Annotated in this window: 61 protein-coding genes (2 of these 61 only partly in view); 35 read left to right on the forward strand and 26 right to left on the reverse strand. The window is 69.8% G+C overall.

Going from position 1 to position 54,548, the window contains the following annotated elements; all coding sequences use genetic code 11:
• The 8 genes from QF037_RS25335 to QF037_RS25370 form a co-directional block, all read right to left on the reverse strand.
• Nucleotides 1–360, reverse strand: the beginning of a protein-coding gene (locus tag QF037_RS25335) for a CHAD domain-containing protein (RefSeq protein WP_307028896.1). Its footprint begins 696 nt before the window's first position; the window shows 360 of its 1,056 coding nt (coding positions 1–360); its start codon is at nt 358–360; the stop codon falls past the left edge of the window.
• Nucleotides 341–2,698: an RNA degradosome polyphosphate kinase gene (locus QF037_RS25340; protein WP_307028898.1), complete on the reverse strand. Its 2,358-nt coding sequence runs from the start codon at nt 2,696–2,698 to the stop codon at nt 341–343. The genes QF037_RS25335 and QF037_RS25340 overlap by 20 nt, the downstream gene beginning before the upstream one ends.
• 151 nt (nt 2,699–2,849) lie before the next feature.
• Nucleotides 2,850–3,722 (reverse strand): hypothetical protein, encoded by an 873-nt coding sequence (locus QF037_RS25345; RefSeq protein WP_307028900.1) that lies wholly within the window; start codon nt 3,720–3,722, stop codon nt 2,850–2,852.
• Nucleotides 3,719–4,678, reverse strand: coding sequence for a hypothetical protein (locus tag QF037_RS25350; RefSeq protein WP_307028902.1), 960 nt, complete (start codon nt 4,676–4,678; stop codon nt 3,719–3,721). Before QF037_RS25350 ends, QF037_RS25345 begins: the two co-directional genes overlap by 4 nt.
• A complete protein-coding gene (locus QF037_RS25355; protein WP_307028905.1) occupies nt 4,675–5,511 on the reverse strand; it encodes a hypothetical protein in 837 nt (278 codons plus the stop codon). The genes QF037_RS25350 and QF037_RS25355 overlap by 4 nt, the downstream gene beginning before the upstream one ends.
• Nucleotides 5,508–6,479, reverse strand: coding sequence for an ABC transporter permease (locus QF037_RS25360; RefSeq protein ID WP_307028906.1), 972 nt, complete (start codon nt 6,477–6,479; stop codon nt 5,508–5,510). The genes QF037_RS25355 and QF037_RS25360 overlap by 4 nt, the downstream gene beginning before the upstream one ends.
• Nucleotides 6,476–7,375, reverse strand: a complete 900-nt coding sequence (locus QF037_RS25365) for an ABC transporter ATP-binding protein (protein WP_307028908.1) — start codon at nt 7,373–7,375, stop codon at nt 6,476–6,478. Before QF037_RS25365 ends, QF037_RS25360 begins: the two co-directional genes overlap by 4 nt.
• Nucleotides 7,372–7,788: a GntR family transcriptional regulator gene (locus tag QF037_RS25370; protein WP_307028909.1), complete on the reverse strand. Its 417-nt coding sequence runs from the start codon at nt 7,786–7,788 to the stop codon at nt 7,372–7,374. The genes QF037_RS25365 and QF037_RS25370 overlap by 4 nt, the downstream gene beginning before the upstream one ends.
• Nucleotides 7,789–7,899: 111 nt before the next feature.
• Between QF037_RS25370 and QF037_RS25375 the strand changes: the two genes are divergently transcribed.
• The 5 genes from QF037_RS25375 to QF037_RS25395 all read left to right on the forward strand — a co-directional run bounded on the left by QF037_RS25375 (nt 7,900) and on the right by QF037_RS25395 (nt 12,426).
• Nucleotides 7,900–8,448, forward strand: a complete 549-nt coding sequence (locus tag QF037_RS25375) for an RNA polymerase sigma factor (RefSeq protein ID WP_307028910.1) — start codon at nt 7,900–7,902, stop codon at nt 8,446–8,448.
• A 70-nt stretch (nt 8,449–8,518) separates the two neighbouring features.
• Nucleotides 8,519–9,331, forward strand: coding sequence for a zf-HC2 domain-containing protein (locus QF037_RS25380; protein ID WP_307028912.1), 813 nt, complete (start codon nt 8,519–8,521; stop codon nt 9,329–9,331).
• Nucleotides 9,328–10,188: an ABC transporter ATP-binding protein gene (locus QF037_RS25385; protein ID WP_307028914.1), complete on the forward strand. Its 861-nt coding sequence runs from the start codon at nt 9,328–9,330 to the stop codon at nt 10,186–10,188. The genes QF037_RS25380 and QF037_RS25385 overlap by 4 nt, the downstream gene beginning before the upstream one ends.
• Nucleotides 10,185–11,702, forward strand: a complete 1,518-nt coding sequence (locus QF037_RS25390; RefSeq protein WP_307028916.1) for an ABC transporter permease — start codon at nt 10,185–10,187, stop codon at nt 11,700–11,702. Before QF037_RS25385 ends, QF037_RS25390 begins: the two co-directional genes overlap by 4 nt.
• 43 nt (nt 11,703–11,745) lie before the next feature.
• A complete protein-coding gene (locus QF037_RS25395) occupies nt 11,746–12,426 on the forward strand; it encodes an ABC transporter (RefSeq protein ID WP_307028918.1) in 681 nt (226 codons plus the stop codon).
• A gap of 220 nt (nt 12,427–12,646) precedes the next feature.
• Here QF037_RS25395 and mshD read toward each other — a convergent pair whose 3' ends face one another.
• Entirely contained in the window at nt 12,647–13,573 is a 927-nt protein-coding gene (gene mshD / locus QF037_RS25400) for a mycothiol synthase (protein ID WP_307028920.1), read from the reverse strand.
• 158 nt (nt 13,574–13,731) lie between these two features.
• Between mshD and QF037_RS25405 the strand changes: the two genes are divergently transcribed.
• The 4 genes from QF037_RS25405 (at nt 13,732) to QF037_RS25420 (ending at nt 17,937) form a co-directional block, all read left to right on the forward strand.
• Nucleotides 13,732–15,540: a bifunctional metallophosphatase/5'-nucleotidase gene (locus QF037_RS25405; RefSeq protein ID WP_307028922.1), complete on the forward strand. Its 1,809-nt coding sequence runs from the start codon at nt 13,732–13,734 to the stop codon at nt 15,538–15,540.
• 222 nt (nt 15,541–15,762) lie between these two features.
• Nucleotides 15,763–15,885, forward strand: a complete 123-nt coding sequence (locus QF037_RS25410) for a hypothetical protein (RefSeq protein WP_307028924.1) — start codon at nt 15,763–15,765, stop codon at nt 15,883–15,885.
• 47 nt (nt 15,886–15,932) lie between these two features.
• Nucleotides 15,933–16,058, forward strand: a complete 126-nt coding sequence (locus QF037_RS25415) for a hypothetical protein (protein ID WP_277349581.1) — start codon at nt 15,933–15,935, stop codon at nt 16,056–16,058.
• Nucleotides 16,059–16,140: 82 nt separating this feature from the next.
• Nucleotides 16,141–17,937 (forward strand): ABC transporter ATP-binding protein, encoded by a 1,797-nt coding sequence (locus QF037_RS25420; RefSeq protein ID WP_307028926.1) that lies wholly within the window; start codon nt 16,141–16,143, stop codon nt 17,935–17,937.
• On the opposite strand, the gene QF037_RS25425 is transcribed toward QF037_RS25420, so the two are convergent.
• From QF037_RS25425 to QF037_RS25465, 9 genes are all read right to left on the reverse strand, one after another.
• Nucleotides 17,855–18,301: a hypothetical protein gene (locus QF037_RS25425; protein WP_307028927.1), complete on the reverse strand. Its 447-nt coding sequence runs from the start codon at nt 18,299–18,301 to the stop codon at nt 17,855–17,857. The genes QF037_RS25420 and QF037_RS25425 overlap by 83 nt on opposite strands.
• Nucleotides 18,302–18,347: 46 nt before the next feature.
• Nucleotides 18,348–20,402: a pectinesterase family protein gene (locus QF037_RS25430; protein WP_307028929.1), complete on the reverse strand. Its 2,055-nt coding sequence runs from the start codon at nt 20,400–20,402 to the stop codon at nt 18,348–18,350.
• 89 nt (nt 20,403–20,491) lie between these two features.
• Nucleotides 20,492–21,349 (reverse strand): hypothetical protein, encoded by an 858-nt coding sequence (locus QF037_RS25435; protein ID WP_307028931.1) that lies wholly within the window; start codon nt 21,347–21,349, stop codon nt 20,492–20,494.
• 133 nt (nt 21,350–21,482) lie between these two features.
• Nucleotides 21,483–22,937: a sensor histidine kinase gene (locus QF037_RS25440; RefSeq protein WP_307028933.1), complete on the reverse strand. Its 1,455-nt coding sequence runs from the start codon at nt 22,935–22,937 to the stop codon at nt 21,483–21,485.
• On the reverse strand, nt 22,934–23,671 hold the full coding sequence (locus QF037_RS25445) for a response regulator transcription factor (protein ID WP_307028935.1): 738 nt from the start codon (nt 23,669–23,671) through the stop codon (nt 22,934–22,936). Before QF037_RS25445 ends, QF037_RS25440 begins: the two co-directional genes overlap by 4 nt.
• Before the next feature lie 90 nt (nt 23,672–23,761).
• Entirely contained in the window at nt 23,762–23,938 is a 177-nt protein-coding gene (locus QF037_RS25450) for a hypothetical protein (protein ID WP_307028937.1), read from the reverse strand.
• A 28-nt stretch (nt 23,939–23,966) separates the two neighbouring features.
• Nucleotides 23,967–25,124 carry a S1C family serine protease gene (locus QF037_RS25455; protein WP_307028939.1) on the reverse strand — a complete coding sequence of 386 codons (1,158 nt, stop codon included), beginning with the start codon at nt 25,122–25,124 and terminating at the stop codon, nt 23,967–23,969.
• A 221-nt stretch (nt 25,125–25,345) separates the two neighbouring features.
• Entirely contained in the window at nt 25,346–26,368 is a 1,023-nt protein-coding gene (locus QF037_RS25460; protein WP_307028941.1) for a LacI family DNA-binding transcriptional regulator, read from the reverse strand.
• An 84-nt stretch (nt 26,369–26,452) separates the two neighbouring features.
• Nucleotides 26,453–27,232 carry a winged helix-turn-helix transcriptional regulator gene (locus QF037_RS25465; protein WP_307028943.1) on the reverse strand — a complete coding sequence of 260 codons (780 nt, stop codon included), beginning with the start codon at nt 27,230–27,232 and terminating at the stop codon, nt 26,453–26,455.
• A 118-nt stretch (nt 27,233–27,350) separates the two neighbouring features.
• Between QF037_RS25465 and QF037_RS25470 the strand changes: the two genes are divergently transcribed.
• The 7 genes from QF037_RS25470 to QF037_RS25500 all read left to right on the forward strand — a co-directional run bounded on the left by QF037_RS25470 (nt 27,351) and on the right by QF037_RS25500 (nt 32,383).
• Nucleotides 27,351–28,226 carry an alpha/beta hydrolase gene (locus QF037_RS25470; RefSeq protein ID WP_307028945.1) on the forward strand — a complete coding sequence of 292 codons (876 nt, stop codon included), beginning with the start codon at nt 27,351–27,353 and terminating at the stop codon, nt 28,224–28,226.
• A 37-nt stretch (nt 28,227–28,263) separates the two neighbouring features.
• Nucleotides 28,264–28,518 carry a MoaD/ThiS family protein gene (locus QF037_RS25475; RefSeq protein ID WP_046258723.1) on the forward strand — a complete coding sequence of 85 codons (255 nt, stop codon included), beginning with the start codon at nt 28,264–28,266 and terminating at the stop codon, nt 28,516–28,518.
• A gap of 2 nt (nt 28,519–28,520) precedes the next feature.
• Nucleotides 28,521–29,612: a hypothetical protein gene (locus tag QF037_RS25480; RefSeq protein WP_307028948.1), complete on the forward strand. Its 1,092-nt coding sequence runs from the start codon at nt 28,521–28,523 to the stop codon at nt 29,610–29,612.
• Nucleotides 29,613–29,721: 109 nt separating this feature from the next.
• On the forward strand, nt 29,722–30,450 hold the full coding sequence (locus tag QF037_RS25485; protein WP_307028951.1) for an LmeA family phospholipid-binding protein: 729 nt from the start codon (nt 29,722–29,724) through the stop codon (nt 30,448–30,450).
• Nucleotides 30,451–30,852: 402 nt separating this feature from the next.
• A complete protein-coding gene (locus tag QF037_RS25490; RefSeq protein WP_307028953.1) occupies nt 30,853–31,692 on the forward strand; it encodes a sulfurtransferase in 840 nt (279 codons plus the stop codon).
• A 62-nt stretch (nt 31,693–31,754) separates the two neighbouring features.
• A complete protein-coding gene (locus tag QF037_RS25495; RefSeq protein ID WP_007382995.1) occupies nt 31,755–32,042 on the forward strand; it encodes a DUF1416 domain-containing protein in 288 nt (95 codons plus the stop codon).
• 80 nt (nt 32,043–32,122) lie between these two features.
• Nucleotides 32,123–32,383, forward strand: coding sequence for a DUF3099 domain-containing protein (locus QF037_RS25500; RefSeq protein WP_307028955.1), 261 nt, complete (start codon nt 32,123–32,125; stop codon nt 32,381–32,383).
• 67 nt (nt 32,384–32,450) lie between these two features.
• Here QF037_RS25500 and QF037_RS25505 read toward each other — a convergent pair whose 3' ends face one another.
• A complete protein-coding gene (locus QF037_RS25505; protein WP_307028956.1) occupies nt 32,451–32,813 on the reverse strand; it encodes a DsrE family protein in 363 nt (120 codons plus the stop codon).
• A gap of 219 nt (nt 32,814–33,032) precedes the next feature.
• Nucleotides 33,033–34,295 (reverse strand): RNA-guided endonuclease InsQ/TnpB family protein, encoded by a 1,263-nt coding sequence (locus QF037_RS25510; RefSeq protein WP_307028958.1) that lies wholly within the window; start codon nt 34,293–34,295, stop codon nt 33,033–33,035.
• An 88-nt stretch (nt 34,296–34,383) separates the two neighbouring features.
• Here QF037_RS25510 and QF037_RS25515 point away from each other — a divergent pair, with 88 nt between their 5' ends.
• From QF037_RS25515 to ygfZ, 6 genes are all read left to right on the forward strand, one after another.
• A complete protein-coding gene (locus QF037_RS25515) occupies nt 34,384–34,563 on the forward strand; it encodes a hypothetical protein (RefSeq protein ID WP_307028960.1) in 180 nt (59 codons plus the stop codon).
• Nucleotides 34,564–34,779: 216 nt separating this feature from the next.
• A complete protein-coding gene (locus QF037_RS25520; RefSeq protein ID WP_046258733.1) occupies nt 34,780–35,355 on the forward strand; it encodes an FABP family protein in 576 nt (191 codons plus the stop codon).
• Nucleotides 35,356–35,435: 80 nt separating this feature from the next.
• Nucleotides 35,436–35,954 carry a hypothetical protein gene (locus tag QF037_RS25525; RefSeq protein WP_307028963.1) on the forward strand — a complete coding sequence of 173 codons (519 nt, stop codon included), beginning with the start codon at nt 35,436–35,438 and terminating at the stop codon, nt 35,952–35,954.
• A gap of 227 nt (nt 35,955–36,181) precedes the next feature.
• Nucleotides 36,182–36,511, forward strand: a complete 330-nt coding sequence (locus tag QF037_RS25530) for a zinc ribbon domain-containing protein (RefSeq protein WP_373463969.1) — start codon at nt 36,182–36,184, stop codon at nt 36,509–36,511.
• 99 nt (nt 36,512–36,610) lie between these two features.
• Nucleotides 36,611–37,048, forward strand: coding sequence for a Fur family transcriptional regulator (locus QF037_RS25535; RefSeq protein ID WP_046258734.1), 438 nt, complete (start codon nt 36,611–36,613; stop codon nt 37,046–37,048).
• Between the two features lie 10 nt (nt 37,049–37,058).
• Nucleotides 37,059–38,024, forward strand: a complete 966-nt coding sequence (gene ygfZ / locus QF037_RS25540) for a CAF17-like 4Fe-4S cluster assembly/insertion protein YgfZ (RefSeq protein ID WP_307028964.1) — start codon at nt 37,059–37,061, stop codon at nt 38,022–38,024.
• Between the two features lie 30 nt (nt 38,025–38,054).
• Here ygfZ and dtd read toward each other — a convergent pair whose 3' ends face one another.
• A complete protein-coding gene (gene dtd / locus QF037_RS25545; RefSeq protein WP_266825332.1) occupies nt 38,055–38,480 on the reverse strand; it encodes a D-aminoacyl-tRNA deacylase in 426 nt (141 codons plus the stop codon).
• 160 nt (nt 38,481–38,640) lie between these two features.
• On the opposite strand from dtd, the gene QF037_RS25550 reads away from it, so the two are divergent.
• The 3 genes from QF037_RS25550 to QF037_RS25560 all read left to right on the forward strand — a co-directional run bounded on the left by QF037_RS25550 (nt 38,641) and on the right by QF037_RS25560 (nt 40,967).
• Nucleotides 38,641–39,213: an RsiG family protein gene (locus QF037_RS25550; RefSeq protein WP_307028967.1), complete on the forward strand. Its 573-nt coding sequence runs from the start codon at nt 38,641–38,643 to the stop codon at nt 39,211–39,213.
• A gap of 51 nt (nt 39,214–39,264) precedes the next feature.
• Nucleotides 39,265–39,639 (forward strand): hypothetical protein, encoded by a 375-nt coding sequence (locus QF037_RS25555; protein ID WP_307028968.1) that lies wholly within the window; start codon nt 39,265–39,267, stop codon nt 39,637–39,639.
• 68 nt (nt 39,640–39,707) lie between these two features.
• Entirely contained in the window at nt 39,708–40,967 is a 1,260-nt protein-coding gene (locus tag QF037_RS25560; RefSeq protein ID WP_307028970.1) for a GNAT family N-acetyltransferase, read from the forward strand.
• A 223-nt stretch (nt 40,968–41,190) separates the two neighbouring features.
• On the opposite strand, the gene QF037_RS25565 is transcribed toward QF037_RS25560, so the two are convergent.
• Entirely contained in the window at nt 41,191–41,373 is a 183-nt protein-coding gene (locus QF037_RS25565) for a hypothetical protein (protein ID WP_307028972.1), read from the reverse strand.
• Nucleotides 41,374–41,557: 184 nt separating this feature from the next.
• Here QF037_RS25565 and QF037_RS25570 point away from each other — a divergent pair, with 184 nt between their 5' ends.
• Nucleotides 41,558–42,466: a winged helix-turn-helix domain-containing protein gene (locus QF037_RS25570; RefSeq protein WP_307028975.1), complete on the forward strand. Its 909-nt coding sequence runs from the start codon at nt 41,558–41,560 to the stop codon at nt 42,464–42,466.
• A 39-nt stretch (nt 42,467–42,505) separates the two neighbouring features.
• Here the strand turns inward: QF037_RS25570 and QF037_RS25575 are convergent, their stop codons facing one another.
• Nucleotides 42,506–42,694, reverse strand: a complete 189-nt coding sequence (locus QF037_RS25575; RefSeq protein WP_046258741.1) for a hypothetical protein — start codon at nt 42,692–42,694, stop codon at nt 42,506–42,508.
• A gap of 206 nt (nt 42,695–42,900) precedes the next feature.
• Here QF037_RS25575 and QF037_RS25580 point away from each other — a divergent pair, with 206 nt between their 5' ends.
• Both QF037_RS25580 and QF037_RS25585 read left to right on the forward strand, forming a co-directional pair.
• A complete protein-coding gene (locus tag QF037_RS25580; protein ID WP_307028977.1) occupies nt 42,901–43,779 on the forward strand; it encodes a GntR family transcriptional regulator in 879 nt (292 codons plus the stop codon).
• A gap of 29 nt (nt 43,780–43,808) precedes the next feature.
• Complete coding sequence (locus QF037_RS25585) at nt 43,809–44,528, forward strand: HAD family hydrolase (RefSeq protein ID WP_307028979.1); 720 nt, start codon at nt 43,809–43,811, stop codon at nt 44,526–44,528.
• Here QF037_RS25585 and QF037_RS25590 read toward each other — a convergent pair.
• Nucleotides 44,519–44,734 (reverse strand): hypothetical protein, encoded by a 216-nt coding sequence (locus QF037_RS25590; protein ID WP_307028981.1) that lies wholly within the window; start codon nt 44,732–44,734, stop codon nt 44,519–44,521. The genes QF037_RS25585 and QF037_RS25590 overlap by 10 nt on opposite strands.
• A gap of 193 nt (nt 44,735–44,927) precedes the next feature.
• Here QF037_RS25590 and QF037_RS25595 point away from each other — a divergent pair, with 193 nt between their 5' ends.
• The 5 genes from QF037_RS25595 (at nt 44,928) to QF037_RS25615 (ending at nt 51,929) form a co-directional block, all read left to right on the forward strand.
• Nucleotides 44,928–45,836 carry a GntR family transcriptional regulator gene (locus tag QF037_RS25595; RefSeq protein ID WP_307028983.1) on the forward strand — a complete coding sequence of 303 codons (909 nt, stop codon included), beginning with the start codon at nt 44,928–44,930 and terminating at the stop codon, nt 45,834–45,836.
• A gap of 179 nt (nt 45,837–46,015) precedes the next feature.
• Nucleotides 46,016–48,247, forward strand: a complete 2,232-nt coding sequence (locus QF037_RS25600) for an aminoglycoside phosphotransferase family protein (RefSeq protein WP_307028985.1) — start codon at nt 46,016–46,018, stop codon at nt 48,245–48,247.
• A 44-nt stretch (nt 48,248–48,291) separates the two neighbouring features.
• The gene (locus QF037_RS25605; RefSeq protein ID WP_307028987.1) at nt 48,292–49,206 is read left to right on the forward strand and encodes a hypothetical protein; all 915 of its coding nucleotides are present in this window, start codon (nt 48,292–48,294) and stop codon (nt 49,204–49,206) included.
• Nucleotides 49,207–49,240: 34 nt separating this feature from the next.
• Nucleotides 49,241–49,852, forward strand: a complete 612-nt coding sequence (locus tag QF037_RS25610; protein WP_307028989.1) for a TetR/AcrR family transcriptional regulator — start codon at nt 49,241–49,243, stop codon at nt 49,850–49,852.
• Nucleotides 49,853–49,907: 55 nt separating this feature from the next.
• Nucleotides 49,908–51,929 carry a HelD family protein gene (locus QF037_RS25615; protein ID WP_307028991.1) on the forward strand — a complete coding sequence of 674 codons (2,022 nt, stop codon included), beginning with the start codon at nt 49,908–49,910 and terminating at the stop codon, nt 51,927–51,929.
• Between the two features lie 30 nt (nt 51,930–51,959).
• Here QF037_RS25615 and QF037_RS25620 read toward each other — a convergent pair whose 3' ends face one another.
• On the reverse strand, nt 51,960–52,799 hold the full coding sequence (locus QF037_RS25620) for a nitroreductase/quinone reductase family protein (protein WP_307028993.1): 840 nt from the start codon (nt 52,797–52,799) through the stop codon (nt 51,960–51,962).
• 221 nt (nt 52,800–53,020) lie between these two features.
• Between QF037_RS25620 and QF037_RS25625 the strand changes: the two genes are divergently transcribed.
• Nucleotides 53,021–53,500 carry an HAD domain-containing protein gene (locus tag QF037_RS25625; protein ID WP_307028995.1) on the forward strand — a complete coding sequence of 160 codons (480 nt, stop codon included), beginning with the start codon at nt 53,021–53,023 and terminating at the stop codon, nt 53,498–53,500.
• A 9-nt stretch (nt 53,501–53,509) separates the two neighbouring features.
• Here the strand turns inward: QF037_RS25625 and QF037_RS25630 are convergent, their stop codons facing one another.
• Nucleotides 53,510–54,388 (reverse strand): NAD(P)-dependent oxidoreductase, encoded by an 879-nt coding sequence (locus tag QF037_RS25630; protein ID WP_307028996.1) that lies wholly within the window; start codon nt 54,386–54,388, stop codon nt 53,510–53,512.
• 67 nt (nt 54,389–54,455) lie between these two features.
• Here QF037_RS25630 and QF037_RS25635 point away from each other — a divergent pair, with 67 nt between their 5' ends.
• Nucleotides 54,456–54,548 carry the beginning of a winged helix-turn-helix transcriptional regulator gene (locus QF037_RS25635; protein WP_307028998.1) on the forward strand. 246 nt of this gene lie beyond the right edge of the window, so the window shows 93 of its 339 coding nt (coding positions 1–93); it begins with the start codon at nt 54,456–54,458; its stop codon lies beyond the right edge, outside the window.

A 54,548-nucleotide genomic window follows, 5' to 3' on the forward strand; every position in this document is an offset into this window, starting at 1 on the left:
CAGCCTGTGCAGCGCCAGCAGCAGCCTCTCCAGCCGCGCCTCGCACGCGTGCTCCGACGCCAGCGTGCCCGACACCCACGCCAGTTCGGGCCGCATCCGTTCCGACCAGTCCGCCTCCAGGAGCGGCCGGAAGGTGTGGAGGCTGCCGCTGATGCGGCGGGCCGAGCGGCGCAGGGCCCGGGCCGCGTCGACGGGGGGCACCGTGCCGCTGCCGGCGACCGCACCGGACTCCCGGTGCAGTCGCAGAGCGCGCAGGAACTCCGTGGCCTGGGCCCGGAGGTAACCCGCGAGGGCCTCCCCCGTCACCGGCCCGACGTGACCGGCCACGGGTTCCGTCGGTTCAAGGTGTTGCTGTGCCACGCCGGCGCCTCCGGGCGTCTATGAGCATCTCCTGGACGTTGCGCAGCGGCTGGCCCTCCGCGTCGGTCGCGTGCCGCTCCCACTCACCGTCCGGGCCCAGGTGCCAGGAGGACGTGGCGTCGGACATGCCCGTCTCCAGGAGACGAGTGAGCGCCGCTCGGTGGGCCGGGTCGGTCACCCTGACCAGCGCCTCGATACGGCGGTCGAGGTTGCGGTGCATCATGTCGGCGCTGCCGATCCACACCTCGGGCTCACCGCCGTTGCCGAAACCGAAGACCCGGGAGTGCTCCAGGAAGCGGCCGAGGATCGAACGGACCCGGATGTTCTCCGACAGACCCGTGACGCCGGGGCGGATCGCGCAGATGCCGCGCACCCACACGTCGACCGGCACGCCGGCCTGGGACGCGCGGTAGAGCGAGTCGATGAGCGCCTCGTCGACCATCGAGTTGACCTTGATGCGGATGAACGCCGGGCGCCCGGCCTTGTGGTGCTGGACTTCCTTGTTGACCCGCGAGATCAGGCCGTCCCGAAGGGACTTGGGGGCCACCAGGAGACGGCGGTAGGTCTCCCGGCGGGAGTAGCCCGAGAGACGGTTGAACAGGTCCGAGAGGTCCGCGCCGACCTGCGGGTCCGCCGTCAGCAGGCCCAGGTCCTCGTACAGGCGGGCCGTCTTGGGGTGGTAGTTGCCGGTGCCGACGTGGCTGTAGCGCCGTAGCGTCTCGCCCTCCTGGCGCACCACCAGCGACAGCTTGCAGTGGGTCTTCAGGCCCACCAGGCCGTAGACCACATGGCAGCCCGCCTCCTCCAGCTTGCGCGCCCACTTGATGTTGGCGTGCTCGTCGAAACGGGCCTTGATCTCGACCAGGACGAGGACCTGCTTGCCGGCCTCGGCGGCGTCGATGAGCGCGTCGACTATCGGGGAGTCGCCGGAGGTCCGGTACAGGGTCTGTTTGATGGCGAGGACGTCCGGGTCGTCGGCCGCCTGCTGGAGGAAGGCCTGCACGGACGTCGAGAAGCTGTCGTACGGGTGGTGCAGCAGCACGTCACGGGCGCGCAGGGCCGCGAAGATGTCGGGCGCGGACGCCGACTCGACCTCGGCCAGGTCGCGGTGGACGCCGGCGATGAACTTCTTGTACTTCAGCTCGGGCCGGTCGAGGGAGGCGATGCGGAAGAGACCGGTGAGGTCCAGGGGACCCGGCAGCGGGTACACCTCAGCCTCGGAGATCTTCAGCTCGCGCACCAGCAGGTCCAGGACCTCGCGGTCGATGGACTCCTCCACCTCCAGGCGCACCGGCGGCCCGAAGCGGCGCCGCATGAGCTCCTTCTCCAGGGCCTGGAGCAGGTTCTCGGCGTCGTCCTCCTCGACCTCCAGGTCCTCGTTCCTGGTCAGGCGGAAGGCGTGGTGCTCCAGCACCTCCATGCCCGGGAACAGCTCCTCCAGGTGCGCGGCGATGACGTCCTCGATGGGGACGTAGCGGCCGGGGGAGCTCTCCAGGAAGCGGGACAGCAGCGGCGGGACCTTGACGCGGGCGAAGTGGCGGTGGCCGGTGACGGGGTTGCGTACGACGACCGCGAGGTTCAGCGAGAGACCCGAGATGTACGGGAAGGGGTGCGCCGGGTCGACCGCCAGGGGGGTCAGGACCGGGAAGATCTGGTGCCGGAACAGGGTGAAGAGGCGGGCCTGCTCCTTCTCCTGGAGCTCGTTCCAGCGGACCAGGTGGATGCCCTCCTCCGCGAGTGCGGGGGCGACGTCCTCGTGGTAGCAGGCGGCGTGCCGGGCCATCAGCTCGCGGGAGCGGGCCCAGATCATCTCCAGCACCTCGCGCGGCTGGAGTCCCGAGGCGGAGCGGGTGGCGACGCCGGTGGCAATGCGGCGCTTCAGACCGGCCACCCGGACCATGAAGAACTCGTCCAGGTTGCTGGCGAAGATCGCGAGGAAGTTCGCCCGCTCGAGCAGGGGCGTGTTCGGGTCCTCGGCGAGTTCCAGAACGCGCTCGTTGAAGGCGAGCCAGCTGCGCTCCCGGTCGAGGAAACGACCCTGCGGGAGATCCGGTCCATCGAAGGGCGACTCCTCGTACGCGTCGAGGTCGGCGTCGATGTCGGGTTCCAGGTCGGAGACCGCCGCCGCCACGGTGTGCGGGCGGTGCGCGGCTATGGAGCCCACGGAGGGCTGCGCGTGCTGGACCTGTGCTGCCTGGATGTTGGGCTGGCTCATGGACCCATTGTTCCGCGCCATGGGCGAGACAGGCGCGTCGGAGAGCGCGGGCGGGAGCGCGGCGACTCCGTTCCGCGCGGGTCCCTCGGGGGGCGGCGAAGGCTCGGGCACGGCGGGCTTCATTCGCCGAGCCTCGCAAGTCTGTCTGAACCATTGGTTACGGAGACATGGCGTGCGGGACACCGGGGGGCGGATCCCGGGCATCCGCGCGCCCCGGCACATGTCCGGACCGTACGTCCCCCACCCCCGTGGGAGGACGTGCGGTCCGGAGGTCCTAGGCCGTGCGGCGGCGCAGCAGCACGAAGGCGGCGGTGGTCGCGGCGGCGGCGATGGCGAGGAGGAGGCCGGTCTCGACGTACTGGAGGGGCCAGAAGTGGGACCGGGGGTGGTACCTCAGAACCGTCTCGTTCGCCGACCAGTCGACCTGGTAGTACGAGCGCGGCGGCTCGAAGGCGCCGCGACGGGTGAGCGTGGGCCACAGATCCTCGCGGAAGAGGTCCACCAGGTTGTAGAGGACCAGACAGGTCGCGAAGGCCACCCCCACCCCGGCCAGGGCGCGCCCGGTCAGCAGACCGGCGAGGGCGCCGAGGGCGAGGCCCGCGAGGGCGTACGCGACGGCGGCCGGGCCGGTGGCGATGAACACGTCGGGGTAGTACCAGTCGCCGACGATGTTCGGGTCGCCGTCGCCGCGCGCCCAGCGGTTCAGTACGGCGATCGCGCCGGTGCCGGCGGCGAGCAGGACCGCCGGGACGGTGAGCTTGGCGGCCAGCCAGCGGGCCGGTGACACGCCCTGGGTCCAGGCCAGCAGGGCGGTGCGGTTCTCCAGTTCCCGGCCGATGACGGCGCCGGCCCAGCCGGCCGCGGGGAACATGACGAGCGCCAGCGCGCCGGTGACCAGGGCGATCCCGTCCCTGTACGTCGCGTCGGCGGTGATCGCCTCGACGGCCGAGCACAGCGGCAGGCCGCTCTGCTGCGGTACGGCACAGGCGCCGACGCCTTCGCGGGCCTCGTCCGCGAGGGAGTGCAGCCAGACCAGGTAGACCGCCGCGGCCGCCAGTGCCGTGAGCCAGAGGACCAGTGCGGCGCGGTGCGGGCGCAGCACACCGCGGACGGCGGGCGCCGCCGTGGGAACGGAGAGCGCGCTCATGCCGCCGCCCTCGTTCCCCTGCGCAGCAGCCAGAACGCCGTACCCACCGCGGCCGCCGCGACCGCGAGGACGATGCCGGTCCCGATGAGCTGGAGGGGCCAGAAGTCGGAGGCGGGGTGGTAGTCGAGGTAGTAGCCGGTCACGCCGTGGTCGGTGAAGCACTTCATGCTGTCGCCGCAGTCCGGGATCGGGATCCGTTCGCCGGTGGCGGTCAGGGCCCCCTGGTCGCCCCACAGGACGTTCTGCGGGGTCCCGGGGCCCGACCGCAGACCGTTGAGGGCGGTCTGCCAGGGCCACAGGCGGGGGGTGACGGTGTCGGCGGCGTACTCCACGAGCACGGTGACCGCGAGGCCCACGGCGAGGGCCGGCAGGGCGCGGCGCAGGAGCAGGCCCGCGAGGGTGCCGACGGCCAGGGCGAGGAGGGGCAGGGCAAGGGCCAGGGTGCCGTTCGCGGTGAACGTGTTGTCGTCGTACCAGGCCCAGTCCAGCGGGAACTCGTTCGCGCTGTAGACCATGCGGTGCAGCAGGACCAGTACGGTCGTGCCAGCGGTGAGCAGGGCCGCGGGGACGGTGAGCTTGGCGGCCAGCCAGCGGGTCGGGGTCACGCCCTGGGTCCACGCCAGCCGCGCGGTGCCGGACTCCAGTTCGCGGCCGACGACGGCACCGGCCCAGGCGGCGACGGCATAGGGCAGGTAGACGATGGTCCACCTGGCGAGCATGACGGTCCGGTAGTAGCCGTTGAGCGTGGTGTCCCACATGCAGTCGTCGCCGACGGGGCAGTTGCGCCGCCACGCGGTCTCGGCGGACTCCGCGCCGGGGCCGTACGCCCACAGCAGGGCCAGCGCGGCGGCGACGGCCACGAGCCCCCAGACGATCAGGGCGGCGCGGTGCAGGCGCAGCACCGTGCGGCCGGTGGCCGGGGGACGCGGTGGGGCCGCGGCGACGGATGCGGTCATGCGAGGGACTCCTGGCGGGGCGTGCGAGCGGGGTGGGTGCGGTGGCGGAGCAGGAGGAACGCGGCGAAGGTGGCCAGGGCCGCGACGGCGAGGACGATGCCGGTCTCGACGAGGTGCAGCGGCCAGAAATGGGACTGCGGGTGGTAGGTGCCGTCGCCCAGCTGCCATACGGTGGCGGGCAGTTCGCGGCCGTCGCCGTCGACCGTGGGCCAGTACTCCGGGCGGTACTTCTCCACGTACCGGTTGAGCACGATCACCGCGGCGACCGCGATGGCCGTCGCGGGCAGTGAGCGGCGTACGACGAGCGCGGTGAGCGCGCCGACGGCGAGGGCGCACAGGCCGTAGGCCACGACGAGCGGGCCGCGGGCGGCGAACACGTCGGCGAAGCCCCAGTTGTCGCCCATCAGGTCGCGGTGGGCCGACCAGGCCCAGCGGAAGACGGGGACGAAGAGCGCGCCGCCGGCGATCAGGGCCAGGGCCGGCACCGTGAGCTTGGCGGCCAGCCAGCGCATCGGCGAGACGTCCTGCGTCCACGCCAGCCGCGCGGTGCCGGACTCCAGTTCACGTCCGATCAGCGCGCCGGCCGACCAGGCGGCGACGGCCCAGAAGCCGTAGTACATGAAGGTGCTGGTCCAGCCCATCGGGCCGCTGTAGTCGCGCGAGGGCCAGAAGCCGCAGTAGCCCGCGGGGGTGTCCCGGCAGGCGTCCAGGGCCGCCTGTACGTCGTCGGCGGTGACCTCGGTCAGCCACACCAGCCAGGCCACCGAGCCCAGCACGAACACGGTCCACACGATCAGTGCCGTGCGGTGCAGCCGCAGCACGCCCCGGATCATGACAGACCTCTCGTGCGTACGGCGGTCACGCGGAACGCGGCCAGCGCGAGCAGGGCGGCGACGGCGAGCACGATCGCGGAGGCGGTCAGCTGCAGGGGCCAGTAGTGGGAGAGCGGGTGGTAGTCGTGGTACCAGCTGACGGCGCCGAGACGGTCGTAGAGCCGCTCGCACTGCGGGTTGATCGTGCTGCCGCAGAACGGGTCCGGAAGGCGCTCGCCGTCGGCGGTGAGCAGGCCCGTCGACACGTCCACGCCGTTGCCCACGGGCAGGTCGCTCTCCAGGCTCGACACGCCGGTCACCGGCGTCCACAGGTGTGGCAGTGCCTGGTGGACACCGGCCCACAGCGCGCCCACGGCGACGACGGCGGCGCCCAGTGCGGCCAGCGAGCGGCGCAGCAGCACGCCCGCGAAGGCGCCGGCGAACAGGCCGGCCAGGGCGAGGGCCACGGTGATCGGGCCGCCGGCGTAGAAGGTGGGCGGGTCGTACCAGGACTTGGCGCTGCCGATCCGGCCCTCGGACGCCCACCACATCCCGTGGTGCAGCAGCACCAGGAGGCCGGTGCCGGCGGTGACCAGGGCGGCCGGGAGGGTGAGCTTCGAGAGCAGCCACCGGGTCGGGGTCAGCCCCTGGGTCCACGCCAGCTGCGCGGTGCGCTGCTCCAGTTCACGGCCGATGAGGGCGGCTCCCGTCCAGGCGGCGACGAGGAAGGGGACGGCCAGGACCGCCATGGTCGCGTAGTCGTAGATGTGCTTGTAGCGCAGGATCGCGGCCTGGTCGTACAGACAGGGACCGGTCGGCGCGCAGGCGTAGTGCTGCTGCCAGGCCTCGGCGGAGGCGTCGGCCAGCGGACCCCACAGGCACATCAGCGCGCTGCCGAGTCCGAGGAGGACGACGGTCCAGACGAAGAGGGCCGGTCGGTGCAGTCGTATCAGCCAACGGTTCAGGTGGGGCGCGGTGAGGGCGCTCACGCGGAGACCTCCTCGGCTCCCGACAGGGCCGTCTTTCCGGCTGGCTCGGGATTGCGCAGGTAGGACAGGACCAGCTCCTCCAGGGAGGGCGCGCTGGTGTGCCAGTCGGCGGGGAGCGGGGCGGCCGGGCGGATCAGGGCGGACAGCTGGCGGCCCGTGGTGCGGGACTCGACGACCGTGTGCGGGTCGAGGACGGTGTCCGCGGATGCCGACACGCGCGTGTGCGTCTCCAGCAGCTCGTCGATCTCCCCGGCGAGGCGGACCCGGCCGCCGCCGATCAGCAGCAGGTGGTCGCAGGAGTCCTCCAGCTCGGCGACGACGTGCGAGGACATGACGATCGTGGTGCCGTGCTGGGCCGCCTGGGACATCAGGACGCCCATCAGCTCGTGCCGGGCCAGCGGGTCGAGGTCGGCCATCGGCTCGTCCAGGAGCAGCAGTTCGGGCTTCTTGCCGAGCGCGAGGGCGAGCGCGACCCGGGTGCGCTGGCCGCCGGACAGGGCGCGGATACGGGCCTTGGGGTCGAGCTCGCCACCGGCCACGATCCGCTCGGCGGCACGCGCGTCCCAGTGGCCGGGGTTGAGGTCGGCGCCCATGAGGAGCGTCTCGGCGACGCTGAGCTGGGGATAGAGCGGCTTGTCCTGGGCGACGAAGCCCACGCGTGCGCGTGCCGCGCCGACGGGCCCGCCGAGGACCGAGAGGCTGCCCTCGCTCGGGGCCATGAGGCCGGCGGCGAGGGCGAGCAGGGTGGACTTGCCCGCGCCGTTGGGGCCGACGACGGCGCAGACGCGGCCGGTGGGGAGCGCGAAGGTGCAGTCACGCAGGGCCCATCCGGCGGACCGCCGCAGCCGGCCGAAGCGCTTGCCCAGCGCGGCTGCCTCGAGGGCGGTGTCGGTCATGAGGGGGCTCCCTGGCTGTGCTGGTCCTGGCCGTTTCTGTCCAGGAAATGCTTGTCGAGTACGGCGGTGAAGAGCGCGGCCACGTCGTCCCGGTCGAGGCCGGCCGCGCGGGCCCGCTGGGTCCATCCGTCGAGCTCGGAGTGGAGGGGCGAGTCGGCGGTGGCCGCGCCGAGGCCGCGGCGCACGAAGGTGCCGAGGCCGCGCCGGGCCTCGACCAGTCCCTCGCGTTCCAGTTCGCGGTAGGCCTTCAGGACCGTATTGGGGTTGATGGCGGTGGCCTCCACTACCTCGCGCGCCGTCGGGAGCTTGTCGCCCGGTTCCAGGTGGCCCAGCCGGAGGGCCTGCTTGGTCTGCTGGACGATCTGGACGTACGTGGCGACCCCGGAGTGCCGGTCGATGCGGTACTCGACCACCCGTGCACCACCCTTTCACTAATTGAGTAGTGAAAGGGTGGTGCACGGTGGGTCAGAAAGTCAAGAGCGATCCTGTGAACCGATCGGCGGGGCTCGTGCGATGAGGGTGATGTGAGCGAGACGAGAAGCGACGGGGAGCTGCTGCGGGCCGCGGCGGACGGGGACCGGCGCGCCTTCGAGGAGCTGTACCGGCGGTTCGCGCCCTGGCTGACAGCCAGGCTGCGGGGCCGGTGCGCCGACGCCGGGGTCGTCGACGACGTGGTGCAGGAGACGTTCCTCGCGATCTGGCGGGGCAAGGCCCGCTATCGCGAGGACGGAGTCGCCGGGGACCCGGCCGGGTGGCTGTGGCGCATCGGTTCGCGGCGGCTCGTCGACGCGCTGCGCGGCGACGGGGCGCGGGGCAGGCTGCGGCAGGCCCTGGCCAGGCTGCGCCACCGGGACGAGGCGTCCGCGGAGGAACGCGTGCTCGCGGGGGTTGAGCACGGAGACCTCGCGGGCGCCCTGGTCCGGCTCTCACCCGAGCTCCGGGCGGTCCTCCAGGCGACGGTCATCGACGGGCTGACCACCCGCGAGGCGGCCGTCGTCCTGGGGATCCCGCCGGGCACGGTCAAGACGCGGGCGATGCGGGCCCGTAAGCAACTGCGGGAGGCACTGGCATGAGCAGGCACGTAAGCGAACAGGGCCTGCGGGGCCGGGAGCACGGCCGGGAGCACGGACAGGAGGTGGCCGCATGACATGGCATGTGGCCGAAGAGGATCTACGGGCCTATGCGCAGGGTGAGCTGACGCCCCCGCTGCTCTGGTCCGCCGACACACACCTCGTCTCCTGTGCGCGGTGCCGGGAGGTGCTCGCCTCCGTCGGGCCTTCCGTGGACGCCGGCTGGGAGCGCCTCGACGCCGAACTCGACGCGCCCAAGCGGGGGCTGTTCGAGGGACTGCTGGTGCGGCTCGGGGTCGCCGACCACACCGCGCGGCTGCTCGCGGCGACCCCGGTGCTGCGCCGGTCGTGGCTGGCGGCGGTGGTGTTCGTGCTGGCGACGACGGTGGGGGCGGTGTACTCGGCGGACTCGCCGACGCTGTTCCTCGCCCTCGCCCCGCTGCTGCCGCTCGCGGGTGTGGCACTGGCGTACGGGCCCGCGCTGGACCCGACGTACGAGATGGCGGTCGTCAGTCCGGTGCACGGATTCCGGTTGCTGATGATCCGTACCGTCGCCGTGCTCACCACCGTCCTCGGCCTCAACGGCCTGGCGACGCTCGCGCTCCCCGTCTACGGCCTGCGCGCCCTGGCCTGGCTGCTGCCCGCGCTCGCCCTCACCGCGACCGGCCTCGCGCTGACCCCCCGGCTGGGCCCGGTCCTCGCGCCGTCCCTCGTCGGCGGGGTGTGGGTCGCGCTGCTGATCGTCGCGGACGCGAGCGGTGACGGGCCGCTCGTGCCGTTCACCGCGGCGGGCCAGGGTGCCGCCGCCGCAGTCGCCGCACTCGCGGTCGGACTGCTCTACCTCGCACGTGACCGTTTCGACGTCTCCCACAGGAGTGCCGTATGACACCCACCGTCTCCGCCTCGGGGCTCAGCCTCCACTACGGCGGAACACGCGCCCTGGACGACGTGTCGCTGCGGCTGACGCGGGGCGTCACCGGACTGCTCGGTCCCAACGGGGCGGGAAAAACCACCCTGTTGCGGGTGCTGGCCACCGCCGTGCCCGCCGACCGGGGCGCCTTCACCGTGCTCGGACACGACCCGGGCACCACCCGCGGGCGGCAGGAGGTGCGGCGCCGGCTCGGCTATCTGCCCCAGACCCCCGGCTTCCACCCGGACTTCACGGCCTTCGAGTTCGTCGACTACGTGGCGATCCTGAAGGAGCTGACGGATCGCGCCGCCCGCCACCGTGAGGTGCGCCGGGTGCTGGACGAGGTCGACCTGGGCGAGGTGCGCGCCAAGCGCATCAAGAAGCTGTCCGGAGGCATGCGGCAGCGGGTCGCGCTGGCCGCGGCGCTCGTCGGCGACCCGGGCCTCCTCGTCCTGGACGAACCGACGGTCGGCCTCGACCCCGAACAGCGCATGCGGTTCCGTGAGTTGATCGCCCGGGCGGGCGAAGGGCGGACGGTCCTGCTGTCCACCCACCAGACGGAGGACGTGGCGATGCTCTGCCACCGGGTCGTGGTGATGGCGACCGGCGGAGTGCGCTTCGACGGCACCCCCGCCGAACTGACCGCGCGGGCCGCAGGACGGGTGTGGAGCAGTACGGAACGCGACCCGGGAGCGAAGGCGGGGTGGCGCACCGGCACGGGCTCCTTCCGCAACGTGGGGGACCCGCCCGCCGGTGCCGAACTCCTCGAACCCACCCTGGAGGACGGCTACCTGCTGACCCTCGACGGCGCGGGCGCGGAGGTGGCGGCATGAGCGCGGTGATGGAGGCGGCCCCGCCCGCCGAGCGGACCGCGTCACGGGACTCCTGGACCGCGGTGTTCGCCCTCGCCCGATTCGAGGCGCGTCGACTGCTGATGAGCCTTCCGGTGATCGTCGGCTTCCTGGTCTACGTCGCCTGGATCGTGTGGAACGCCCAGGACTACGCGGACGGCTATCCGGCCCTGCAGAACGTCGACCGTGCCACACAGGGCGGGCCGCTGCTGGTCGGCCTCGCGGTGCTGCTGGCCGTGAACCAGGCGGTGCTGCGATCCGGGCGGCGGGACACGGAACGCCACTTCGGGGTGCTGGTGATGGGGGCGGGGCGGCGTACGGCGGCGCATCTGCTGTCCGTCGGGCCGGCCGTCCTGCTCACCGCGGTCTGCGTGACGGGACAGTTCGGCTGGGAGGCCCTCAAGTCCGGTGCCCTCGGGCACGGTTCGGTCGGCGAGCTGCTGGTGGGGCCGCTGACGGTGCTGCTGTTCGGGGCGGTCGGCGTGCTGATGGCCCGGCTGGTGGCCTCGACCTTCGCGGCTCCGCTGCTGTTGGTGGTCTTCCTGTTCCTCTTCGTGCTCGGCACGGGGCTGGGAGGCGAAGGCGGCTGGGTCCGCTGGCTGTACCCGGTGGTGGGCGAGATGAGCAACGACACCCTGCCCTCCGACCTGATCGGCCGCCCCGCCCTCTGGCACGCCGTCTATCTCGCCGGCCTCGGGCTGAGCCTGGCGCTGCTCGCGGTGCTGCTGGGCGGCGGTCGTGCGCGGTCCGCACGGGCCCTGTTCGTCGGAGCGCTGGCCCTGACGGTCCTGGGCGGGACCGCCCAGGCACAGGGAGTGCCGGCGAAGACGACGGCGGCGCGGGAGCGGGTGACGTTCCACCCCGAGCAGGTGCAGACATGCGTGGAGCGGGGCGGATCGCGGTACTGCGCCTTCCCGGAGTGGCGGGGCCGCACAGCGGACTGGGCCTCGGTCGTGGACCAGGTGCAGTCCCTGGCGGGCGGCACGGCACACGACCAGCGACTTCTCGTCCGCCAGCGGATAGACGCCACCTACGGCCTCGACGGCGACGCGGCGATCCCCCCGTCCAAGGCCGCCCACCAGGTGACGGTCGGCACGAACTGGGGCGGCAACCGCGTCCCCGAGTTCTCGGCCGCCGTCGCCGCCGTACTGATCGCGGGCGACGAGAACGCGGCGGGCGAACTGTGCGACGGCCGCATGGTCACCCTCATGTGGATCGCCCTGGCCTGGGAGTCCGACCCGATCACCCAGTTGAGGCGCGTCCGCCTCGACGACAGTGTGACCGGCTCGGCGATCGTGCTGTCCCCGACGAACTCGATGTCGATGACGGAGGGACAGACGACGGTGGTCCGCGAGTTGCTGGAGCGGCCGCGGGGCGAGATCGAGGCGAAGGTGAAGTCTCGGTGGTCGGAACTGACCGCACCGAAGGTGACGACCGCCCGGGTGGCCGAACTGCTCGGCTTGGACGCCAAGGTGAAGGCCGACTCGTGTGACTGACACGGGCGCCGGCGTTCGAGTGGAGAGGGCGGAGAGGGTGGGGATGAGCGGGGCCGGGGAGGCGCGGGTGCGGAGTGCGGCGGTGTGGCGGGTGTTGCCGGGTCCCGTTCTGCGGACCTTGCCGTGGCGGGCGTTGGGGGCCGCCGGGGGTGTGGGGCTGTTGCTCGCGGGGGCGGCGCGGTGGCTCATCGACGGGGACGAGTGGCTGGCGCTGAATCTGCTGCGGGCGACCGCGCTGGCCTTCGCGCTGGGCCTGGCGTTCCTCCTGGACGACCCGGCCCGCGAGACCACCGCTTCGGTGCCGACGACGCGTCCGCTCCGGCAGGCGCTGCGGGTGGCGATGGTCGCCCCGTTCCTGGCGCTGGCGTGGACGGTGGCGATGCTCCTCGTGCCGGGTGAGATACGTCCTCCCGTGGGCGATGTCACGCTGGAGGCCGCCGCGACCTCTGTGCTCGCCCTGGCGGCGGCCGCTGTCGCCGTGCGGTTCAACGAGGCGTCGGAGCCGGGGCAGGCGGTGGCCGCGGCGGTACTCACCTCGGCGGTCGTGTTGCCGCTGGCGCTGCCGGGGCGGTGGGCGATGTTCGTGGCGGTGCGGGACGAGCGGTGGGCGGCGTCCCATGAGCGGTGGGTGTGGGTGCTGGTGGGGGCGGCGGTGGTGTGGGCGGCGTGCGGGCCGGAGCGGTTGAGACGGCGAGCGCTGCGGGACGGTCCGTCGGGCGCGTGATCTCGCCCCCCTGTCGGCCCTGAAGGGGCCTCGTCCTCAAACGCCGGACGGGCTGAGTTGCACGGACCGGCGTCAGTGAATCCAGCCCCTCCGGCGTTTGCGGAGCGGGGGTCCAGGGGGCGGCGCCCCCTGGGAGCGGGGTCGAAGGGGCGGCAGCCCCTGGAGGAGGGGACGGGTAGGGGCGGCGGGGGCGAAAACCGCCCGGCGCGCACCCCCGGCCTCACGTCTCCGTGCGGTACATCAGGTCCGTCTCATGCGTCACGAACCCGAGCCGCTCGTACACCGACACCGCCGCCTTGTTGTCCGCGTCGACGTACAGCATCGCCGTGGGCAACCCCTGCCCCGCCAGATGCCGCAGGCCGATCGTGGTGAGGGACTTGCCGAGCCCCCCACCCTGCGCACCCGGCTTCACACCGAGGACATAGACCTCGCCCAGCTGCTCCGTGGCGTGGACCTTGGTCCAGTGGAAGCCGATCAACTCGTCGCCGCGGAAGGCGAGGAAGAACCCGGACGGATCGAACCAGGGCTCGGCCATGCGCGCGTCGAGGTCGCGCTGGACGAGGGAGCCCTGCTCGGGATGGTGGGCGAAGGCGGCGGCGTTGACGGCGAGCCAGGCCGTGTCGTCCTGGCCGGGGACGAAGGTGCGTACCGTCACGCCCTCCGGGAGGACGGGGTCGGGCAGCTCGAGGCCCGTCAACGGCCGCCGCATCTGCCGCAGCTCGCGGAACAGGGTCAGACCGAGGACCTGGGCGAGATGCCGGGCCGCGGAGTGGCCGCCGTGGGCCCACACCCGCAGCCGCTTGCCGGACGCGGCGAGGAGGGCGGAGCCCAGCGCCCGGCCGTGGCCGTGACCGCGGTGCGCGGGATGGACGACCAGTTCCGCGGCCGGCGCCTCCACCGGGTCGGTGTCCTCCAGTTGGGCGTAGCCGACGAGCTGGTCGTCGAGGGTCAGCAGCAGATGGGACACTCCCTCGCGCGCGCCACCGCGCAGCTGCAGCCGCCCCTGCTCCGACACCGCCTGCTGCCCGTCGCTGCGCACGGCCTCCGCGAGGAGCGCCAGCACCGCTTCGGTCCGGTCAGGAGAGAGCGCCGAGTAGGTGTCGATCGAGCGGGAAGTGCCATGCCGTGCGGTGTCGTCGCTGGTCATGCGTATGAGGGTACGGGGAGGACCCCGCAAAGTGGCGGCAAAGGAAAGGGCAAAGGGAAACCAGGATGTAACCAGGAAACCCCTGTCGCGCTACGCGCGTTGACTCTAGGCTGCGCCGGACGGGGCCCACGTGATTCAGACATCCCACAGGGGGGCGTATGCCAGCCATATCCCAGCCGCACCATCGCCGCAGACGGACCGTCCGTCTCCTTGCCGCAGCCGCCGGTCTCGCGACCGTCGGCGCTCTCGCCGCCGCGCTGCCCTCGACGGCCGCGGCGGGCGAGTCGGGCAAGTCGGGTGGTAAGGCGCCCAGTCGTTACCAGGACGTGCAGCTGCTGTCCTTCAACGACCTGCACGGCAACCTGGAGCCGCCGTCCGGTTCGTCCGGTCGGGTGACCGAACTCCAGGCGGACGGCACGACGAAGACCATCGACGCCGGTGGTGTCGAGTACCTCGCCACGCACCTGCGCGAGGCGCGTGCGGGCAACAAGTACTCCATCACCGCCGCCGGCGGCGACATGGTCGGTGCTTCTCCGCTCATTTCGGGACTTTTCCACGACGAGCCGACCATCGAGGCGCTCAACGGCCTCGACCTGGACGTCACCTCCGTCGGCAACCACGAGTTCGACGAGGGCGCCAAGGAACTGGCCCGTCTGCAGAAGGGCGGCTGTCACCCGACCGCCGGCTGCTACACGGACGAGGAGTTCGAGGGGGCGAACTTCCCCTACCTGGCGGCCAACGTCCTGAACGAGAAGACCGGCAAGCCGATCCTCAAGCCCTACTGGGTGTGGAAGAAGAACGGCGTCAAGGTCGGCTTCATCGGCGTCACCCTGGAGGACACCCCGGGCGTCGTCTCCGCGGAGGGCGTCAAGGGCCTGAAGTTCAAGGACGAGGTCGAGACGATCAACAAGTACGCCAAGGAGCTCCAGCGCCAGGGCGTGAAGTCGATCGTGGCCCTCATCCACGAGGGCGGGGCCCCGGCCTCGGCCTCGTACAACTACGACTGCGACGCCCCGGGCGCCGGCGACGGCATCTCCGGCCCGATCGTGGACATCGCCAAGAACATCACCCCGCAGGTCGACGCGCTGGTGACGGGTCACACCCACGCCGCCTACGCCTGCACCATCAACGACCCGGCGGGCAACCCGCGCACGGTCACCTCGGCCGCGTCCTTCGGCCGTCTCTACACGGACACCACGCTGACGTACGACCGGTGGACGGGTGACATCGCCCGTACGGCCGTGAAGTCGGCGAACCACGTGGTCACCCGGACGGTCGCCAAGGCGACGGACATGACCGAGCTGATCAGCCGGTGGAACACCCTCGCGGCGCCCATCGGCAACCGCGCGATCGGCTACATCTCCGCCGACATCCCGTCCACCGGCACCGAGTCCCCGATGGGTGACCTCATCGCCGACGCGCAGCTCGCCTACGGCAAGCAGCTCGACCCGGAGACCGACCTCGCGCTGATGAACCCGGGCGGTGTGCGGGCCGGCCTCACCTATGTGGCCAAGGGGGCCGAGGGCGACGGCGTGGTGACCTACGCCGAGGGCTTCACCGTGCAGCCGTTCTCCAACACCGTGAACCTTCAGGACTTCACCGGCGCCCAGCTGATCAAGGTCCTCCAGGAGCAGGTGAGCGGCAGCAACGCGGCCTCGCCGAAGATCCTTCAGCCCTCGTCGGGCCTGACGTACACGCTGGACCTCACGAAGACCGGCGCCGACCGGATCGTCGTCGACTCCGTCAAGCTGAACGGCACGGCCATCGACCCGGCGGCCACCTACCGCGTCGCGACCAACAGCTTCCTCGCGGGCGGCGGCGACGGCATCACCACGCTGGGCCTGGGCACCAACGACCTCGTCGGCACGGACGACCTGGCGGCCCTTGAGCAGTACCTCCTGGCCAACTCCTCGGCCACGAGCCCGATCGCACCTCCGGCCGCGAACCGGATCACGATCCTGAAGTAGCCCCCTGGGTTGGTAAGAGGCGGTCGCGTCATATCGACGCGGCCGCCTCTTCGCGTATTAAAACCTGTGTGAGTGGCGAATTGGTTCCGGGCGCCGCCTGAAAAATGGTCTCAGCTGCAATTCATCGAGGTCTAAGCGGAATCGGCCTTTTCCGGGTTTGCGGTCCCGTAGTGTTTTCCATGTCGAAAGCGAACGGCACCGGACAACACAAAGGAGAAGGAAATGAGCTTCCACAAGGTCGCCCCCGTCGCCAAGAAGGCTCCCAAGCCCGGCCCGGCCCCTAAGAAGAAGGCCCAGGTGAAGAAGGTGACTCCGCGACGACGCCCGGTCTCCCATGAGAACTGAAATAAGCCCCGCATCATCTGAACCTGATAACTGGAGAGGTAATTCCCATGAGCTTCCACAAGATCGCCCCCGTCGCCAAGAAGAACACCAAGCCCGCCGCCCCGGCCCCGAAGAAGAAGGCTCCTCAGCAGAAGAAGGCGGCCGCCCGTCCGGTATCCCGCAAGGGCTGCTGACGCCGAATCGCGAGGCGGGGCCACCGACAGGACTCGGTGGCCCCGCCTCGGGCATGTCCGCCCGTACTTCAAGGGAGCAACCATGAGGGAAGTCCGCGAGGCCTTCCGCCGCTTCTGGCCGCTGACCCGCGGCGACCGCAGGTGGCTGGTGGCCATCGTCGGGTGCGTGGTGGTGTCCGCGCTCGCCGAGACCGCCTCGATCCTGCTGTTCGCGGAGCTGACCGACACCGCCCTGAAGGCCGGTTCACTGTCCGCCTTCTGGGGCCCGGCCGGCGCCTGGCTCGCCGTCGCCGCGCTCGGCGCGCTGGTCGGCTACCTCGGCAACTCGCTCGCCGCCTGGACCGCGGAGAGGTTCGTGCTCCGCCTGCGGGCCAAGGTGTTCCGGCACGTCCAGGACCTGCCCCCGCACTTCTTCCAGAAGCACCGCCAGGGCGACCTCGTCGAACGTCTCACCGGTGATGTCGAGGCCATCGAGCAGATGGTGGTGTCCGGGGTCGTCGGCACCGTCGCCGCCGCGTTCTCCGCCGTCTTCTACTCCGCCGCCGCCCTGTATCTGCGCTGGGACCTGGCCCTCGTCACCTTCGTCCTCGCCCCCCTGTTCCTGCTGGCCGCCCGCCGCTTCGCCGGCCGCATCAGGAGCGCCTCCCAGGACGAGCGGACCGCCGACGGCGCCATCACCTCCGTCGTCGAGGAGTCCCTCGGCAATGTGGTGCTGACCCAGGCCTACAACCGCCGCGCCGACGAGGAGAAGCGGCTCGACCGCGAGGCCCGCGCCTGGATGAAGGCATCCGTGCGCGGGGCACGGCTCAGCGAGATGTACGAACAGTTCGTCGAGGTCGTCGAGACGGTCTGCGTCCTCGCCGTCATCGGACTCGGCGTCTGGGAGATCTCCGCCGACCGCATGACCCTCGGCCGGCTCCTCGCCTTCGCCGCGTTCATCGGCTACCTCTACCCACCGGTCCGCAACCTCGGCCAGCTCGGCCTCACCCTCACCGCCGCCACCGCGGGCGCCCAGCGGCTCAACGAGATCCTCGACGCCGAACCCGCCGTCACCGACCCCGCCGAACCGGTCCGGGACTGGCCGGTACGCGGCTGGGTCAGCGTCCACGGCGCCGGCTTCCGCTACCCCGGCGCCGCCAGGGACTCCCTGCACGACGTCACCTTCCAGGCCGCCCCCGGCGAACTCGTCCTCGTCACCGGCCCGAGCGGCGCCGGCAAGTCCACCCTCGCCAAGCTGCTGCTCCGCTTCTACGACCCCTCGTCCGGAGTGCTCTGCCTGGACGGCGTCCCGCTGACCGACGTACCCCTGGAATTCCTGCGCGAGAACGTGGCGCTGCTGCCGCAGGAGACGCTCGTCCTGCACGGCACGATCCGCGAGAACATCGAGTGCGGCCGCCCCGGCGCCACCGACGAGGACATCGGGCGGGCCGCGCGGGCTGCCGCGGCGCACGAGTTCATCGCCGAACTCCCCGGCGGCTACGGCACCGTCATCGCCCCCGGCACCGCCGCCCTCTCCGGCGGCCAGCTCAAGCGGATCGCCATCGCCCGCGCGATGCTGCGCGCCGCCCCCGTCCTGATCCTCGACGAACCCACCACTGGCCTCGACTCGGTGGCCGCCCGCCGCATCATGAAGCCGCTGCGCCACCTGATGTCCGGCCGTACGACGATCATGATCACCCACGATCTGAGCCTCGCCCCCGACGCCGACCGCGTCCTCGTCGTGGACGAGGGCCGGCTGGTCGAGGTCGGCACGCACGACGAACTCGTGGAGCGCGGCGGGACATACGCCCGGCTGGCTATGCCACCCCCCGACCACCCGCCAGGACACCCCGCAGGAACTCGGTCTCGGCGTGCAGGTCCGTCACACACCGGTCGTTGACGAAGGGCAGCACGGTCCGGCGCCCCACCGTCTCGTACAGGCAGGTGATGAACCGGAGACTGGACTCCTGCGGAGCGTTCTCGACGCGCAGGTCCTGGATGTCGTGCCAGGTCCACTTCCGCACGCGCAGGGCGCTGTACGAGGTGATCCCGCCGGGCCGTACGACGGTACGGGCCCGCAGCAGGGCAATCGCCATCCAGCCGTTGGAGAGCAGCAGGACGGTCACCAGGGCCACCGCGGGCCGGAACGGCACCCCGTTGAGCAGTACTTCCCCGACGCCGGCCGCGAAGAAGAGCGCGACGGCGCCGAGGGGCTTCCACGCCGGCCCCTGTCTGCGGTACTCCCTGATGATGTCCCCGCCCATGATCCCTCCCCGTGGTCGGGATGATCGTAGGACGGGGACCCGTGGGTCAGGAAGCGGTCGGCGTCCAGCCGCCGAGCCAGTCCGCGACCTCCTGGCCGGTGGCCTGGGAGTCGGTCAGCTGGGGCCGGTCGCCGCTCGCGCTGCCGGAACCGGCGCCGGTGTTCTTGTACTCGGCGAACCGGTCGGCCTTCCAGGAGAAGCCGCTCATGTCGGTCCACGGCGTGGACCTGATCGCGGCGCTCAACGACGTGTTCCGGACCGTGGTCTGCGGGTCGAGGGTCGTGTCGCCGCCGGCGTGCCAGGGGCGGCCCAGGTAGAAGCTCGCGGCGGAGACGTCCCCGTTCACCGTCGAGTTGGCGATGAGGATGCCCTTGCGGTCGGCGGCGGTACTGGGCGCGGTGACGTAACCGGCCGAGGTGCCGTTCCAGCGCTTCTTCAGGGTGATGACCGACTTGTCGATCACCGTGGTGGCCCGGCCGAAGATGAAGTCGACGTTGCCGATGACGTAGGAGTTGGTCATGTAGACCCGGCCCAGCTTGTCCTTCGCCGCGGTGTCCACGAGCAGGGTGTCCTGGTCGCCGCTGACGATGATCCCGTCGAGGAACACCTTGTCGGCGGCGGTCCGCAGGGCGACCGCCTGGCCCGCGATGTCCTGGTGGCTGGCCTCGTCGAAGTCGTTGGAGATGGTCAGGTTGCGGGCCTGGAAGTCGTCGGCCTCGACGGCGACGGTGGCGCTGCCGCCGGTGCCGTAGGTGCCGGAGCCGTCGGGCTTGGGTGTGCCCGACGCGTTGTTGTAGACGATCACCGTGTCCTTACGGCTGCCGCCCGCCCCCTGGATGGTGACGTGCGGTTTGTTGGACGGCACCTTGACCAGCTCGCGGTAGGTCCCCGGCTTCACCGAGATCACCACGCGGGAGGGGTTGTTGGCCGGTACGGCGTTCACCGCGGCCTGCACGGTCGAGTACTGCCCGCTGCCGTCCTTGGCGACGGTGAGGGTGGCGGCGGCAGTGGCGGCCGTGGTCGTGGCCGTCGTACCGATCGAACCGCGCGGCCCCGCACCGGACTTCAGCAGGCTCGGCACGTCGGCGGTCTTGTCGAGGGTGTAGCTGTAGTAGGAGCCGGGGGTGAAGGCCGTGCCCCCGCTCTCGTTGCGCCCGCTGGTGCCGACGAAGGTGTTCCCCTTCTGCACGATCGTCGCGGTGCTGTCCTTGATGACGGGGTTGTTGACGCCCTGGAAGTAGGAGTTCTCCAGGACCATCTTGGTGGCGCCGCGCGAGTAATTGCCGTACGACGACTTGATGTCGGTGTCGGCGACGTCCTCGAGGAAGTTGTTGTAGAGGTGCGCGTGGGCGGCGTTGTCCGTCGACGGGTTGCGCTGCTCGGTCTCGCGGATCCAGTTGTGGTGGATGGTGATGTCGGTGACGACGTTCTCCGTCCACCCGATGCCGAACGCCTTGTTGTCCTGGCTGAGTTTGTTCCAGGAGACGGTCACATAGGTGCTGTCCTTGCGGACGTCGATGAGCCCGTCGGCCATGTGCCGCAGATCGTTGTGGTCGATCCAGACGTGATGGGCACCGTCCATCTGGACGGCGTCGAAGTCGTGGTCCTTGTCGTTCCAGATGCCCTGATAGGCGTCCCGGATGGTCAGGTTCCGGATGATCACGTTGTGCACGCCGGACCCGAGGAAGAACCCGCCGCCGACGATGTGCCCGGAGGTCCCGGCCCCGACGATGGTCTTGTCGGACTGGACCTTGATCTCCTTGCCGACCGGGTTCATGTTGATGGTCGCGGCGACGACGATCACGTACGGTTCGGCCGCGGTCGCGTACTTCTCCAGGTCGGCGAGCGTCTTGACGGTGACGATCTGCCCGTCGCGCCCTCCGTAAGTGCCGTTCTGCCCCAGCGCGTTGACCGAGGCGAAGCCGTCGGCGGTGGCGGTCGCCCACGCGGGGGCCGCGGCGGTGGCGGCGGACGCGTGGGACTGGGTGCCCGGGAGGTAGCCGTACGCCGTGACGCCGGCGGCGGTCAGAGCGAGCGGGACGCTCACCGCGAGGGCTGTCTTCCTCCGGCGGTGGCGGGCCTTGCCGCGGATCTCACTCATGGGGGGGATTCCGTTCCGTGCGGGGGTAGGGACCGCAGTGCAGTCGCCGCCCCCGCACGGAAGGTTGCCGCGCGAATCGGCCAGTTCGGCTACTTGGCGCAGGACTTGGGGTCGAGGTTCTCCTGCCACTTGTCCTCACGGCCGTCCGGCTGGCCGTTGGGCAGGAGCTTGTCGGAGACGCCGTCGATGTAGTAGCCGTACGAGTAGATCGTCTTCCAGCTCGCGTCCCGGCCACGCCAGGTGTGCGCGGTGACCTCGCCGTCGCCCTTGTTCCACTGGTAGTCCTCGACGTAGAAGACCGGGTTCACGCGGACCACCCGCTGGTACGGCGTCCAGGTCGTCGCGACCTGGGTGCACGGCGGTATCGACTTCTCGCTGCGGCGCTCGAAGGACGAGCTCTTCTCCCAGCCCCACTCGTAGCCGGCGCTGCCGCCCACGGTGCCGGAGAAGATGCTCTTGGCCAGGGAGAGGCTGATGTTGGCGCCGACGCTCTTCTTGGCGAACGTCTTGGTGCTGTAGCCGCTGACGAAGGTCACCTTGTCCTCCGTCGTGCCGTGGTTGCCGGTCCACTCCGAGGTGCGGACGGGCTCGCCCTTGACCGACCAGGTGGACGCCTGCGCGTACCCGCACCAGCCGCGGAACAGCTCCCACGGTCCGGCGGGCACCCACAGCCCGACGACATCCCGCAGGTACTCGTCCCGGGTCTTGAACTCGCCGGTGTCGACGTTGTAGGCGCCGTAGACCCCGGTCAGGCTGGTCTCCTGGCCGCACAGCCGGTCGAGCATGACGTCGGTGTTCCCGGGGTCCACGCCCCGGACGTTCTGGGCGCCGCCGGGGCCGGCGGCCTGCGCGGTGCCGGAGCCGGCCAGCAGTCCGGTGACGGCGAGGGCCACGGACGCGGCGGCCAGGGCGCTCTTCTTCAGAGTCGATGTGCGAAACGTGCGCATGGGGGGTTCTTCACTCCTGAGCGTTGAGGGCAGATGCGTGGGGCATCTGTTCGACAGCTCAGGAAGGTGGCAGAGAACCCGTGAGTAGGGTCGAAAACGCGGGAGCTTTGACAGGACATTGACAGCTTGGCCGTCACTGTCCAGCAGCAGGATTCTCCGGCGGAGGAGTGGGCGCACCCGGCATGTGCACGGTCGCGATGGTGCCGCCGCCCGGCGCGTGCCCCAGCGTCACCTGACCGCCGGCCTGCTCCACCGTGCGGGCGACGATGGAGAGACCGAGGCCCGAACCGGGGAGCGCGCGGGCGCTCGGTGAGCGCCAGAAACGGTCGAAGACGTGCGGGAGTTCGTCCTCGGCGATGCCGGGGCCGTGGTCGCGGACGGTGAGGGTGCCGTCGGAGGTCAACCGGACCTCGACCGAGCCGCCCTCGGGGCTGAACTTCACGGCGTTGTCGAGGATGTTGACCACGGCACGTTCCAGAGCGGCGGGCTCGGCACGGACGTACCAGGGCCGGAGGTCGGCGTCGATGGTCAGCTCGGGTCCGCGCAGCCGCGCGCGACGCAGGGCGGACTCGACGGTGTCCTCCAGCGAGACGACCTGCACACGTTCCCCCCGCTGCCCCTCCGACCTCGACAGCTCCTGCAAGTCGCCTATGAGAGCCGCCAGTTCGGTCATCTGCGCCTTCACCGAGGCGAGCAGCGCCTTGCGGTCCGCCTCGGGGATGGGGCGACCGGTCTCCTCACTGCGGGTCAGGAGCTCGATGTTGGTGCGGAGGGAGGTGAGGGGGGTACGGAGTTCGTGGCCGGCGTCCGCGATCAGCTGCTGCTGGAGCTCACGGGAGCTGGCGAGGGACGAGGTCATCGAGTTGAACGACCGCGAGAGCCGGGCCACCTCGTCCTCGGAGTCCTCCTCGACGGGGATACGGACACTCAAGTCCTCGGTACGCGCCACGTGCTCGACGGCCTCGGTGAGCTTGTCGACAGGACGAAGCCCCGCGCGGGCCACGGCGAGCCCGGCGGCTCCGGCACCGAGGACTCCAACGCCGGAGACGAGGAGGAGGATGAGGGCGAGTTCGTTGAGCGTGGACTGGGTGCCCTTGAGAGAGGTCGCGACCATGAGGGCGGCCGGTTTCGAGGTGACCTGGTCGATGCCCTTGTAGACGGTCAATACACGGACCGCATTGCCGTCCTCATCCGTGCCGTTGCGATAGATCCCCCTGTCGGGGTCGGCCCTGCTGATCACGCTCTTGTCTGAGTCCGTGACCTTGACCGTGCCTTCGGAGTACCGGGGGACGCAGGTCGTACCGTCTTCCCTGACGAGCTGCACATAGCCGTTCCGGGGTTGGAACTCGTCCTTGTCGGAGTTGCTTGACTGCGAGGAGGTGGCGCAAACGATCACGCCGTCCGGGCCCACGCCACGCCCGAGCATCTTCTCGAGATCGTTGTTCACCTGCTCGTACAACTTCCCCTGCACGATGAACCAACAGGTCACCGAAACCGCCGCCACCGCGAACGCCACCGCCGCCGCGACCAGCAACGACAGCCGCGCCCGGATGGGAAGCGTCCGGAACCGGTGCAGAACCCTGTTCACTCGGCCCCGCCCTGCCGCAACACGTACCCCACGCCACGCACCGTGTGCACGAGCCGAGGCTCTCCGCCCGCCTCCGTCTTGCGGCGCAGGTACATCACATACACGTCGAGGGAGTTCGACGACGGCTCGAAGTCGAAGCCCCAGACCGCCTTGAGGATCTGCTCACGGGTCAGCACCTGGCGCGGATGCGCCATGAACATCTCCAGCAGCGTGAACTCGGTACGGGTCAGCTCCACCGGGCGCCCGGCACGGGTCACCTCCCGCGTCGCCAGATCCATGCGGAGGTCCGCGAAGGTCAGCGCCTCGTCCTCCTGAACAGCGGCCCCCGCGTTCGCCGCAGCGTAGGAGCTGCGCCGCAGCAGCGCACGGACCCGCGCGAACAGCTCGTCCAGTTCGAACGGCTTGACCAGGTAGTCGTCGGCGCCGGCGTCGAGACCCGTCACCCGGTCACCGACCGTGTCCCGAGCCGTCAGCATCAGGATCGGCGTCGTCGTGCCCGCGCCCCGCATGCGCCGCGCGGCGGTCAGGCCGTCCATGCGCGGCATCTGGATGTCGAGGACCACCAGGTCCGGCTGGTACGCCGTCGCCTTCTCCAGCGCGTCCGCGCCGTCGACCGCGACCTCGGTGTCGTACCCCTCGAAGGCGAGGCTGCGCTGAAGTGCTTCGCGCACGGCCGGCTCGTCGTCGACGATCAGGATGCGCTGGGGGTCACGGTCGCCATCGGCGGGGCTCATCGCTCGCGGTTCCTCGGGGTGCGGTGGGACGGGGCTGGGTCGCTCTCAGCCTCGCATGTTTCGGTGCGGCGGGGTCGAACACGGTGTGGATCAGCCGCGAACCGTACGACGCCGGGCGACCCTCGCCGCGTGCCGGGCGGCCGCGGTCGAGATCTCGGGGGCGCGGACCGCCGCGGTGGGCGCGTCGAGTTCGTACGCCACTGCCAGCGCGAGGGCGAAGCCGGCCGGGTCGTCGTCGGCCACCGGGTGGGAAACCTGCTTGATCATGACGTACTCCTTGCTGCTCAGAGGTGGTTCAGCTGTCGCTGCCGCCGGCCCGCAGCTTCGCCAGGTCGGCCTTGACGGTGTTGATCGGGATGGCGAAACCGAGGCCGACGCTGCCGGCGCTGGACGAGGAGGTGGAGTCCGCGGCCGAGTACATCGCCGAGTTGATGCCGACGATGTTGCCGTTCATGTCGATCAGCGCGCCGCCGGAGTTGCCGGGGTTCAGGGACGCGTCGGTCTGGAGCGCCTTGTACGTCGTCGTGGACGAACCGGTGTCGCCGTTGAACTCCTGGCCACCGAACTCGAACGGCCACTGCCCGCTGCCGCCGCCCTGGCCGCCCTGGCTCTGGCTCTCGTCGGTCGAGACGGTCACGTCGCGGTCGAGCGCCGAGACGATGCCGCTGGTGACGGTGCCGGTCAGGCCCTCGGGGGAGCCGATCGCCACGACCTCGTCGCCGACCTGGACACCGTCGGAGTTGCCGAGGGTCGCGGGGGTCAGCCCGGAGGCGTTCTCCAGCTTGATCAGGGCGAGGTCCTTGGCGCTGTCGGTGCCGACGACCTTGGCCGTGTACTCCTTGCCGTCGCTCGTCGAGACCTTGATCGAGGAGGCGCCGGAGACGACGTGGTTGTTGGTGATGATCTCGCCGTCGCCGGTGATGATCACGCCGGAGCCGGTGGAGGAGCCGTTGCTCAGCGTCGCGTTGATCTCGACGATGCTCGGGCTGACCGCCTTGGCGACCCCGGAGACCGTGCCCTTGGCGGAGGACGGGATGACGTTGGTGCTGGTGCTGCTGGAGGTGACCGTGTCGTTGCCGGTGAGTTCCTGGATGCCGTAGGCCGTACCGCCGCCGATCGCCGCGGCGACGATCGCCACGGCGGCGAGGAGGGCGAGGGGACCCCGGGTCCGCTTCTTCGGCGCGGCAGGCTCCGCCGGTGCCGCGGTGAGGAGAGCCGTACCGCCGCCGTTGCCGTTGCCGTCGCCGCCGTCAGCGGACGTGGCGTAGGCCGCCTGCTGCTGGGCCGACCACACGGTCGTACCCGGCTCGACGGTCACCGGCTGCGGCGCGGGCGGCTGCGCCGGCGGGGGCGGCCACTCCGGGTTCACGGGGGAGGAGGCGTGCTGCTGGGCGCCCTGGTAGGGGTTCGCGTACTGCTCGTACTCGCCGTCGCGGCGGAAGCTCTCGGTCATGGCACTGAGCTTGTCGCCCCACCATGAGAGCTCCCTGAGTGCTCCCTGAGAACGCCGCGAGAACCTCGTTCGCCCGATATAAAGCCGGACCAGGGAGCGGGCGGGAGCCTCTCAGACAAGCTTCATAGAAGCCCACCAGGGGCGCGGGGCTGTATCGATCTGCGGCTCCGCCGCGGGGCGCGACCAGCCACGGACAAGCCGCGGACGAACGACAGCCGGACTTACGCACACCCGCAAGAGCGCCGCACAACAAGCCTCGACGGAAACACCTTCAACCGCTCCCGGCGCGAACCCGCGACCCGCAGCCCGTCATCGAGCACCAGGTCCACCGCCGCCCGCGCCATCGCCGACCGGTCCGAAGCGACCGTTGTCATCGGCGGATCCGCCAGCGCGGCTTCCTTGATGTCGTCGAACCCGATCACCGCCAGCTCACCCGGCACATCGATCCGCAGCTCGCGTGCCGCGCGCAGCACGCCGATCGCCTGGTCGTCGGTGGAGCAGAAGATCGCGGGCGGACGCTCGGGGCCCGACAGCACACCCAGCGCCACCTGATACGCGTCGTAGCGGTTGTACGGCGCCTCGAAGAGCCGCCCCTCGGTGGAGATCCCCGCCTCGTCCATCGCGCGCCGCCAGCCCTCGACGTGGTCGGAGACCGGGTCGCCGACGGAGGGGGTCTCGGCGGTGCCGCCCATACAGGCGACGTAGGCGTAGCCGTGTTCCAGGAGGTGGCGGGTGGCGACCTCGGCGCCGCCGAGGTCGTCCGTGACCACCGCGACGTCGTCGATCGCCTCGGGCCGCTCGTGCAGGAGCACCAGGCGGGCGTCCCAGGCGTCGATCTCGGCGGCGGCGTTGTCGTTCAGCGCGTGGCTGACCAGGATCAGGCCGGAGACCCGCATGCCGAGGAAGGCCCGCAGATAGTGGACCTCGCGCTCGGCGATGTAGTCGGAGTTGCCGACCAGCACCATTTTTCCGCGCTCGGACGCGGCCTGTTCGACCGCGTGCGCCATCTCCCCGAAGAAGGGCTGGCGCGCGTCCGGCACGATCAGGCCTATGAGGTCGGTGCGCCGCGATGCCATCGCCTGGGCGACCCGGTCGGGCCGATAACCCAGTTCCTTGATCGCGGCGAGGACACGCTCGCGCGTGGCCGGGGCAACCGGCCGGGGTCCGTTGTTGATGACATAGCTGACGACGGCGGTGGACGTCCCCGCCAGCCGCGCCACATCATCCCTGGTTACCTTGGCCACGCGCGGAGTCTACGCGGATGGACCCGCTCTGGGCAGGGCGTGAAGGAGCTTCCCTGTGCCCCGCCCGAGCGTTTCCGACGACCGCTAGAGGTCGGCATTGACCTCGGCCGCGTCCAGGGCGGCCGTCTCGTCCGCATCCTCCGCCTTTGGCTGGGCGCTCTTGGACTTTGCCTCGTCCGAGACAGCCCCACCCTTCTCCGGAGTAACGAATCGATAACCGACGTTACGGACGGTTCCGATGAGCGACTCGTGCTCGGGGCCGAGCTTGGCGCGCAGACGTCGTACGTGCACGTCCACGGTCCGGGTGCCACCGAAGTAGTCGTAGCCCCATACCTCCTGAAGCAGCTGGGCGCGTGTGAAGACGCGGCCCGGGTGCTGGGCGAGGTATTTGAGGAGTTCGAACTCCTTGAAGGTCAGGTCGAGGACCCGGCCCTTCAGTTTGGCGCTGTAGGTCGCCTCGTCGACCGAGAGGTCGCCGTTGCGGATCTCCATGGGGGAGTCGTCGTTGACGATCTGCTGCCGGCCCATGGCCAGGCGCAGTCGTGCCTCGACCTCGGCCGGTCCGGCGGTGTCGAGCAGGACGTCGTCGATGCCCCAGTCGGCGGTGACGGCGGCGAGGCCGCCCTCGGTGACGACGAGGATGAGCGGACAGCCCGGCCCCGTGGAGCGCAGGAGCTGGCACAGGCTGCGGACCTGTGGCAGATCGCGGCGGCCGTCGATGAGGATCACGTCGGCACCAGGGGTGTCGACGAGGGCAGGGCCTTCTGCCGGGGCCACTCGCACGTTGTGCAGGAGCAGGCCGAGAGCGGGAAGCACCTCCGTCGATGGCTGGAGGGCATTGGTCAGGAGCAGCAGAGAACTCATACGGCTGGTTCCTCCTCGGTCCCGGCGAGGTCGTAGCTTTCGTATACAGGTGATCCGAAAGCACAAAAGGACTCGGGGGCTGCATTGCCCGAGTCCTCTGTTGAGGAGAATAGCCCACATGCGCATTGATCCGGCAGGTCGTGTGGTGCGATCCACCCCGATTCCGCACTCTGAGACGAACAGAGGCACACCTATACGGACGTTTCTGCACACCACCGACGGTGTGACGATCGATTCCGTATACGATCCGTCGGCCGTTGTATACGACACCTCCGCTTCATCCGCGCGTGGTCTCGTGTTCGTCGTCGCGCACGGTTTCACCGGCGATGTGGATCGTCCTCATGTTCGCCGGGTGGCCGAGACTTTCACGCAGTACGGGGCCGTGGTCACGTTCTCCTTCCGCGGCCACGGGGCCTCCGGTGGGCGCTCGACGGTGGGGGACCGCGAGGTGCTGGATCTGGCGGCCGCGGTGGAGTGGGCCAGGTCGCTCGGGCACACGCGCGTGGTGACCGTCGGCTTCTCCATGGGCGGTTCTGTGGTGCTGCGGCACGCGGCCCTGTACCGGCCGGGCGGTGACTCGGGGCGCGAGGGGCGCACGGAAGCGCATTCGGACGCGGTGGTCTCGGTGAGTGCTCCGGCTCGCTGGTACTACCGCGGCACGGCCCCTATGCGCAGGGTCCACTGGCTGATAACCCGCCCCGAGGGCCGTCTGGTCGGCCGCTACGGCCTGCGGACGAGGATCCACCACCGGGAGTGGGACCCGGTCCCGCTGTCCCCCGTGGAGGCCGTCCCGAGGATCGCCCCCACTCCTCTCCTCGTCGTCCACGGCGACCGCGACGGCTATTTCCCCCTCGATCACCCCCGCATGCTCGCCGCGGCCGCCGGTGACCACGGCGAACTGTGGCTGGAGCCCGGCATGGGCCATGCCGAGAACGCGGCGCCGGACGAGCTGCTGGGGCGCATCGGGGACTGGGCCGTCGCACAGGGCGGCTAGCCTGACCGTGTACACAGCCGATTGATTGAGGAACCGGATGCCCAAGGTCACGGTCCGCTACTGGGCCGCCGCCAAGTCCGCGGCCGGCGTCGCCGAGGAGGCGTACGACGCGGACACGCTCGCCGAGGCGCTCGACGCGGTGCGCGGGCGACACCCCGGCGAACTCACGCGCGTCCTGCAGCGATGCTCGTTCCTCATCGACGGTGACCCCGTGGGCACCCGCGGACATGAGACGGTACGGCTGGCCGACGGCGGCACGGTCGAGGTGCTCCCGCCGTTCGCAGGAGGGTGACGATGACCGACCAGCCGTATGAGGGGCAGCAGCAGTACCAGCAGGGGTACGACCCGTACTGGCAGCAGCCTCAGCACCAGTCCCAGCCCCAGCCCCAGCATCAGCAGCAGTCCTGGCCCGGGCAGCAGCAGGGCTACGAGGATCCGCAGGCCGCCCAGCAGTACACCCAGCAGTGGCAGGGCCAGACCTGGGAGACCCAGGCCCAGGCACCGGTCGCGCCGGCCGCGGACACCTCGTACGCGCCGCAGCAGGCGTACGCCGAGCCGCCGGCCCCCGTGGCGACCCCTCCGCAGGCCCCCGTCACCTCCGGCTACGGCCCCGCCAGCATCGGCGGCAACGCCCGCATCACCGACGCCCAGCGCGCCCGGCTCGAGGGCCGCTCCCCGGTCATCGAGCCCGGCATGCAGCCCGCCGCGCTCACCGCGCTGCTCGGTCTGCTCCTCGCCGGCACGGCGGCCGTCGGGTCGTACGCACTGCTCGTCCCGCTCGTCGCCCTCCAGGCCGTGACGGCGGCCGGCTGGTTCCGGCTGAACGGCATGTGGCCCGCCCGGCAGGGCATCGCGCTGGCGTTCCTGGGCGCGCTGGTCGCGGACGTGGCGCTGCTGGCGTCCGACCACGCGCCGTCCGCGATCCTCGGGACGCTGGGCGTGTGGGTGCTGCTCTCCCTGGTGCTCCAGCTGCGCTCGCACGCCGACGCCGACACCCGGATGTACGGCCTGATGGCCACCGTCGCCTCGGCGGCCCTGGCGATCATCGCGTCCGGCTATCTCGCGGCCGCCGCGGACGCGGTGACGGTCGGCGCGGCCTCGGTCGCGGTCGCCGTCCTGGCCCGTGCGCTGCCGCTGCCGACGCCGGCCTCCGTGGTGGTCTCGCTGCTCGCCGCGGCGGGCGCGGGCATCGCGGTCGGCGGGATGACGGACCTGGGCTCCGAGGGCGCGCTGCTGGGTGCGGGCGCGGGGATGTGCGCGCTGATCGGCCACCGGGTCGCGAGCTATGACTACCCGTCCCGCTTCGTGCACTTCACGGCGGGCGTGGCCCTGCCGCTGGCCGCCGCGGCACCGACGGTGTACGTGCTGGGGCGGGCGCTCGGGTAAAGCCCGGGCCCGCCTTGTCACAGGTGATCGACAAACTCCTGGTCGGCGTCCCCGCCGCAGTTACGGTGGCCCCCGGACGTAGACCGCCTAGGTGGGGGAACACCAAAGAATGCGCGCACTGCGAATACTTCTGATCGTCGTCGTCATTCTGGGCGGCCTCTTCGTGATCGCCGACCGTGTCGCGGTCCACTTCGCGGAGGGCGAGGTGGCGGACAAGCTCAGGACCACCGAGAACCTCTCCTCCACGCCCGATGTGTCGATCAAGGGCTTCCCGTTCCTCACCCAGGTCGTCTCCGGCGAGCTCGACGACACCGAGGTCGGCATCAAGGACTACGAGGCCGCCGCCGGCACCACGGGCGACAAGATCCGCATCGACGACATCAAGGCGAACTTCAAGGGCGTCGCCTTCTCCGGCGACTACAGCTCCGCGACCGCCGCCACCGCGAACGGCACCGCGAGCATCTCCTACGACGAGCTGCTCGAGGCCGCCGCGTCCGAACCGACGGAGATCTTCACCGGGGTGACGGCCGAGGTCGTCGGCCTCTCCGACGGCGGCAACGGCAAGATCAAGGTGAACGTCAAGGTCACGGCCCTGGGCAAGTCGACGACGTATCCGGTGCTCAGCACGGTCACCGTCGACGGCGACACCGTGAAGGTGCACGCGGACAACCTGCCGAACATGGTCGTCGAGGTCGCGGAGGGCAAGGTCCGCTCGATCACCGACTTCGAGCAGAAGATCGACGATCTGCCCGGCGGTGTGCAGCTCGACAAGGTCGAGGCCGCGCAGAACGGCGTAGAGGTGACGGTAAAGGGTTCGAACGTCGAGCTGGCCGGGTAGGACCGCGTTCGGCGGACAGGAACTGTCCGAGGAGCGAGACGGGCCGTCCGCACCGCAGATGTGGCGACGGCCACCGGCGCCCGAAACCCGTGCGAACACGGTCCGGGCGCTGCTCGCATCCCACATCCCGGACGATCGCGTCTCAAAATACGACACGCCGGTGACACGCCAGGCTGTCCGTCCCTACGATCGACGCATGAAGCGACAGGCGGATCTCACGAAGCGGCGGGCAGTGGACCTGTGCCGCGTTGCCGCCATGCTCTGTCGCACCTTCTGAGCGGAAGCTCCGTCCTTCCGCATCCCCTCGCCCTGATTCCAGGGCATCCGTGCGCCGCGCCCGCACCGGGCCACGCACCCTCGCACTCGCACGCCCCGCCGTAACTGCCCCGGAGGAGAAAGAGCATGAGCCGCAGCGACGTCCTGGTCGACGCCGACTGGGTCGAGGCCAACCTCGACAACGCCGACATCGCGATCGTGGAGGTGGACGAAGACACGTCCGCCTACGAGAAGAACCACATCAAGAACGCGATCCGGATCGACTGGACGAAGGACCTGCAGGACCCGGTCCGCCGTGACTTCATCGACCAGGAGGGCTTCGAGAAGCTCCTCTCGGCGAAGGGCATCGCCAACGACACGCTGGTGATCCTCTACGGCGGCAACAACAACTGGTTCGCGTCCTACGCCTACTGGTACTTCAAGCTCTACGGCCACGAGAACGTCAAGCTCCTCGACGGCGGCCGCAAGAAGTGGGAGCTGGACGCCCGCGAGCTGGTCGAGGAGGTCCCGGAGCGGGCCGCCACCGACTACAAGGCCAAGCCCCAGAACACCGCGATCCGCGCCTTCCGCGACGACGTGGTGGCGGCGATCGGTTCGCAGAACCTCGTCGACGTCCGTTCGCCCGACGAGTTCAGCGGCAAGCTGCTCGCGCCGGCGCACCTTCCGCAGGAGCAGTCGCAGCGTTCGGGCCACGTCCCGTCCGCCCGCAACATCCCGTGGTCGAAGAACGCCAACGACGACGGCACCTTCAAGTCGGACGACGAGCTCAAGGAGCTCTACGCCGAGGAGCAGGTGGACCTGGCGAAGGACACCATCGCCTACTGCCGCATCGGTGAGCGCTCGGCTCTCACCTGGTTCGTGCTGCACGAGCTGCTGGGCGTGGAGAACGTCAAGAACTACGACGGCTCCTGGACCGAGTACGGCAGCCTGGTCGGCGTTCCGATCGAGCTCGGCGCCAACAAGTAAGCACAGACCCCGCTCAATCCCGACCGGCCTTCCTTCCGGTCAGACCCCTCTTGGAGAAAGACATGTGTGGAGCGAAGGCCGGCGGCCCGGACGCCTCGACGATCAAGCCCGGTGAGACCACGATCCAGGGCCAGGTGACCCGCGACGGCGAGCCGGTGGTGGGCTACGTCCGCCTCCTGGACTCGACCGGCGAGTTCACCGCCGAGGTCCCCACCTCGGCGACGGGCCAGTTCCGTTTCTACGCGGCCGAGGGCACCTGGACCGTCCGCGCCCTGGTCCCCGGCGGCACCGCCGACCGCACGGTCGTCGCCCAGCAGGGCGGCCTCGCGGAGGTCGCGATCGCGGTCTGAACCGCCGAGACCGACCGAAGGGCCGCACCCTGCCGGGTGCGGCCCTTCGGCATGTCCGTGGACGGGCCTACGCTGGACTCATGCTGGCACGACGACGTCATGTCTACTTCGCCATGATGGGCACGTGCATCGGGCTCTTCGTCCTGGCCTGGTCCGTCGTGCGCCTCTGGTCGGTTCCGGTGGCCGTCGGCATGTGCGTGGTCGCCATGCTGATCCCCCCGGTCGCCGCGATGGCCGCCAACCGGCGCGGTCCTGACGACCGCTGGTGGGACGACCCGTCCGGTGACCCGAAGTCGGACGACTGGTGGGACGAGCTGGACGGGAAGAAGCGGCCGCGGTAGGAGGCGTTTTTCGCCCCCTGAAGGAGCCTCGTCCTCACGCCGGACGGGCTGGGTTTCTGCGGACGGCTCAGTAGACCAGCGCCTGCGTCCCGTCGCCGAGCGCCTCCTGCACGAACACCTGCGCCCCCGCGATCCGTACGCCCTCGACGACGTCCTTCTCCGTGATGTCCCGACGGGCCGCGCACTGGGTGCACAACGTCAGCGTGCCGCCGGCCAGGATCGAGTCGATCAGGTCGGGGAGCGGGGCCGCATGCGGCAGTTCGAACTCGGCGGCGCGGCCCGGCAGCGCGAACCACGCGGACTCCCCGGTCAGCCACACGGAGACCTCCACCCCGCTGGCCACGGCCACCGCCGCCACCGTGAACGCCTGCGAGCAGCGCTCGGGGGCATCGGCCCCCGCCGTCACCTTGATCACGAGCTTCTTCGCCATGGCTGCATCGTAATCGTCTCGCCTGCAATTCAGTCCTTGGTGCATGGGCCCCTGCCCGTGCCTACGGAACGCGCGTTTCGCGATGTGGGACGTCTTGGAAGTACGTCAACTACTCGGCCCTGAAGACCGAGCCTGCTGCCTCGGTCCATCTAGGGCTCCGTTTATGCTCCCGATTGCCCCTACGGCAGGGCGGTCACGGGTCACATCTACCGGACCCGGCTATGCCGGGGCTGGATCGGGCATGTTGACGAATACCCACGCTGAGCGTGCGCGGTCGCGCACGTTGACCCCGGCGACGTGGTCGGCGGGCCCAGCGAGGCCGCACCGACGACAACGGAAGGTGTCCCGAGTGGGCCGGTTGGCACGCTCGGTATGTCCGCAGCGCGGGCAGCGCTGCGAGGTGTAGGCCGGATCCACCTCGATGTACGGCACCCCGGCACGCTTGGCCTTGTAAGCGATGAACGCGCCGAGTTGGTGGAAGGGCCAGGAGGACAGTCGTGCTCGCTGGTCGCGGGAAACCGTAACCCGTTCGCGGATGCCCTGAAGCTCTTCCAGGGCGATGCCGCGCTCGGTGCGTTGGGCGACAGCAACGACAGTCTTGGCCACCTTGTGGTTGACGTGGGTGGCGTGGCGGGATTCCTTCTTCGCCCGCTTCTTGAGGAGCTGTTTGGCGGACCGCGTCTGCTTGGCCTGGATCTCGGCCCGCTTGCGGGCCTGCCAGCGCCGGTAGCGGCCGAGCCTGCGACCTTGGTGGTTGTCTCCGTCCGAGGTGGTGGCGAGGTTGACGATGCCTCGGTCCACGCCGACGAAGTCCTTCGGGTTGAACGCCTCCGGCTCGGGGATGTCGATGGTGGCGATCAGGAACCACTTGCCGTCTCGGAAAACCAAGTCGGACTCACCCTGCCGGTGTTCGGGCAGAGCTTTGAGCGCTTCCGGGGAGCAGGTGAACCTGATGTTCTTGACCCTGCCGTCTAGGGTCCAGATGCTCACGGTCTGAGCGTCGTAGTTCCACGACAGGCACCGGTCGTCGTACGTGTGCGCCGCATACGGACGAAAGACGACTGGCTTGGACTCGGCCCTGCCGCGGCGCTTTGATCCCTCCGGGCCGAAGTTTCCGGCCCGGAGGTTCGCCCGCAGGGTCGTGTAGGCGTCCGCGACGCGCTTGATGATGTGCTGCGCGGCCTGGGCTCCGAAGCCCCAGGCTTTGAGGTCGCCGTAGCACAGCTTGCGCAGTTCACGGACAGATGCCTTGAGTCCGAAGCGCTGGAAGCCCGTGGTTGACACCCGGTTGGCTGCCTCATTGACCGTGGGCAGGGTGCGCTTGAGCTTCGGTGCCTGGATGGCATCCGGCACGAGCTTGACCTGCAAGACCAACTTCACGATCACCGAACGTACACAGGTGTGCGACCCTCCGTTGCTCGTTCGCCATCCGTCACCCCGATGAGTGAAACCCGGACCTGATAAGTCGCCCAGCGAGCCCACTGCGTCGGCACCTCTGTCGCGGCCCACGTTCGCCCTGAGTGGCACCGCCCAGGTCCACATTGACGAGAAGTTCCCGACGAAGGCCGGGGTGGAGGGGTTACGGCGATACCCGTACACCGAGACCAAGCGGTTCGGCGCCGAGCACGTCCATCAGGCCTACCTGGTCTCCGGTGAGCGCCTCGCGCCGGTCGTCCAGTCCAAGAAGGGCGGCGCCGAGGCCGTGCCCTTCCAGCAGACGGTGACGCTGCAGAGCCAGCTGCTCGGCTGAGGCCTACCTCGCGGAGAAGGCCGGGCCCCGGCCGACTAAGCTGGGGCCCGGCCTGTGTACCGCCCACCCTCGCTCACCGTAGGAGCACCACGTGCTTGAGGTTGTCTTCGAAATCCTGCTCGCCCTGGTCTGCGTCGGCGTCCTCGCCTTCGCCGGGCTGACAGCGAAGAAGCTGTACCAGGGCCAGCGCTGACCCATACCTAGGAACCGCCTCTCATGATCGAGATCCCGTCCGACCTCCACAAGGAGCTCGTCCCGCTCGCCTTCCTGCTCGGCAACTGGGCCGGCGCGGGCGTGCACGACTTCCCCGGCTCCGAGAAGTGCAACTTCGGGCAGGAGGTCACCTTCTCGCACGACGGCCGGGACTTCCTGGAGTACCAGTCCCACACCTGGGTCCTGGACAACGACGGGAACAAGGTCCGTCCGCTGGAGTCCGAGCACGGCTTCTGGCGCGTCGACGCCGACCGCAAGGTCGAGATCACGATGGTCCGTGACGACGGCGTGGTGGAGATCTGGTACGGCGAGCTCGCCAAGCAGAAGCCGCAGATCGACCTGGTCACGGACGCCGTGGCGCGTACGGCGGCCTCGGGCCCGTACACCGGCGGCAAGCGTCTGTACGGCTACGTCAAGAGCGACCTCATGTGGGTCGGCGAGAAGCAGACCCCCGAGGTCGAGCTGCGCCCCTACATGTCCGCGCACCTGAAGAAGGTCGTCACCCCGGAGGACGTCGAGCGCTGGGCCAAGGCTCTCCCCGACGACATGCCGGACGACGGCATCGCCTTCTTCAAGTAGTTCCCTATGGTGGTCACCTGTTCGGATGAACCGTGTGGTTCGGCGGGACATGGCAGGAGGCGCCGTCCAGCTTCGTGATCGTGAAGCTGGTGGTGCGGGTCAAGCTCCTGCCAACGCCCGAGCAGGCGGCGGCACTTGAGGTGACCCTGCGTTCCTGCAACGAGGCAGGGAATTGGCTCTCGGCTGAGGCGTTCGCCCGTCAGGTGACCTCTCGCGCAGGGTTGCAGGCACTTGCATACGCTGACCTGCGGGCGCGGGGGCTGTCGGCGCAGCCTGCACTGCATGTGCTGCGGAAGGTTGCAGACGCCTACGCCGCCCTGAAGGCGAGTGCGCGGGCGGGGAATGTGGGTAGGCCGGGCTCGGAGCGGTATACGAGGGCCACCTCCAAGCCGATCATGTTTCGTGCGGGGGCGGCACAGCCGTTCGATGACCGCTGCCTGTCCTGGCAGATGGGCGCCACCACGGTATCGATCTGGACCACCAGCGGTCGGCTGAAGAACATCGGGTGTCTCTTCGCCCGCCGCTTGGCCGACTTCGTACCCCTCCGCTGCAGCTTTGCACGCAGCTTCCGATCCTGTTCGCGGCAGCGGTTCAGGTGACGCCCGCTGTGCCCGACCTGGTGTTCTCCTCGGCCTCGGGTACCTCGCAGGTCGCGATCAGATACCACTGCCCGTTCCGGTTCAGCAGATCCGACTCGCCTCGTCGATAGCGGGCCAGCAGCTTCAACTGCCCGGATGCCCGGTAAAGGCGCGGGCAGGGAAGCCCGCCGGGCTCGCCGGAGGCTCAACGCACCGGTCGCGGAATCGCCCTGGAAGACCTGGGTGGTATTCGCGAGCGGGCACGGCTCAAGAAGCCCCAACGCGTCACGTTGCACTCATGGGCGTTCCACCAACTCGGCGAGTTCATCGCATACAAGGCCAAGCGTGCCGGAGTTCCGGTGGTGTCCGTGAATCCGGCCTACTCGAGCCGGGAATGCTCCCAGTGTCACCACATCGACAAGCGCAACCGGTCGTCACAGGCCGTGTTTGCTTGCAGGCCCTGCGGCTTCGTTGAGCACGCCGATCTCAATGCGTCCCACAACATCGCCTCTCGTGGGTGGTGGGTGTGGGTCTGCGGGGCCAGGTCAGTGGCCCCTGCTCTCACACTCGTGTCGTGAGGACTGGACGCGGCCGGTCTCATCGAAGCCATCGATGCCCTGAGCTGCAAACCCGGGACGGCAGTCCAGGGTGGCTGACGTAGGCCTAGACTCGTCGGTGTGGTGAGCACCGACTGGAAGAGTGATCTGCGGCAGCGCGGTTACCGGCTGACCCCGCAACGGCAGCTTGTGCTCGAAGCCGTGGACACCCTCGAACACGCGACCCCCGACGACATCCTCACGGAAGTGAAGAAGACGGCGTCGGGGGTCAACATTTCCACGGTCTACCGGACCCTGGAGCTCCTGGAGGAGCTGGGTCTGGTCAGCCATGCCCATTTGGGGCACGGAGCGCCGACGTACCATCTCGCGGACCGTCACCACCACATCCACCTGGTCTGCCGCGACTGCCAGAACGTCATCGAGGCGGATATCGCGGTGGCGGCGGAGTTCACCGCGAAGCTGCGCTCGACCTTCGGGTTCGAGACGGACATGAAGCACTTCGCGATCTTCGGCCGGTGCAAGGACTGTTCTCTGAAGGCTTCAACTACCGAGTCGTAGGCTTAGGCGTATGAAGAGCCCTCTGCTGTCCCTGCCCGGCGCCGTTCCCGCCGAGGGCGTGGACGAAGGTGTCGCCGCCCACTACGGCGACCTGTTCCGCGAACAGCGCGCCCTCGCCGAGGGCACCGGATTCGTCGACCTCTCCCACCGCGGTGTCCTCACCGTCACCGGCGAGGACCGGCTGAGCTGGCTGCATCTGCTGCTCACGCAACACGTCTCCGAGCTGCCCGTTGGCGAGGCCACCGAGGCGCTGATCCTGTCCGCCAACGGCCACATCGAGCACGCGCTGTACCTGGTGGACGACGGTGCGACGGTCTGGATCCATGTGGAACCCGACACCCAGGAGGCGCTGCTCGCCTACCTGGAGTCGATGAAGTTCTTCTACCGGGTCGAGACCGCCGACCGCACGGCCGACATCGCGGTCGTCCATCTGCCGGCCGGTTCGATCGCCCCGGTGCCGGAGGGTGTCGTCGTCCGCGAGACGGCGTACGGCCGTGATCTGTTCCTCCCGCGCGCGGACCTGGAGTCGTACGCCGAGCAGGCGGGCCCGGCAGCCGGCCTTCTCGCCTACGAGGCGCTGCGTGTCGAGCAGCACCGTCCCCGCCTCGGCTTCGAGACCGACCACCGCACCATCCCGCACGAGCTGGGCTGGATCGGCACGGCGGTGCATCTGCAGAAGGGCTGCTACCGAGGCCAGGAGACGGTCGCCCGCGTCCAGAACCTGGGCAAGCCCCCGCGCCGCCTCGTCTTCCTCCACCTCGACGGCAGCGAGGTCCACCTGCCGCCGGCCGGCACCCAGATCCACCTCGCGGACGACGGCCCCGACGGCCGCAAGATCGGCTTCATCACGACGTCCGTACGCCACCACGAACTCGGCCCGGTCGCCCTCGCCCTGGTGAAGCGGAACGTACCGCTGGACGCACGCCTGGTGGCGGACACGACGGCAGCGGCGCAGGAGGTCGTGGTCGAGCCCTGAGAGGCTGCGGGCCTAGATCTCCACGAGCACCTAGATCTCCACGAGCACGGTGAAGGGGCCGTCGTTCGTCAGCGACACCCGCATCTGCGCGCCGAACCGTCCCGTCGCCACCGTCGCGCCCAGGGCGCGGAGCTGGGCCACGACCTCGTCGACGAGCGGCTCGGCGACGTCGCCTGGGGCGGCGGCGTTCCAGGTGGGGCGGCGGCCTTTCCTCGCGTCCCCGTACAGGGTGAACTGGCTGATCACGAGGAGCGGGGCGTCGATGTCGCTGCAGGACTTCTCGTCGTGCAGCATGCGGATCGACCAGAGTTTGCGGGCGAGTTGGGCGGCCTTCTCCTTGGTGTCCTCGTGGGTGACCCCCACGAGGACACAGAGCCCTTCGCCGACGATCTCCCCGACGGTCTCACCCTCGACGACGACGCTCGCGCCGTCGACTCTCTGAACCACTGCACGCATGGGACCCATCATGCCGTCCGGGCCGCAGTGACCTATCCTCGGGCTTCTTTCTCATCGATAACCCCCCATCTGGGTCCGATCGGGGGCACTCGGTCACATAGCGGCCACTTGGGGTGGCACGATGCTCACACACGCGCGGTCGAGGGGACGGTTGAGGCACATGAGCACACCGAGCATCGGACAGCCGCCCGGGGCTGTTGTCCGGCCGCCCGCGCAGCGTACGGAGGAGCCGTGGCTGTCCGCGGACCCGTCCGAGCACGACCTGGCCCCGCTGAGCCTGCCCGAGCTGCGCACCCTGCGCCGGGACGCCCAGCGCGACGAGGCGGACCTCAGCTATGTACGGCGGCTGCTGCAGGGCCGTATCGACATCCTGCGAGCAGAGTTGGCACGCCGCTCGCCGGCGGGGCAGGGCTCGGTGGTGGAACGCCTCTCCGAGATCCTCGCGGACGCCCCGGCCCGCCACCGCTCCTCGGCCCGCCACGTGACGCTGGGCACGCCCCACAGCGAGGAGTACCGGCGCCTGGCCGCCGAGATGCTCGCCGAGGTCGAACTCTCCGACCTCCGGGCCCGCACCGACCTCGAACTCAACGCCGCGATGGCCCGCCTCGTCCGCTACGAACAGCAGGTCTCCCGCCGCCGCCAGCGCCTGCAACGCACGGCGGACGACTCCAGCGCGGAGATCGCCCGACGCTACCGGGAGGGCGAGGCGCAGGTGGAGGACCTGTTGATGTGAGGAGGACACGCCCCCCTGGTGTGCGGCGTCCCGCTCGACGACCATGAGTGGATGCTGCTTCCTCCCGGCCACGAGAAGACCGAGTTGATCGAGGTCGTGCGCATCACCGACCCGATACGCCACATGAGCTCGCCGGACCTCGTGGGCGACGAGGTCGCGATCTGGGAGGCGGCACGGGTCACGGAGACCCTGAAGTCGGTCGGCGCTCTGCCGGACAGTCCCCTGATGCGCTGCTTCTTTCCCGGGTGGGGCATCCGCGCACACAGTGCCTCCGGCCTGCTCTTCCAGGTGGCCTTCTGCTTTCAGTGCCACGGCGCGCGTCTGTGGGGACCGTCCGTCCCCGACGAACTCGACAGCATTCACGGCTTCGACGCCGACAGCATGGGAGCGCGCGGGCTTCTCGCACGATTCCGAGCGGCAGGGTAGGGCGGGGGGCCGGTCGGGAGCGGGAAAATCGTGGCGACAGTTCATCGTCGTCGACCTAACGTGGCTCCATGACCCGCCCGCATCCCGACATCGACATCCGTCCGATCGACGAGGACGAGATCCCCGACTGGATCCGTGCCCTGAACACCGGTTTTCTGCGCAGTCCCGGCGTCACCGAGGACGAGATCGCGGACCGGAGAAGCTATATCGAACCGTCCCGGACGCTGGGTGCCTTCGATGGTGGGCGGTGTGTGGGGACGTTCCGGTCGTTCGAGCAGCAGCTCACGGCTGTCGGTGGCGCGGCCGTTCGCGCGGATGCCGTCACGAACGTCAGCGTGACGGCCACCCACCGCCGGCGCGGCATCCTGACGCGCATGATGGCCGAGGACCTCGGCGCGGCGAAGGAGCGCGGGGACGTCGTCGCCACGCTGATCGCCGCCGAGTACCCGATCTACGGCCGCTACGGCTTCGGTCCCGCCACCTGGATGACCGAGTGGACGGTGGACGTGCCGCGCGCCGGGCTGGATGCCCGCTGGTCGGGGCCCGAGGACGGCGGCCGTATCGACCTCGTGGACCGGGAGGACGTACGCAAGCTCGGCCCGGAACTGTATGAGCGTGTGCGCCGCAGCCAACCCGGCGCGGTCAGTCGCACCCGGCGATGGTGGGAGATCGAGACCGGGGCGGTGCATCTGGACCGTGCCCCCTGGGTCGAGCCCTTCTTCTCCGTATACCGCTCGGCCACCGGCGAGGTCGAGGGAATGGCGGCGTACACCTGCGACGACCGGTGGGAGGACAAACAGCCGGCCGAGACGGCCAAGGTGAAGTGGCTGATCGCCACGACCGCGGCCGCCGAGCGCGCCCTGTGGCGCCATCTCTGCTCGATCGACTGGGTCACGAAGGTGCGCAGCGGCTGGCGCGGACCCGACGACCTGCTGCCCTTCTACCTGCCTGATCCGCGGGCCGCGCGCGTCACCACGCGCGCGGACTGGCTGTGGGTGCGGATCCTGGACGTCGTACGGGCTCTGGAGGCGCGTACGTACGACAGGGCGGGGGCGCTGGTCCTGGAGGTCGTCGACGCGGCCGGTCCGGCCGGCGGGCGTTATCGGCTGGAGGTGGCGGAGGACGGCCGGGCGTCCTGTGCGGCGACCACGCAGAACGCCGAACTCACCCTGGGTGTCGCCGACTTGGCCACCCTGTGGCTCGGTGACGAGTCGGCCGTACGGCTCGCCGCGCTCGGTCGGGTCCAGGAAGACCGAGCGGGCGCCGGCCGAATGGCCGACGCCCTGCTGCATACGTCCGGGCGGCCTTGGTGCCCGGACATGTTCTGACGTCTCCCTCCTGGCGGCCGCCTCCTGCCGGTGGCAGGGGCTCGGGACTGATCCGATCCGTAGCTGTAGCTGTAGCTGTAGCTGTGTAGCTCTTTAGTTGTGGCTGTGCGGCAGCGGTGTTCAGTTGTCGGTGTGGAGTTGTGGCTGTGCTGACCGACCGGGCTCCCGGCTCCCCTCCGGAAGGGAGCCCGATCGGCCGACTGCGCGGACTTGGGCGGTCCGGTCAGCCGGACTGGGCGAGCAGCATCACGAGGATCGCCGCACCGATGCCGCCGACCATGGTGTTCTTTGCCTTGATGCCGACGGTGAGAAGGACGAAGGCGATGATGCCCATCGGCCCCCACTTCCACTGGATGAGCTGCTCGAATCCGATGGCGAGGGCGGCGATGGCAATGGCGAGCGGCATGACGATCCCCCCTGTTGCGGTACTACCTGTCGAGGTCTGAAGCGGCCTGGTGACACCAACCTTTTGGAAAGTTTGACCATGTTGTGCAAGTTGGCTGCCAACTTCACTGTACTTATCTCCGCTTGGATGCGTCTCATAACCACCTTTCCCCGAACTGCCCAAAGATGGCGGGAAGTTGTAGTGTTTGGTTGTGGACCCGAAACACGCCTCCGTCAATGGACGGGAGAGGTCACAGCGGTCACACACATCACATCGTGACGTGGCCGACGAGCTGCGATCCCGGATCCGGTCCGGTGAGCTGCGGCCGGGTCAGCGCATGCCCACCCAGGCCAGGCTGGCCGACGAGTTCGGAGTGGAGCGCGGGGCGGTACGACAGGCCCTGCGCATCCTGCAGTCCGAGCGGCTGCTCACCAATGTGTCCAAGGGCAGCCCCGCGACCGTCGCCCCCGACCTCGGCAAGACGCTGACCGGCCCCGGAGCCCCGCCGCAGCCCACGATGGTGGCCCTCGCCCCACGGATAGCCGCTGCCTTCGCGACCCCGCACGTCGAGATCGACGCGCTCTGCCTGACCTCGGTCTCCTTCAACCTCGCCCTCGGCGAACCACTGCGCCAGATTCACGCGGGACAGCTGAAACCGGCCAAGATCGACGTACGCGTCCTGCTGCCGAGCCGGGACATCGACCTCGCCTTCCCGGCCCCGGTCGACGCCTCGGTGGACGGCCGGTTGCAGCGCCACTGGCTGGCCCACCGCAACGCCCAGGGTCATGTGCTCCGCCACAACCTGCTGGCCCTGCGCGCCACGCACGGCATCGACGTCCAGGTCACCTTCCGCGCGCTCCCCTTCACCCCGCCGGTGAAGCTGTACCTGCTCAACAACACGGAGGCCCTGTTCGCGTACTACACCCTCAGCCGGCGCGAGGAGCAGATCGACCACGAGTTCCTGGAGATGTACGACGCCGAGGGCACCCAGTCGATGCTGTTCGCCTTCGACCAGGGCGCCGGCCTGCGGGACACCACCTTCGTCGAGCAGTCCCACCTGTGGTTCAACGCACTGTGGGAGACGATCAGTTCGGAGCTGACGCTCACGAGCTGAAGGTCTCCCACAGTGGCGGATCCGGGCGTCGCCTGTCCGTCATAGGGCGGGCCCCGCGACCAGCAGGGCGAGCACGACGGCGCCGATGGAGCTCAGCGCCGGGCTCTTGGCCCTGACACCGATGGTGAGCAGCAGCAGGCCGACGATGCCAGTGGCGCCGTACTTCCACTGGACGGTCTGCTCGATGCCGGTGACGAGGAGGGCGGAGAGGAGGTAGAGAGCTGGCACGGTGTTCCCCCTTCGGGCGTGAGGCGGGCATCCGGGGCGGTCGGATGTGCGGGGGGTTGGATGTGCGGGGGTTGGGTGACAAGGAGGCAAAACTTCCGCCAACTCGACTAAGTTGGCAACCATCTCAGTATTAGTTGTCCCCACTTGGCCCGTAGTCCGAAACAACTTCCAAACAACTCCCCATAGATGGATCGGAGTTGTAGCGTTTGGTCGTGACCCAGGAGAACGTTGCAGTGAACGGCAGCAGAAGGCTCTCGCCCCAGGAGATCGCCGACATCCTGCGGGAACGTATTCGCGCGGGCGACCTCAAGACGGGAGACCGTCTGCCCACCCAGGCCGAGTTGGCAGAGGAGTTCGGCGTCGAGCGCGGTGCCGTCCGCCAGGCCCTGCGCGCCCTCCAGGAGGACGGGCTGCTCAGCAATGTGAGCAAGGGGAGCCCGCCGAGGATCGCGGAGCCGGCGCCGGTCCGGGGGGCGCCGCAGCCGACGATGGTGGGGCTGGCGCCGCGGCTGTCGGAGGCCTTCACGGCGAAGCACGTGCGCGTGGACGTCGTGAGCCACACCTCCGAGACCCTGATGCTGGCCCTCGGCGACTCACTCCGCCGGATCCACGAGGGCAGGATCCACCCCGAGTCGATCAACTTCCGCGTCCTGCTGCCGTCCCGGGACATCAACCTCGCCTTCCCGGTACTGATCGACCGCGACGCCGACGAGGACCCGGTCCACCAGCGGTGGCTGGAGATGCGGAACGCCCAGGCCCACGTCCTCAAGTACAACCTCAACGCCGTCCGCTCCACCCACGGCATCGACGTCCGGATCACCTTCCGCGCCCTGCCCTTCACCCCGCCGGTGAAGATGTACCTGCTCAACAGCGACGAAGTGCTGCTCGGCTACTACATGCTGGAGAAGCGCGAGGAGGAGTACGAGAGCCAGACCCTGGAGATGTACGACGCCCTCGGCTCCCAGTCCGTCCTCTTCTCCTTCGTGAAGGCGGCGAGCCAGCGGGACGGGGCGTTCGTGGAGGAATCCCAGAAGTGGTTCGACGCCCTCTGGGAAACCATCACGACGGACCTGACACTCTCCTAGTGACTTCTGATACGACGCAGACTGTACGAGTGACAGCGGAGACGGAGAACGCGATCGAGAAGCTGCGGGAACTGGTCGCCGACGTACAGGTCGTCCTCTGGGACTTCGACGGACCCATCTGCCGGCTGTTCGCGGGGCACTCCGCGGTGGTCGTGGCGAAGGACCTGGTCGAGTGGCTCGCGGGACAGGGCCTGAGGGGGCTGCTGACCGAGGAGGAGCGCGAGCATCCCGACCCGATGGCCGTCCTGTACGCGGTCCACCGGCGGCACCCACGCAGCGACCTGGTGACCGAGCTTGAGGAGCGACTCACTCAGCAGGAACTCAAGGCGGTGGGCACGGCCATGCCCACCGCGTTCGCGGATCCGCTCATACGCACCTGGCTGGCGGTCGGGGCCAGGTTCGCCGTGACGACGAACAACTCCCCGCGGACGGTCCGCGAGTACTTGGCGGACCGTGACCTCACCTCGTGTTTCGATCCGCACATCTACGGCCGCACGCTGGACCTCAGCCTGCTCAAGCCCCACCCGTATTGCCTTGAGCGAGCACTGCGCGCGATGGGCGTCGCCGCCTCCTCCGCCCTGATGATCGGCGACTCCCCGGCAGACGGCGAGGCCGCACGGCAGGCTGGGGTTCCCTTCCTGGGCTACGCGCGTAACGAGGAGAAGGCCAAGCATCTGCGTGAAGCGGGGGCGGCGTGTGTGGTGCATTCCTTCGAGCCGGTGTTGGAAGTGTTGCGGGGTCAGGCCTGAAGGGACAGGGCGAGCAGCGCGAGCAGGAGAAGGGCCGCCCACCATCCCGGGCTGGAGTGCATGGTGCGCAGGATCCGCGGCAGCAGCAGCCGTATGACTATCGGAGCCAGTGCCAGCAGAACTGAGCCGGCGAACCCGAGTCGCGTCTGCACCAGCCGGCTGATCACGAATTGGAGGATCGTCCCCACCAGTTGGAAGAAGATCATGTGCCCCACCCCGTCCACTTCAGCGAATCGATCAACTACCATTCCAATTGGACTGGTTAACTTGATTGGTGTGTGCCCTGCCTGCGAGATCCCTTAACTGCCGCTCCGGTGCCGGATAAGCCAACCGACAAATCAGGCCACCAATATGACTGGAAGCGGTTTGCCTTCGTCGTGGGCGCGGTACGGTCGCGATGTGAGCGAGGAACGCGGCGACGGAGGCGGGACGGAGTTCGAGCGTGTTCTGGCGGCGCTGCGGACCCGGATAGCCGTCGGTACGTACGCGGTCGGCTCTCAGATCCCGCCGCAGCGTCAACTCGCGGAAGAATTCGGGGTGTCGCGCGACACGGTGCAGCGGGTCATGCGCGAACTGAACAGCGAGGGCTGGATCAAATCCCGGCAGGGCAGCGGATCACGTGTCGTGAAGAGCCCGACCCATGTGGGACTGCCGCCCAAGCTGGAGACGCCCCGGGTGCGTGCGGCTCTCGGCACCTTCATCGAGCGGGCCTTCGCTCAGGCGATCGTGCAACTGGACGTGTTCACCCTGACCTCTGAGTCTCTGGACGCCCATATCCGGCTCCAGGCCGAGAGCATCCGACTCGGCGAGATCCATCCAGAGCGCATCAAGCTCCGCATGCTGCTGCCCTCGGAGTCGCTCGATCTTCCCTACCCCCGAGCCAAGAAGCCGGAGGGGGAGGAGGTACCGCAGCGGCAATCAGGCCAACCGGACCGGTTGCAGGAGCGGCTCCGCGCGATCACCCGTCGGCACACGACGTCGATGCGCATCGCGTTGCTCGACCTGAAGGCCGAGGGGCTGGTCGGGGACATCGACGTGCAGGTGCGGCATGTGCCGCTGACCCCGACGTTCAAGCTCTATCTGCGGCCCGGCGTCGAGGCGCTGTTCGGGCCGTACGAAGTGGTGGAGCGCACCATTCTGTTGGACGACCTCACAGAGGTCGAAGCCCGGGACGTGCTCGGCCTCGGCTCGACGCTGACCCGGCACGTCAATGACGAGGGCGACCCGGATGCCCCGGGCTCCGTGTTCATCGAGAGCATGCAGGCGTGGTTCGACTCCTGCTGGGACCTCCTGGCCGAGGGTCTGTGAGTCCACCCGTAATCCGGTGAACGTCGAACTGCGTGCCGCTGACGGGTGGTATCTCTCTCAAGTCGGTATCGAATGCCGGAGTCCGCTGAACCGTGTAAGAAGACGAGCACTAGTGTGTGCTCACTTCTCTTGCGGCGCATGAACATCGCAGGCGACGCACAGTCATTCAGGAGTGGCCCGTGGGCGTTCCGCCATTGCCCGGTATCCGCGCTCTGCCGAGGGCGGCGGATGCCGAGTACGCGAAGTTCCAGAGGTATGCGCGGGCTTTGGGGTCGTTCGGCCGCGGACACCACAACCTCAACTACATGGTGCGGCCCTTGACCGGCTACTCCAATCTGGTCGGTGTTGAGGAGGGGCAGCCCGTCACCGTGCGGCTGCCGATTCCTTCCGCGCTGCCCGTGGTCATCAGGACCTGGGAGGACGAGGGGGCGGTCCTCAACAGCATTCGTCGCTATCTCCCCCACGTGCCACAGTGCCTGGTCAAGCGCGAGGGCATGACCATCCTCAGCTATGTGGAGGGGGTACCGCTCTCGAGCATCTGCCCGAACGGCAAGCGAGTCGATTCCGATCTGGTGTCCGCTCTCGCAGGGCTGTTCGCGGACATGGCGCAGGTCCCCAGGCAGCATCTGCCACCGCTGCCCTTGTTCTGGCCGCGGTCCAGCAAGAACAGCAAGGCCTATCTGCGGACCCTCGCCGCCGCGGCGGAGGAACAGATCCGGCGGCGGAACTGGGGAAGGTTCGGCGGTCTGTTCGCCATGCTGGGTATCCCGGAAGACGCCATGACGCAGTTTGCCGAGCGGGTGCCGCCGTTGATCAGACGGCCCTTCAGTCTCCTGCACACGGATCTTCACCGGGACAACGTCATCGTCTCCTACCACGGTGACCCGCCCCTGATCTGCGTCGACTGGGAGCTGGCATCGTACGGCGATCCGCTGCACGATCTCGCCACGCACCTGATCCGGATGCAATATCCGACCGACCAGTGGCAGGCAGTGATCGGGGCATGGCGTGAAACCATGGACCGACGCAACAGCAGTGCCGTCGAGGGACTCGACCGGGACCTGCAGCACTACCTCGCCTTCGAGCGCGCCCAGTCGGTCTACCCGGACGTGATGCGCGCCGCGACCTCGCTCGCTGACTCCTCCGGCCAGCAGCGAGACCTGGACGCGGCGACGAACGCGGTGTACGAGGCTCTGCGGGTAGCCGAGGAACCGTTGCGACTGAAGAAGGTGCCGGACAAGAGCGAGATCGAGCGCGTGCTCTTCCGGTGGAACGAGTCCCATGGCGGGCAGACCGGCCAGGAGCGGCCCATCGTCCCGGTCGGCTGGAAGCACGATCCTCGGGTCCCACCGCATCCGGAGTTTCCCGCTGAGGCGGTCAGCCAGGCGCTGTTCCTGGAGGGTGCCGCCCCGGCGGACCGTGTGTTCAAGGGAACGGCACATCTCAATACCGCGGTCGAGGTTCCGGGGATCCCCTTTCCGGTGATGGTCCGCCGGAAGGTGGGCGCGGCGAACCCGCGGGAACGCCGGTTCCTCAACGAGCACGCCGTGCTCAGGGCGATCGAGCGTTCCCGTGTCGCCGTACGTGCTCCCCGTGTGCTGGCGCTGGGCACCAGCGGTCTGGACGAACCGTTCACCATCCACTCCTACGAGGGGTCGACAGACGGGGTCACGCCTCCGCGTCACCCTGAGAACGGCCTGCGGCCGCAGGAGGCGGATGATCTGGTGGCTCAGCTCTGCGAGCTGAGCAAAGTCGACTACACGGAGCTCGAGCAGATACACGACCAGGACTTCTACTGGGAGCTGCAGTACGAGCTGGTCCGCATGGTGGACGACCTTCCCAAAGCGACTTTGGGGGTGGCACGCGAGCTGGGACTTCCCAGCAGTCACCGGCTGATGGAGATCCTCGGGCGCCACGCCGTGGTCCTGCGTCGGCCGGCGCTCCTGCACGGTGACCTCAACCCCTGGAACCTGGTGCGCCGGGCGGACGGAGGCCTGACGCTCATCGACTGGGAGATGGCGATGATCGGCGACCCGCTGTACGACCTGGTCCGCCATATGCGTCTCACCCCGACGAGCTCCGAGATCCGCGAACGGATGTTCCGTCGTTGGTCCCGTTCGCTTCCGGAAGAGTGCACAAAGGGCTGGGCCGACGACTGGCGCGTGTACCGCTGGATGGAGATCGTCCGCTCGGCCTACGTGGACCTGGATCGTCTGGTCACGGCGGACAGTCTGGAGGCTCCCAACGTCCGCCGGGCGGTGGACACTTACTCCAGGACCCTGGCCGACGCCACAGCCGCACTGGGTCTGCCGGGCCGTCCGACGAGGCCCGCAAACCCCTACCTTGCCCGCGCGTTCATGCGCCGCGACGATGGAGAGGCACAGACAGCTGGGGTGTCCGCGGACGTCTGAACTGCCGTCGGGCCCTTCGTTACGCGCGGGGGAAGGGGCGAGGGATGTCCGCAGGGGGAAGAAGGCCATCCGCCGATGGTGGTGCGGGCGAGCACTGGAGGCGTTTCCAGGCCCGTTACGAACCGATCGTCATCCGCGTCCTGCTGATGGCGATCTTCGCTACCGGCCTGACCGCCCAGTTCGTGCGCCCGGTCGGCGACGCCCTGGAGGACAAGGCGTTCCTCGGCGGCGCCCTGCTCAGCCTGGTCGGCTATGTCCTGTACGACACGCTCAAGGACCTGGCCCTGACGCTCCGGCAGCCGCCACGGGTGCAGGTCGAGTCGCGGGAGCTGGGGACCTTCGTGACCGAGGCGTTCCGTTCTCGGGAGGTGGAGATCCACTTTCTCGGATACACCGGCGAGACACTCTGCAACGAACTCTTCCACCGCCTCGAGGGACTCCTCGAAGACCCCGGCCCGACCCGGCATGTGTCGGTCAGGGTGCTGATACCGGACTTCGGACAGTCGATGACCGTCCCGTCGCGTGTGGGCGAGGAGGGCGTACCGGTGGACGACCCCGACTTCCGCGGGCGCCTGCAAGAGAAGTGCCGGGAGTATGACGAGACCCTGTCAGGGCTTGAGGACCGCCTCAACGCGCTGGGCAGGGTGAGCGCGGAGTGCGAGTACCGGGTCTACCCAGGCATCCCCCGAGAGAAGGTCTGCATCTTCAACCGTGAGCAAGTCCTGCACGGCCTCTACAACGTGTCGGCTCGCAGCATGCTCCGCAGCGGCGGACCCGAGTTCTACGACCCCAAGGGCTACCGCACCGACCTCAGCGTCTGGTCCAGGGGCGCGGGCGACGATGCCCGGGCCATCGTCGCCACGTGGAGCAAGCACCTGGACGACCTGTGGAACCTCTCGCTACAGCCGAGCTGGCGACGCGGGCCGGCACCTGTCCCGGCTCCGGCCCCGGCACAGTGACCGAGGCTCTCCTCCGGCCCTCTACGCTCGTCCCATGAGTGAGATCGGCCTGCGCGAGCGCAAGAAGCAGCGGATGTACGAGACCGTCTCCGAGATCGCGATCCGCCTCTTCCTGGAGAAGGGCTACGACGCCGTCTCCGTAGCCGAGATCGCCGCCGCCGCCGAGATCTCCAAGCCGACCCTCTTCCGGTACTTCCCGACCAAAGAAGACCTCGTCTTCCACCGCATCGCCGATCACGAGGACGAGGCCGCGCGGGTCGTGGCGGGAGCCCCGGACATCGCGCCGCTCGTTTCGCTCCGGCGGGACTTCCTCGACGGGATCGAGCGGTCGGATCCCATCACCGGGCTCAGTGATCACCCCGCCGTGCTCGCCTTCTACGACCTGCTCTACGGCACCCCGGCCCTCGTCGCCCGTATGTACGCCCACCTCGAACGCTCCGAGGAGGCCCTCGCCGAGGCGCTCGGCGGTGATCTCGACGCACGACTCGCCGCCGGGCAGATCATCGTGGTCCGGAGGGTGCTGGCTCAGGAGAACTGGCGGCGGGTCACCGGCGGCGAGGACGCGGGTGCCGTACGGGCGGATGCCGTTGCCGCCGCCGAGCGGGCCTTCGATCTGCTGGAGGCGGGGTTGCCGCACCTGGCGTAAGCGAGGCTCGGTAAAAAATTTAACTCGGTTACGTTATTTCGGTACGCTCGACCGTATGACGTCACCCGACCCAGGCCGACTCGAGCACGCCCTCCACCTCGAACGCACCCACCACGACGCCTGCCGCGCCGCCCTCGCCGCCATGGTCGACGGCGCCCAGGAACAGGTCGTCACCGGCGAGGACGTCTCCGCCTCCGGTGCCGACGCCGAAGTGCTCGGGTACCGGCTGCGCAGCCGGGCCAAGGAGATGCGGGAGCTGCCCGAGGGCCCGTTGTTCTTCGGGCGCCTGGACTCGTCCGCAGATCACCAGACCCTGCACATCGGGCGGCTGCGGATCAGCGAGCACCCCGCCGCCCCACCCCTCGTCGTCGACTGGCGCGCCCCCGTCTCCCGCGCCTTCTACCAGGCCGGCGCACGCGACCCGCAGGGCGTCGCCGTGCGGCGGCGGTTCGGGTGGGCGCCGGGCAGCCGGGGGGACTCCGCCGACCTCACCGGGCTGGAGGACGAGCATCTCGAAGCGGGTGAGGACCGGGTCGGGGACATCGTGCTGCGGGAGATCGAGCGGCCCCGCGTCGGGCCCATGCGGGACATCGCCGCGACCATCCAGCCCGAGCAGGACGATCTCGTACGAGGAGATCTGCGCGCCTCCGTGTGTGTGCAGGGCGCCCCGGGCACCGGCAAGACCGCCGTCGGGCTGCACCGGGCCGCGTATCTGCTCTACACCCACCCGCAGCGCATCCGCCGCGGCGGCATGCTGATCCTCGGTCCCAACCGCACCTTCCTGGCGTACATCTCCCAGGTGCTGCCCGCGCTGGGCGAGACCGGCGTACGGCAGGCCACCCTCCAGGAGGAGATCGCGCGGCACCCGGTCAGGGGTGAGGACGACGGGCGGGCCGCCGCCGTCAAGCACGACGGGCGGATGGCGGAGGTGCTGCGGCGGGCGCTGTACGCGCGGGTGTCCGCGGAGGTCGTCGAGGGGCTGGCGATTCCCGACGGGTCGTACCGGTGGCGGGTGCCGGCCGGTGAGCTGGTGCGGATCGTGGCGGGGGTGCGGGCCGAGGAGCCGCCGTACGGTGTCGGGCGGGAGCGGGTCCGGGCGCGGGTCGTGGCGTACGTCCGGGCGCAGGCCGAGCGGCGCGAGGGGCCGGTGCCGAACTCCTGGGTGCGCAGGATCGAGCGGGCGCGGGCGATCAGCGGGTACGTCGATGCCGTGTGGCCCCGTGTGCGGCCGGAGGAGGTCGTCGCCGAACTCCTCACGGATCCCGGGGCGTTGGAGCGGGCCGCGGACGGGGTGCTGGACGCCGAGGAGCAGAAGGCGCTGCTGTGGGACAAGCCGCCGCGGTCGTGGAAGTCGGCACGCTGGTCGGCCGCCGACCTCGTGCTCCTCGACGAGGCCGACGGGCTGATCGAACATCCCGAGGCATACGGTCATGTCGTGGTCGACGAGGCCCAGGACCTCTCCCCGATGGAGTGCCGGGCCATCGCCCGGCGGGCCTCCTTCGGGTCGCTGACCGTGCTGGGGGACCTGGCGCAGGGCACCACGCCGTGGGCGGCGCGGACCTGGTCCGACCAGCTCGCACACCTCGGCCGCCCGGACGCCGCCGTCGTGCCGCTCACCACCGGATTCCGGGTGCCCGAGGCCGTCGTAGGCCTGGCCAACCGGCTCCTGGAGCGGCTGGATGTCGATGTCCCGGCCTCGCGATCCCTGCGCCGGGACGGGGAGTTGCGGATCCGGGAGGCCGGGGACGACGTGCCCGGCGCGGTCGTGGCCGCCGTGCGCGACGCGCTCCTGAGGGAGGGGTCGATAGGGGTTGTCGCCGCCGACGCGGACGTGCCCCGGGTGCGAGCGGCCCTCCATGCCGCGGGCCTCGACACCGCGGGCCCCGACGACCTGGGCGCCCGCGTGACCCTCGTACCGGCGACGGCGGTCAAGGGGCTCGAGTACGACCATGTCGTCGCCGTCGAGCCCGCGGCGATCGCCGAGGCTGAGGAGCGGGGGCTGCACCGGCTGTACGTGGTGCTCACGCGGGCGGTGTCGGGGCTGGAGGTGGTGCACGGACGGCCGCTGCCCCTGTGACGGACGGCCGCGGCCCCCTGTGAAAGGGCCTCAGCCGCCCAGCAGAGGGATCAACTGCTCCTCCTCGTACGTCAGATGGGCCTCCAGTTCGGCCGCGAGCCGTTCGACCTCCGCCTGGGCCGTGGCGGGCTCGGTCGCCGTCCACACCACCTGCTTCAGCTCCTCCACCAGCGCGGCGATCCGCTCGTGCTCCTTGCCCAGGCGGGCCAGCGCGGGGGCGGCTTCGGGGTGCCGGCCGGCGAGGAAGGGGAACAGGCCCTGGTCCTCGCCGGTGTGGTGGTTGTGGATGCCCTGACAGAAGGTGAGGCAGTTGACGCGGAGCTGGGCGCCGAGGGTCGAGCCGGTGTTCTTGCGCAGCTCCTCGCGGATCAGGGCGAGTTCGTGGCGGAAGTTGTCGTGGACGAGTTTGATGGCCTCGCCCATGGAGCCGGCCCGGATGTTCAGCGGACCGGGTGCCGCGTTCTCGTACAGGGCGACCATCGGGATCACCCGGTCGCCGGCCTTCTCCTGGTACGCCGCCCAGCCCGGCTCCGTCTCCACCGCCCGCGCGAACGACCGGTCCCGTTCCTCGCCCTCCAGGACGACGGCCCGGGCCTCGTAGGTGAACGCGCCGCTCTCGACGGTCACTTGGGGGTTCGTGCGGAGGTTGTGATACCAGGCCGGGTGTCTGGGGGAGCCGCCCGCGGAGGCGATGACCAGGACGCGGTCGCCGCCGTCGGGGAGGTAGCCGAGGGGGGTGGTGTGCGGGGTGCCGGTGCGGGCGCCGGTGGTGGTCAGCAGGAGCAGCCGGGCACCTTCGAACATGCCGCCGACGCGGCCGTTGTTGGCCCGGAACTCGTCGATGATCGGCTGGTTGAAGTCGTTGGGCATTCTCTTCTTTCTCTTCGTCGCTGGTCTCCGGGAGGCGAGGGCGAAGAGAAGGAGGCGGACCTCTGGTCCGCACCGGCCTCACTCGGAGGCCGGGTACCCAACTGTCGCGCGGCGCGTGGCCGCAAACCCGGCAGTCATGGGAGGGACGGTAGTCCCGCGGTCATGGACGGCGCCACCGAATATCGGTGCACGCGGGCGCGGGCGGTGCATGCTGGCTGCCGATGATTCTCTTTCTCGACATCGACGGGACGATCCTGCCGTTCGGATCCTCGCGGCCGTATCCGGTCCACGGCGGTCCGGCGGCCGCCGGACATCCCCTGCTGACCCGCGTCGATCCCGGCCTGGGGCCGCGGCTCACGGAGTTGGGCTGCGAGCTCGTATGGGCCACGACCTGGGCGACGGAGGACGCCAATGACCTCCTCGCCCCCTGGCTCGGGCTGCCCCCGCTGCCGGCCGTGGACTGGCCGGACCCGGCCGGGGAGGAGGACGGCGTCCTGCACTGGAAGACGCTGCCCCTCCTCGCCCGGGCGGCCGGGCGGCCCTTCGTCTGGGTCGACGACGAGATCGGTCCGGCGGACCGTGCGTGGGTGGCGGATCGCCATCCCGCACCGGCCCTGCTTCACCGTGTCGATCACCGGTACGGGATCACCGACGCGGACTTCACGGTCGTAGCGGACTGGCTCAGGTCCCCGCGGTCGTAGCGCACCGGATCAGCGGCGGCCCAGCAGCTCGGTCAGCCGGGTGATGCCGTCCGTGCCGTGGCCCAGACCGACGGCGCGGCGGGCCTGGCCCTCGGCGGCGCGCAGTACGGCCGAGTCGATGCCGTGTGCCTCGGCGGTGTGGACGATGTGGGCCATCGAGGAGACCGACGACGTCAGCGGGTTGCCCTCGCCGGAGTAGGTGCCCTCGTCGATGTCGTCCGCCCACTCGGCGAACAGCGGCGGCAGGATCGCGCCGATGCCCTGGGCGAAGGGGGCCAGTTCGCGGGCGGTGATGCCCTCGGCTCGGGCCAGCGCGAGGGCGTGGACGTAGCCCGCGGTGGCCGTCCAGAAGATGTCGAGCAGGGCGATGTCGTAGGCGGCGGCCCGGCCGGAGTCCGCGCCGAGGTGGGTGTGGGTGCCGCCCAGCGCGTCCAGGGCGGGGCGGTGCTCGGCGTAGAGGTCCTCGGGGCCGCTGTGCAGGAAGACGGCGTGGGGCGTGCCGATGGTCGTGATCGGCGTCATGATCGCGCCGTCCAGATAGCGGATGCCGTGCTCGGCGGCCCAGTCGGCGGCGCGGCGGGCGCGGTCGGGGGAGTCGCTGGAGAAGTTCACGACGGTACGGCCCTTGAGGGCGTCGGTGACGGGTTCCGTACGCAGGAAGGTGTCGGCGGCGTCGTAGTTGACGACGCAGACGACCGTCAGTGGGCTCGCGGCGACCGCGTCGGCGGCCGAGGCGGCGCTGATCGCCCCGCGCTCCTTGAGGTCGAGGTCCCGGCCCGGGGTGCGGTTCCAGACCGTGGTCCGCAGACCGGCGTCCAGGAAGGCACCGGCCAGCGCGCGGCCCATCGGGCCCAGGCCGAGGACGGTGACGGAAGAGGGTTTGGGCATGCTGCAACTCCCTTGGGAACAGAGGCCATTGGCAGGCCGTTAGAAATGACGACGAAGGGGAGCGGAGATGGGCTGCGCGCGCGTCCTGGACATGAACACCTGCGGAGTGACCGCCGCGATCACGGTGATCGACGGCAAGTGGAAGACCTCGCTGCTGTGG

This window comes from Streptomyces canus (genome assembly GCF_030815415.1).
Lineage (GTDB): Bacteria > Actinomycetota > Actinomycetes > Streptomycetales > Streptomycetaceae > Streptomyces > Streptomyces canus_F.

What these genes read in the sequence shown, in the direction of transcription:
- QF037_RS25620 (WP_307028993.1), bottom strand. Translation starts at nt 52,799, where the DNA reads ATGCCCAACGACTTCAACCAGCCGATCATCGACGAGTTCCGGGCCAAC.
- QF037_RS25495 (WP_007382995.1), top strand. Translation starts at nt 31,755, where the DNA reads ATGTGTGGAGCGAAGGCCGGCGGCCCGGACGCCTCGACGATCAAGCCC.
- QF037_RS25350 (WP_307028902.1), bottom strand. Translation starts at nt 4,678, where the DNA reads ATGACCGCATCCGTCGCCGCGGCCCCACCGCGTCCCCCGGCCACCGGC.
- QF037_RS25475 (WP_046258723.1), top strand. Translation starts at nt 28,264, where the DNA reads ATGCCCAAGGTCACGGTCCGCTACTGGGCCGCCGCCAAGTCCGCGGCC.
- QF037_RS25385 (WP_307028914.1), top strand. Translation starts at nt 9,328, where the DNA reads ATGACACCCACCGTCTCCGCCTCGGGGCTCAGCCTCCACTACGGCGGA.
- QF037_RS25590 (WP_307028981.1), bottom strand. Translation starts at nt 44,734, where the DNA reads ATGATCTTCTTCCAACTGGTGGGGACGATCCTCCAATTCGTGATCAGC.
- QF037_RS25420 (WP_307028926.1), top strand. Translation starts at nt 16,141, where the DNA reads ATGAGGGAAGTCCGCGAGGCCTTCCGCCGCTTCTGGCCGCTGACCCGC.
- QF037_RS25415 (WP_277349581.1), top strand. Translation starts at nt 15,933, where the DNA reads ATGAGCTTCCACAAGATCGCCCCCGTCGCCAAGAAGAACACCAAGCCC.
- QF037_RS25455 (WP_307028939.1), bottom strand. Translation starts at nt 25,124, where the DNA reads ATGACCGAGAGCTTCCGCCGCGACGGCGAGTACGAGCAGTACGCGAAC.
- QF037_RS25490 (WP_307028953.1), top strand. Translation starts at nt 30,853, where the DNA reads ATGAGCCGCAGCGACGTCCTGGTCGACGCCGACTGGGTCGAGGCCAAC.
- QF037_RS25445 (WP_307028935.1), bottom strand. Translation starts at nt 23,671, where the DNA reads ATGAGCCCCGCCGATGGCGACCGTGACCCCCAGCGCATCCTGATCGTC.
- QF037_RS25340 (WP_307028898.1), bottom strand. Translation starts at nt 2,698, where the DNA reads ATGAAGCCCGCCGTGCCCGAGCCTTCGCCGCCCCCCGAGGGACCCGCG.
- dtd (WP_266825332.1), bottom strand. Translation starts at nt 38,480, where the DNA reads ATGCGTGCAGTGGTTCAGAGAGTCGACGGCGCGAGCGTCGTCGTCGAG.
- QF037_RS25480 (WP_307028948.1), top strand. Translation starts at nt 28,521, where the DNA reads ATGACCGACCAGCCGTATGAGGGGCAGCAGCAGTACCAGCAGGGGTAC.
- QF037_RS25505 (WP_307028956.1), bottom strand. Translation starts at nt 32,813, where the DNA reads ATGGCGAAGAAGCTCGTGATCAAGGTGACGGCGGGGGCCGATGCCCCC.
- QF037_RS25565 (WP_307028972.1), bottom strand. Translation starts at nt 41,373, where the DNA reads ATGCCGCTCGCCATTGCCATCGCCGCCCTCGCCATCGGATTCGAGCAG.
- QF037_RS25605 (WP_307028987.1), top strand. Translation starts at nt 48,292, where the DNA reads ATGTCCGCAGGGGGAAGAAGGCCATCCGCCGATGGTGGTGCGGGCGAG.
- QF037_RS25500 (WP_307028955.1), top strand. Translation starts at nt 32,123, where the DNA reads ATGCTGGCACGACGACGTCATGTCTACTTCGCCATGATGGGCACGTGC.
- QF037_RS25410 (WP_307028924.1), top strand. Translation starts at nt 15,763, where the DNA reads ATGAGCTTCCACAAGGTCGCCCCCGTCGCCAAGAAGGCTCCCAAGCCC.
- QF037_RS25520 (WP_046258733.1), top strand. Translation starts at nt 34,780, where the DNA reads ATGATCGAGATCCCGTCCGACCTCCACAAGGAGCTCGTCCCGCTCGCC.
- QF037_RS25365 (WP_307028908.1), bottom strand. Translation starts at nt 7,375, where the DNA reads ATGACCGACACCGCCCTCGAGGCAGCCGCGCTGGGCAAGCGCTTCGGC.
- QF037_RS25405 (WP_307028922.1), top strand. Translation starts at nt 13,732, where the DNA reads ATGCCAGCCATATCCCAGCCGCACCATCGCCGCAGACGGACCGTCCGT.
- QF037_RS25470 (WP_307028945.1), top strand. Translation starts at nt 27,351, where the DNA reads ATGCGCATTGATCCGGCAGGTCGTGTGGTGCGATCCACCCCGATTCCG.
- QF037_RS25390 (WP_307028916.1), top strand. Translation starts at nt 10,185, where the DNA reads ATGAGCGCGGTGATGGAGGCGGCCCCGCCCGCCGAGCGGACCGCGTCA.
- QF037_RS25450 (WP_307028937.1), bottom strand. Translation starts at nt 23,938, where the DNA reads ATGATCAAGCAGGTTTCCCACCCGGTGGCCGACGACGACCCGGCCGGC.
- QF037_RS25615 (WP_307028991.1), top strand. Translation starts at nt 49,908, where the DNA reads ATGACGTCACCCGACCCAGGCCGACTCGAGCACGCCCTCCACCTCGAA.
- QF037_RS25425 (WP_307028927.1), bottom strand. Translation starts at nt 18,301, where the DNA reads ATGGGCGGGGACATCATCAGGGAGTACCGCAGACAGGGGCCGGCGTGG.
- QF037_RS25465 (WP_307028943.1), bottom strand. Translation starts at nt 27,232, where the DNA reads ATGAGTTCTCTGCTGCTCCTGACCAATGCCCTCCAGCCATCGACGGAG.
- QF037_RS25430 (WP_307028929.1), bottom strand. Translation starts at nt 20,402, where the DNA reads ATGAGTGAGATCCGCGGCAAGGCCCGCCACCGCCGGAGGAAGACAGCC.
- QF037_RS25380 (WP_307028912.1), top strand. Translation starts at nt 8,519, where the DNA reads ATGACATGGCATGTGGCCGAAGAGGATCTACGGGCCTATGCGCAGGGT.
- QF037_RS25630 (WP_307028996.1), bottom strand. Translation starts at nt 54,388, where the DNA reads ATGCCCAAACCCTCTTCCGTCACCGTCCTCGGCCTGGGCCCGATGGGC.
- QF037_RS25560 (WP_307028970.1), top strand. Translation starts at nt 39,708, where the DNA reads ATGACCCGCCCGCATCCCGACATCGACATCCGTCCGATCGACGAGGAC.
- QF037_RS25395 (WP_307028918.1), top strand. Translation starts at nt 11,746, where the DNA reads ATGAGCGGGGCCGGGGAGGCGCGGGTGCGGAGTGCGGCGGTGTGGCGG.
- QF037_RS25550 (WP_307028967.1), top strand. Translation starts at nt 38,641, where the DNA reads ATGAGCACACCGAGCATCGGACAGCCGCCCGGGGCTGTTGTCCGGCCG.
- QF037_RS25345 (WP_307028900.1), bottom strand. Translation starts at nt 3,722, where the DNA reads ATGAGCGCGCTCTCCGTTCCCACGGCGGCGCCCGCCGTCCGCGGTGTG.
- QF037_RS25355 (WP_307028905.1), bottom strand. Translation starts at nt 5,511, where the DNA reads ATGATCCGGGGCGTGCTGCGGCTGCACCGCACGGCACTGATCGTGTGG.
- QF037_RS25485 (WP_307028951.1), top strand. Translation starts at nt 29,722, where the DNA reads ATGCGCGCACTGCGAATACTTCTGATCGTCGTCGTCATTCTGGGCGGC.
- QF037_RS25625 (WP_307028995.1), top strand. Translation starts at nt 53,021, where the DNA reads ATGATTCTCTTTCTCGACATCGACGGGACGATCCTGCCGTTCGGATCC.
- mshD (WP_307028920.1), bottom strand. Translation starts at nt 13,573, where the DNA reads ATGACCAGCGACGACACCGCACGGCATGGCACTTCCCGCTCGATCGAC.
- QF037_RS25435 (WP_307028931.1), bottom strand. Translation starts at nt 21,349, where the DNA reads ATGCGCACGTTTCGCACATCGACTCTGAAGAAGAGCGCCCTGGCCGCC.
- QF037_RS25610 (WP_307028989.1), top strand. Translation starts at nt 49,241, where the DNA reads ATGAGTGAGATCGGCCTGCGCGAGCGCAAGAAGCAGCGGATGTACGAG.
- ygfZ (WP_307028964.1), top strand. Translation starts at nt 37,059, where the DNA reads ATGAAGAGCCCTCTGCTGTCCCTGCCCGGCGCCGTTCCCGCCGAGGGC.
- QF037_RS25555 (WP_307028968.1), top strand. Translation starts at nt 39,265, where the DNA reads ATGCTGCTTCCTCCCGGCCACGAGAAGACCGAGTTGATCGAGGTCGTG.